This window comes from Vagococcus sp. WN89Y (assembly GCF_052220145.1).
GTDB lineage: Bacteria > Pseudomonadota > Gammaproteobacteria > Enterobacterales > Enterobacteriaceae > Kosakonia.
Genome location: NZ_JBQPOM010000022.1, coordinates 115343 through 173013 on the forward strand (window position 1 = coordinate 115343; position 57671 = coordinate 173013).

At 52.0% G+C, this 57671-nt stretch carries 57 protein-coding genes and 2 pseudogenes (2 of these 59 running past the window's edge); 10 read left to right on the forward strand and 49 right to left on the reverse strand.

Features of this window, described 5'->3' with window-relative positions:
* The 10 genes from ACTU3N_RS07730 to ACTU3N_RS07775 form a co-directional block, all read right to left on the reverse strand.
* On the reverse strand, window positions 1-28 hold the start of the coding sequence (locus tag ACTU3N_RS07730) for an ATP-dependent nuclease (protein ID WP_443085552.1). The gene continues 1667 nt to the left of window position 1, outside the view; 28 of the gene's 1695 nt are visible here — the first part of the coding sequence; its start codon is at window positions 26-28; its stop codon lies off the left edge, out of view.
* A 247-nt stretch (window positions 29-275) separates the two neighbouring features.
* On the reverse strand, window positions 276-515 hold the full coding sequence (locus tag ACTU3N_RS07735; protein WP_443085553.1) for a hypothetical protein: 240 nt from the start codon (window positions 513-515) through the stop codon (window positions 276-278).
* Window positions 506-856: a DUF596 domain-containing protein gene (locus ACTU3N_RS07740; protein WP_000954752.1), complete on the reverse strand. Its 351-nt coding sequence runs from the start codon at window positions 854-856 to the stop codon at window positions 506-508. The genes ACTU3N_RS07735 and ACTU3N_RS07740 overlap by 10 nt, the downstream gene beginning before the upstream one ends.
* A 5-nt stretch (window positions 857-861) precedes the next feature.
* A complete protein-coding gene (locus ACTU3N_RS07745; protein ID WP_443085554.1) occupies window positions 862-1941 on the reverse strand; it encodes a VENN motif pre-toxin domain-containing protein in 1080 nt (359 codons plus the stop codon).
* Between the two features lie 197 nt (window positions 1942-2138).
* Window positions 2139-2369: a hypothetical protein gene (locus ACTU3N_RS07750; protein WP_443085555.1), complete on the reverse strand. Its 231-nt coding sequence runs from the start codon at window positions 2367-2369 to the stop codon at window positions 2139-2141.
* Window positions 2366-2608, reverse strand: a complete 243-nt coding sequence (locus ACTU3N_RS07755; RefSeq protein ID WP_443085556.1) for a hypothetical protein — start codon at window positions 2606-2608, stop codon at window positions 2366-2368. Before ACTU3N_RS07755 ends, ACTU3N_RS07750 begins: the two co-directional genes overlap by 4 nt.
* 575 nt (window positions 2609-3183) lie before the next feature.
* Window positions 3184-3441 (reverse strand): hypothetical protein, encoded by a 258-nt coding sequence (locus ACTU3N_RS07760; RefSeq protein WP_443085557.1) that lies wholly within the window; start codon window positions 3439-3441, stop codon window positions 3184-3186.
* The gene (locus tag ACTU3N_RS07765; protein WP_443085558.1) at window positions 3438-12392 is read right to left on the reverse strand and encodes a two-partner secretion domain-containing protein; all 8955 of its coding nucleotides are present in this window, start codon (window positions 12390-12392) and stop codon (window positions 3438-3440) included. The genes ACTU3N_RS07760 and ACTU3N_RS07765 overlap by 4 nt, the downstream gene beginning before the upstream one ends.
* Window positions 12393-12407: 15 nt before the next feature.
* Window positions 12408-12935: a toxin-activating lysine-acyltransferase gene (locus tag ACTU3N_RS07770; RefSeq protein WP_443085559.1), complete on the reverse strand. Its 528-nt coding sequence runs from the start codon at window positions 12933-12935 to the stop codon at window positions 12408-12410.
* A 9-nt stretch (window positions 12936-12944) separates the two neighbouring features.
* The gene (locus ACTU3N_RS07775) at window positions 12945-14597 is read right to left on the reverse strand and encodes a ShlB/FhaC/HecB family hemolysin secretion/activation protein (protein WP_443085560.1); all 1653 of its coding nucleotides are present in this window, start codon (window positions 14595-14597) and stop codon (window positions 12945-12947) included.
* Between the two features lie 1270 nt (window positions 14598-15867).
* On the opposite strand from ACTU3N_RS07775, the gene ACTU3N_RS07780 reads away from it, so the two are divergent.
* Both ACTU3N_RS07780 and ACTU3N_RS07785 read left to right on the forward strand, forming a co-directional pair.
* Window positions 15868-16230: a hypothetical protein gene (locus ACTU3N_RS07780; RefSeq protein ID WP_443085561.1), complete on the forward strand. Its 363-nt coding sequence runs from the start codon at window positions 15868-15870 to the stop codon at window positions 16228-16230.
* A 68-nt stretch (window positions 16231-16298) separates the two neighbouring features.
* Window positions 16299-17267, forward strand: coding sequence for a hypothetical protein (locus tag ACTU3N_RS07785; RefSeq protein ID WP_443085562.1), 969 nt, complete (start codon window positions 16299-16301; stop codon window positions 17265-17267).
* 1154 nt (window positions 17268-18421) lie between these two features.
* Here ACTU3N_RS07785 and ACTU3N_RS07790 read toward each other — a convergent pair.
* Window positions 18422-19521 (reverse strand): annotated as a pseudogene (locus ACTU3N_RS07790) (IS3 family transposase).
* Between the two features lie 250 nt (window positions 19522-19771).
* On the opposite strand from ACTU3N_RS07790, the gene ACTU3N_RS07795 reads away from it, so the two are divergent.
* Window positions 19772-20218, forward strand: a complete 447-nt coding sequence (locus tag ACTU3N_RS07795) for a selenium binding protein (RefSeq protein WP_443085563.1) — start codon at window positions 19772-19774, stop codon at window positions 20216-20218.
* A 296-nt stretch (window positions 20219-20514) separates the two neighbouring features.
* Here the strand turns inward: ACTU3N_RS07795 and ACTU3N_RS07800 are convergent, their stop codons facing one another.
* Both ACTU3N_RS07800 and ACTU3N_RS07805 read right to left on the reverse strand, forming a co-directional pair.
* Window positions 20515-20721: a hypothetical protein gene (locus ACTU3N_RS07800; RefSeq protein ID WP_443085564.1), complete on the reverse strand. Its 207-nt coding sequence runs from the start codon at window positions 20719-20721 to the stop codon at window positions 20515-20517.
* Between the two features lie 465 nt (window positions 20722-21186).
* Window positions 21187-23367 (reverse strand): annotated as a pseudogene (locus ACTU3N_RS07805) (AAA family ATPase).
* A 156-nt stretch (window positions 23368-23523) separates the two neighbouring features.
* On the opposite strand from ACTU3N_RS07805, the gene ACTU3N_RS07810 reads away from it, so the two are divergent.
* Window positions 23524-23847 carry a transposase gene (locus tag ACTU3N_RS07810; protein WP_443085565.1) on the forward strand — a complete coding sequence of 108 codons (324 nt, stop codon included), beginning with the start codon at window positions 23524-23526 and terminating at the stop codon, window positions 23845-23847.
* A gap of 68 nt (window positions 23848-23915) precedes the next feature.
* Window positions 23916-24266, forward strand: a complete 351-nt coding sequence (locus tag ACTU3N_RS07815; protein ID WP_443085566.1) for an IS3 family transposase — start codon at window positions 23916-23918, stop codon at window positions 24264-24266.
* A gap of 296 nt (window positions 24267-24562) precedes the next feature.
* On the opposite strand, the gene ACTU3N_RS07820 is transcribed toward ACTU3N_RS07815, so the two are convergent.
* From ACTU3N_RS07820 to ACTU3N_RS07860, 9 genes are all read right to left on the reverse strand, one after another.
* Window positions 24563-25249, reverse strand: coding sequence for an N-6 DNA methylase (locus ACTU3N_RS07820; protein ID WP_443085567.1), 687 nt, complete (start codon window positions 25247-25249; stop codon window positions 24563-24565).
* Between the two features lie 122 nt (window positions 25250-25371).
* Window positions 25372-26319, reverse strand: coding sequence for a DUF1281 domain-containing protein (locus ACTU3N_RS07825; RefSeq protein ID WP_187211815.1), 948 nt, complete (start codon window positions 26317-26319; stop codon window positions 25372-25374).
* A 130-nt stretch (window positions 26320-26449) separates the two neighbouring features.
* Window positions 26450-26833: a hypothetical protein gene (locus ACTU3N_RS07830; protein ID WP_443085568.1), complete on the reverse strand. Its 384-nt coding sequence runs from the start codon at window positions 26831-26833 to the stop codon at window positions 26450-26452.
* A gap of 122 nt (window positions 26834-26955) precedes the next feature.
* Window positions 26956-27585: a hypothetical protein gene (locus ACTU3N_RS07835; RefSeq protein WP_443085569.1), complete on the reverse strand. Its 630-nt coding sequence runs from the start codon at window positions 27583-27585 to the stop codon at window positions 26956-26958.
* A gap of 82 nt (window positions 27586-27667) precedes the next feature.
* Window positions 27668-28045, reverse strand: coding sequence for a hypothetical protein (locus tag ACTU3N_RS07840; protein ID WP_033879139.1), 378 nt, complete (start codon window positions 28043-28045; stop codon window positions 27668-27670).
* Between the two features lie 105 nt (window positions 28046-28150).
* The gene (locus ACTU3N_RS07845; RefSeq protein ID WP_105450479.1) at window positions 28151-28630 is read right to left on the reverse strand and encodes a hypothetical protein; all 480 of its coding nucleotides are present in this window, start codon (window positions 28628-28630) and stop codon (window positions 28151-28153) included.
* 82 nt (window positions 28631-28712) lie between these two features.
* The gene (locus ACTU3N_RS07850) at window positions 28713-28901 is read right to left on the reverse strand and encodes a hypothetical protein (RefSeq protein ID WP_443085570.1); all 189 of its coding nucleotides are present in this window, start codon (window positions 28899-28901) and stop codon (window positions 28713-28715) included.
* A gap of 109 nt (window positions 28902-29010) precedes the next feature.
* The gene (locus ACTU3N_RS07855; protein WP_443085571.1) at window positions 29011-29436 is read right to left on the reverse strand and encodes a hypothetical protein; all 426 of its coding nucleotides are present in this window, start codon (window positions 29434-29436) and stop codon (window positions 29011-29013) included.
* 785 nt (window positions 29437-30221) lie between these two features.
* Complete coding sequence (locus tag ACTU3N_RS07860; protein WP_443085572.1) at window positions 30222-31124, reverse strand: integrase domain-containing protein; 903 nt, start codon at window positions 31122-31124, stop codon at window positions 30222-30224.
* 972 nt (window positions 31125-32096) lie between these two features.
* Between ACTU3N_RS07860 and ACTU3N_RS07865 the strand changes: the two genes are divergently transcribed.
* On the forward strand, window positions 32097-32504 hold the full coding sequence (locus ACTU3N_RS07865) for a hypothetical protein (RefSeq protein WP_443085573.1): 408 nt from the start codon (window positions 32097-32099) through the stop codon (window positions 32502-32504).
* A gap of 203 nt (window positions 32505-32707) precedes the next feature.
* On the opposite strand, the gene ACTU3N_RS07870 is transcribed toward ACTU3N_RS07865, so the two are convergent.
* Complete coding sequence (locus ACTU3N_RS07870; RefSeq protein WP_443085574.1) at window positions 32708-33283, reverse strand: hypothetical protein; 576 nt, start codon at window positions 33281-33283, stop codon at window positions 32708-32710.
* Window positions 33284-33512: 229 nt separating this feature from the next.
* On the opposite strand from ACTU3N_RS07870, the gene ACTU3N_RS07875 reads away from it, so the two are divergent.
* Entirely contained in the window at window positions 33513-33707 is a 195-nt protein-coding gene (locus ACTU3N_RS07875; protein ID WP_443085575.1) for a hypothetical protein, read from the forward strand.
* Window positions 33708-33770: 63 nt separating this feature from the next.
* Here ACTU3N_RS07875 and ACTU3N_RS07880 read toward each other — a convergent pair whose 3' ends face one another.
* From ACTU3N_RS07880 to ACTU3N_RS07900, 5 genes are read right to left on the reverse strand one after another with little or no spacing between them, the layout of a single operon-like run.
* On the reverse strand, window positions 33771-35312 hold the full coding sequence (locus ACTU3N_RS07880) for a conjugal transfer protein TraG N-terminal domain-containing protein (protein ID WP_443085576.1): 1542 nt from the start codon (window positions 35310-35312) through the stop codon (window positions 33771-33773).
* A 6-nt stretch (window positions 35313-35318) separates the two neighbouring features.
* On the reverse strand, window positions 35319-35675 hold the full coding sequence (locus ACTU3N_RS07885; RefSeq protein ID WP_443085577.1) for a hypothetical protein: 357 nt from the start codon (window positions 35673-35675) through the stop codon (window positions 35319-35321).
* Window positions 35676-35679: 4 nt separating this feature from the next.
* On the reverse strand, window positions 35680-37128 hold the full coding sequence (locus ACTU3N_RS07890; RefSeq protein ID WP_443085578.1) for an integrating conjugative element protein: 1449 nt from the start codon (window positions 37126-37128) through the stop codon (window positions 35680-35682).
* A gap of 13 nt (window positions 37129-37141) precedes the next feature.
* Complete coding sequence (locus tag ACTU3N_RS07895; RefSeq protein WP_443085579.1) at window positions 37142-38116, reverse strand: TIGR03756 family integrating conjugative element protein; 975 nt, start codon at window positions 38114-38116, stop codon at window positions 37142-37144.
* Window positions 38113-38508, reverse strand: coding sequence for a TIGR03757 family integrating conjugative element protein (locus tag ACTU3N_RS07900; protein ID WP_443085580.1), 396 nt, complete (start codon window positions 38506-38508; stop codon window positions 38113-38115). Before ACTU3N_RS07900 ends, ACTU3N_RS07895 begins: the two co-directional genes overlap by 4 nt.
* Window positions 38509-38670: 162 nt before the next feature.
* Here ACTU3N_RS07900 and ACTU3N_RS07905 point away from each other — a divergent pair, with 162 nt between their 5' ends.
* Both ACTU3N_RS07905 and ACTU3N_RS07910 read left to right on the forward strand, forming a co-directional pair.
* Window positions 38671-39294: an ion channel gene (locus ACTU3N_RS07905; protein ID WP_443085581.1), complete on the forward strand. Its 624-nt coding sequence runs from the start codon at window positions 38671-38673 to the stop codon at window positions 39292-39294.
* Window positions 39295-39452: 158 nt separating this feature from the next.
* A complete protein-coding gene (locus tag ACTU3N_RS07910; RefSeq protein WP_443085582.1) occupies window positions 39453-40103 on the forward strand; it encodes a DsbA family protein in 651 nt (216 codons plus the stop codon).
* Between the two features lie 171 nt (window positions 40104-40274).
* Here the strand turns inward: ACTU3N_RS07910 and ACTU3N_RS07915 are convergent, their stop codons facing one another.
* From ACTU3N_RS07915 to ACTU3N_RS07965, 11 genes are all read right to left on the reverse strand, one after another.
* Window positions 40275-40382, reverse strand: a complete 108-nt coding sequence (locus tag ACTU3N_RS07915; protein ID WP_443085583.1) for a DUF1187 family protein — start codon at window positions 40380-40382, stop codon at window positions 40275-40277.
* Window positions 40383-40759: 377 nt separating this feature from the next.
* A complete protein-coding gene (locus ACTU3N_RS07920; protein WP_443085584.1) occupies window positions 40760-41161 on the reverse strand; it encodes a hypothetical protein in 402 nt (133 codons plus the stop codon).
* Complete coding sequence (locus tag ACTU3N_RS07925) at window positions 41158-43947, reverse strand: conjugative transfer ATPase (protein ID WP_443085585.1); 2790 nt, start codon at window positions 43945-43947, stop codon at window positions 41158-41160. The genes ACTU3N_RS07920 and ACTU3N_RS07925 overlap by 4 nt, the downstream gene beginning before the upstream one ends.
* Window positions 43948-44105: 158 nt before the next feature.
* Window positions 44106-44519, reverse strand: coding sequence for a TIGR03751 family conjugal transfer lipoprotein (locus ACTU3N_RS07930; RefSeq protein ID WP_443085586.1), 414 nt, complete (start codon window positions 44517-44519; stop codon window positions 44106-44108).
* A gap of 11 nt (window positions 44520-44530) precedes the next feature.
* Window positions 44531-46033, reverse strand: coding sequence for a TIGR03752 family integrating conjugative element protein (locus ACTU3N_RS07935; RefSeq protein ID WP_443085587.1), 1503 nt, complete (start codon window positions 46031-46033; stop codon window positions 44531-44533).
* Complete coding sequence (locus ACTU3N_RS07940) at window positions 46023-46973, reverse strand: TIGR03749 family integrating conjugative element protein (RefSeq protein WP_443085588.1); 951 nt, start codon at window positions 46971-46973, stop codon at window positions 46023-46025. The genes ACTU3N_RS07935 and ACTU3N_RS07940 overlap by 11 nt, the downstream gene beginning before the upstream one ends.
* Window positions 46970-47623, reverse strand: coding sequence for a TIGR03746 family integrating conjugative element protein (locus ACTU3N_RS07945; protein WP_443085589.1), 654 nt, complete (start codon window positions 47621-47623; stop codon window positions 46970-46972). Before ACTU3N_RS07945 ends, ACTU3N_RS07940 begins: the two co-directional genes overlap by 4 nt.
* Window positions 47620-47985, reverse strand: a complete 366-nt coding sequence (locus tag ACTU3N_RS07950) for a TIGR03750 family conjugal transfer protein (RefSeq protein ID WP_443085590.1) — start codon at window positions 47983-47985, stop codon at window positions 47620-47622. The genes ACTU3N_RS07945 and ACTU3N_RS07950 overlap by 4 nt, the downstream gene beginning before the upstream one ends.
* A gap of 12 nt (window positions 47986-47997) precedes the next feature.
* Window positions 47998-48396 (reverse strand): TIGR03745 family integrating conjugative element membrane protein, encoded by a 399-nt coding sequence (locus ACTU3N_RS07955; protein ID WP_443085591.1) that lies wholly within the window; start codon window positions 48394-48396, stop codon window positions 47998-48000.
* Between the two features lie 43 nt (window positions 48397-48439).
* Window positions 48440-48682: a TIGR03758 family integrating conjugative element protein gene (locus ACTU3N_RS07960; RefSeq protein WP_021555953.1), complete on the reverse strand. Its 243-nt coding sequence runs from the start codon at window positions 48680-48682 to the stop codon at window positions 48440-48442.
* Window positions 48682-49026, reverse strand: a complete 345-nt coding sequence (locus ACTU3N_RS07965) for an integrative conjugative element protein, RAQPRD family (RefSeq protein WP_443085592.1) — start codon at window positions 49024-49026, stop codon at window positions 48682-48684. Before ACTU3N_RS07965 ends, ACTU3N_RS07960 begins: the two co-directional genes overlap by 1 nt.
* Before the next feature lie 319 nt (window positions 49027-49345).
* On the opposite strand from ACTU3N_RS07965, the gene ACTU3N_RS07970 reads away from it, so the two are divergent.
* The gene (locus ACTU3N_RS07970; RefSeq protein WP_443085593.1) at window positions 49346-49528 is read left to right on the forward strand and encodes a hypothetical protein; all 183 of its coding nucleotides are present in this window, start codon (window positions 49346-49348) and stop codon (window positions 49526-49528) included.
* A gap of 355 nt (window positions 49529-49883) precedes the next feature.
* Here the strand turns inward: ACTU3N_RS07970 and ACTU3N_RS07975 are convergent, their stop codons facing one another.
* The 10 genes from ACTU3N_RS07975 to pilL2 all read right to left on the reverse strand — a co-directional run.
* Window positions 49884-50636, reverse strand: a complete 753-nt coding sequence (locus tag ACTU3N_RS07975; protein WP_443085594.1) for a TIGR03747 family integrating conjugative element membrane protein — start codon at window positions 50634-50636, stop codon at window positions 49884-49886.
* Window positions 50629-52725 (reverse strand): type IV conjugative transfer system coupling protein TraD, encoded by a 2097-nt coding sequence (gene traD / locus ACTU3N_RS07980; protein ID WP_443085595.1) that lies wholly within the window; start codon window positions 52723-52725, stop codon window positions 50629-50631. The genes ACTU3N_RS07975 and traD overlap by 8 nt, the downstream gene beginning before the upstream one ends.
* Entirely contained in the window at window positions 52722-53510 is a 789-nt protein-coding gene (locus tag ACTU3N_RS07985) for a hypothetical protein (RefSeq protein ID WP_443085596.1), read from the reverse strand. Before ACTU3N_RS07985 ends, traD begins: the two co-directional genes overlap by 4 nt.
* Window positions 53507-54019 carry a hypothetical protein gene (locus tag ACTU3N_RS07990; protein ID WP_443085597.1) on the reverse strand — a complete coding sequence of 171 codons (513 nt, stop codon included), beginning with the start codon at window positions 54017-54019 and terminating at the stop codon, window positions 53507-53509. Before ACTU3N_RS07990 ends, ACTU3N_RS07985 begins: the two co-directional genes overlap by 4 nt.
* A 97-nt stretch (window positions 54020-54116) precedes the next feature.
* Entirely contained in the window at window positions 54117-54620 is a 504-nt protein-coding gene (locus tag ACTU3N_RS07995; protein ID WP_443085598.1) for a restriction endonuclease, read from the reverse strand.
* Entirely contained in the window at window positions 54617-55141 is a 525-nt protein-coding gene (locus ACTU3N_RS08000; RefSeq protein ID WP_443085599.1) for an integrating conjugative element protein, read from the reverse strand. Before ACTU3N_RS08000 ends, ACTU3N_RS07995 begins: the two co-directional genes overlap by 4 nt.
* Window positions 55138-55797, reverse strand: a complete 660-nt coding sequence (locus ACTU3N_RS08005; RefSeq protein ID WP_443085600.1) for a hypothetical protein — start codon at window positions 55795-55797, stop codon at window positions 55138-55140. Before ACTU3N_RS08005 ends, ACTU3N_RS08000 begins: the two co-directional genes overlap by 4 nt.
* Entirely contained in the window at window positions 55776-56495 is a 720-nt protein-coding gene (locus ACTU3N_RS08010; protein WP_443085601.1) for a TIGR03759 family integrating conjugative element protein, read from the reverse strand. Before ACTU3N_RS08010 ends, ACTU3N_RS08005 begins: the two co-directional genes overlap by 22 nt.
* 6 nt (window positions 56496-56501) lie before the next feature.
* Entirely contained in the window at window positions 56502-57275 is a 774-nt protein-coding gene (locus ACTU3N_RS08015) for a hypothetical protein (protein WP_443085603.1), read from the reverse strand.
* A protein-coding gene (gene pilL2, locus ACTU3N_RS08020; protein WP_443085604.1) for a PFGI-1 class ICE element type IV pilus protein PilL2 crosses the window boundary here: on the reverse strand, window positions 57272-57671 show its 3' portion. Its footprint extends 203 nt past the window's final position; only the last 400 of its 603 coding nucleotides appear in the window; its start codon lies beyond the right edge, outside the window; the stop codon is at window positions 57272-57274. The genes ACTU3N_RS08015 and pilL2 overlap by 4 nt, the downstream gene beginning before the upstream one ends.

Below are 57671 nucleotides of genomic sequence, written 5' to 3' on the forward strand. Positions count from 1 at the left end.
CTTTAAGCTTTAGTGATGATATTTCCAACTTAAACTCTCTCTTCAAATTAACAATACTTTATCATAATGAAATAATACACAGACTATTCAACTAAATTCTCTCAATTTTTTAAGACAGTTCCATTAGTAAATTTGGTGAAAATATTAGCTTACTGAATATATGGTGTTACCATATACACTAATTCCCACCACCTCGCCGGTGGCTGCACCTGCGGCACCGGCAAGAGCGTTATTTCTCTGTGCCACCGCCAGTGCGGCATTCACCAAGGCATGAGCTACCACACTTCCCGCACAGTCCGGTGGGGGGTATTTTTGATTATTTCAGCAATATACGACGCTGCACCACCTGCCAGGGCTGCACTCAGATTACCGCCGGCCAGTCCTTGTACTGCTGCTGTTGCGGCCTGTATTGCCTGCTGGTATTTGCCTCCCGTTCCAAAACCTGAGGCTGTCATATCGTTGTTATACGCTTGCTGCACCGCATCCTGCACTATGAACGGGTTTATCAGGTCCATTCGAGAGAGCCATCTTCAAGCACCCAGACAGCTCCCCCCGGACAACTCTCATCAAAAAACCAGATACCGTCTTCCATCTCTTCTTCTGTTTTCGGAAATGCCTGTCGGAAACGCTCAACCTGCTCGTCAACACTTCCTTCCAGAAACTTACCGTGCTTGGCCAGTTTGATACGCCCTTCTTTCAGAAGGCGCTCAAATATCCAGAAAAAGAGTTTTTTCCTTTCATCAAAACTGAATACTGCGCTATCAACATGATCTGGAATACTGTAAGCCCATAAACCACTTAACGCTTGCATCTCCGATGCGTCAGCTGTTTCACGATACTCATTTTCAGTCAACATAATGATCACCTAAATTTAATTTCAACCTGACGTCCGTATTTATGTGCAATTTCAGCCAATTGCTGATTCCCTCTAATATCAATAGTCCATCTGGCACCTGTTTGTTCTTGGGACGACGATAAATTCCGCAACGTGATCGATGTTCCGTTATTCAGCTTTGCAGTATAGATCCCCGGCCGAACCTCTTTCAGCGGTATATCTCCTGCCAGCTGTTGTGCGTAATTATGGATCTGTTTATCCGTCAGATTCTGGCTTTCAAACACTTTCGTCGTACCATAACGGTTACTTACCGAACTCTGCCTGATAGTCTGCCCATCCACCGTTAACTCTCCGACCGGGTGACTTTTATCATATATTTTACTCAGTTCATCAAATCGTTGTTGCTGAACCTCCTGATGACGGGCTTTTTCTTCATTATCTGGTCCCCATCCCCCCGGTGTTCCTGCACCTGCACCACCAAGCTCAGCTTTATCCTTATCCGTAGCACTCGCTACGTCTTTGCCCAGATTCGGCTGTTTGTTTTCGTCTGTATTGTCGCCATTCAGCACATGCCCCGGTCCCCGGGTACCATCGCGACTCGGATCACGTACAGCACACTGTTCCCGTGAGCCTTCACAACCACCACCAATATCCCAGCTATTATCATTCCCGGTATCCTTACTGGCATTACCTGTAGCACCAGCTATTGCTGCTGCCGTATTAGCTGCTGTTTCAGTGGCTATCACGTTCAGCATATTGTTTTCAACAGTCGTCTTACCTGACTGTGCGCCGGCTACCGCTGAAGCACCTGAGTCTCCCACCAGACCACCGGCCAGGCCGGCAGCAACCGTTGCCAGTGTTGAGACCGTCTGTTTCTCTGTCTCACTCAGTTCACTCACCGGCTTACCGTACATCTGTGTGGCTATCATTCCCACCACCTCGCCGGTGGCTGCACCTGAGGCACTGGCAAGAGCATTATTTCCCTGTGCCACCGCCAGTGCAGCATTTACCACGGCATGAGCTGCCACATTTGCAGCCTTATTCACCTCACCTGTAACCGGATCTGTGGTCATGGTTTTCACCACTTCAGCCAGATACTGCTGCACCACCTGCCAGCCCCTGAAGCGCGGTTGTCGCAACCTGTATCCCCCTTGCACCGCTGTTGACCTTCTGATTCCCGTAACTGGATATCACTACCGGTACAAAACCTCACCATTTTATCCCTGTAGGCTTAGAATGTTCTGTGGATATCACGCTTCAACATATTGTTCACAACAATAAACCCTCTCCTTTACTTTGGCACTTAAAATCCTTTTATACCAAGGTAGCGAAATAAAACTATACCAAAGCCTAGAACTCCTCCCCCCGCAGCCCCCATCCTTATACCTCTTAAAACCTCGAACCAACTAAAATCAATTTTCCCATAGGCTAAATATTTAATGATAAGAAGTATAAAATAAGACAACTCAGCAATTGCAATTCCTGAAACAATGGAAGCAACTATGACGAAGAGACTGAAAATAAATAACTTCATTCACGCTCTCCTTTCTTAAATTTATCATTAATGACTTTTTGTAGTTCGGTCCCCGTCATTTCTGATGTAATAGAAGCCCCCATATTACCTGCAACTCCCGGAATCTTACTCGGCACCATACCTTTAGATAGACCTAACTGCCCTTTAACTTCAGTATATTTTAGTAGAGTAGGATCGAACTTAGGATCCCAGCCACCGGTTATCCACTTGCCTGCTGTATTTGCAATAGGCTTGACCATATAATTGCCAACCCCATATCCAAATCCAGCCCCCACTCCATTTGTTATTGCCCCTGTAAGGGGGCATCTCCGTTTATAGCGTTGGTTAATGCTCCACCTGCCGCATTCCAAGCTATTGTCCCTTTCCAGCCCTGCCCATGGTTATCACATTTATCCAGCCTGCTGCCACTGAGTTGACCGGGTTTATTTCACCACTATCTGCATACTGCATCCCGGCATTTGCTCCGGCACCAAGTAACCACATAGCTTGGGCCCTCCCCGATAACAGCCACCTGTCGCTAATGCGGCAGCATAAGCTTTATTTTCAGCCTGCCCCCGCTTACAGGCTTCACCGGAAGGATTATCACTACAGGAGAGAACATCAGCGCCATGCTCTCTGGCTTTTTCTGTCTGAAGCCATTCACTACCACCCAGCAGGTTATTCTCAACCGTTGCCTTACCCGACTGTGCGCGGCTATCGCTGAATTAGATTGTCCGGAAACTGGAGTCGGTCTCTGTTTCGCTCAAATAACCGTTCGGAAAAATATTTTATTCAACAGCAATCCCAACATTATGAATTGGGATTGTTGCAAATCTCACTTAGGATCTGATGGATTTTTCTTACGGGTGTTAAACTTATCTATTAAATTAAATACTATTGTAGCTAATGTTATTGCTGTTCCTGCTATACAACCAAAAACGATAGCTCTTTTAAACTGATTCACTGGAAAATAAAACTCATCACCTTTAAAAAAATAAAAGGTTGAAACCACCCCTCCCAGAAATAGCAACATGACTATAGATGATAAACAGCTATAAAGGAACAATATCACATAACTATATAGTTGTTTCATTCTTTCTTATCCTCTGACGAACCTTTCGGTTTATTGAGATCTTTAATAAATCCAGATGAAAACTCTGAAGCAACCCCTCCCCAATAATCATAAACAAACCCAGGAATTTCCTTTCCAGTAACTGAGTTTACAATTCCAGGTGCATATTCCCCAAATAATCCACCGGCCCATGCACCTGCGGCAGCACCTCCAATAGCTCCTGCATTCGGTCCATCAGTAAAAAATGCACTGCCCATCGCAATTCCTACGGTTTGTCCAACAGTTCTTCCCGGTGCAAGCATACCAGTAATGCCTGCACTGGCACTGCTTTTCCAGTCCCAGTTTTTGTTCTCATTACCCGACTGACTCAGATCAAACCACTGGTATGTTCCGTTAGCAATCTCAGCAACAACTCCACTACCGATCACTTTCCCGACAGATGCTGCAGGCCCCAGATACCAGGCACCTGCAATCAATACGCCATCTTTATAGCCATCAACTATCACTTTGCTTATATTGGCACCTTCAGGTAACTCCCCTTTGGCAAGTTTATCCAGTCCTGCCTGCTTCTGTTCCGGAGTGAGATTATTAGCATCAGCATACTGATTCCAGGAGGCAACCGCCTGGCCATAACTCACCATTCCTGATGGCAGGCTGAGCGCATTATTCTCAACCGTTGTCTTACCTGACTGTGCGCCGGCTACCGCTGAAGCCTCCGAGTCGCCCACCAGACCACCGGCCAGGCCGGCAGCAACCGTTGCCAGTGTTGAGACCGTCTGTTTCTCTGTCTCACTCAGTTCACTCACCGGCTTACCGTACATCTGTGTGGCTATCATTCCCACCACCTCGCCGGTGGCTGCACCTGCAGCACCGGCAAGAGCATTATTTCCCTGTGCCACCGCCAGTGCGGCATTCACCACGGCATGGGCGGCCACATTTGCAGCCTTATTCACCTCACCTGTAACCGGGTCTGTGGTCATGGTTTTCACCACTTCAGCCAGATACGGCGCAGCACCACCTGCCAGGGCTGCACTCAGATTACCACCGACCAGTCCCTGTACCGCTGCCGTTGCAGCCTGTATCGCCTGCTGGTATTTGCCTCCCGTTCCAAAACCGGAGGCCACCATACCGTTGTTATATGCCCGCTGCGCCACATCCTGTTCCGTGAACGGTTTTCCTGCTGCCTCAAGCTCTGCGCGGGCCTGATTCAGTGCTGCCGGGTCCCGCTTCGCTTTCTCACCGGCTATCTGTCCTTCCGTTCTGGCAATATCTGCCACCTGGTTACCAATCTCACCAATGAGTTGCGCCTGCTGCAGTCGCTGCTGCTCTTTTTCCCTGTCAAAGATGGGGGACAGCGTCTGGTTTGCATGTGCTGCGTCACGGTTCAGGTCTGCCACATCCTGTTTCTGGCTCTGTGTATCCCGAATAGTGATATTCCCGGCAGACACTGCCGACTGCGTGGTACTGTCCGCATGGCCTTCATGATTTGCACCGACCAGCAGATTGTTGGCCATGTTCCCCAGGAAATTTCCGGCAACACTGCCACCGGTACTGAGCCCTGCACTCTGATGTTCCGTTTTAAAGTCGGCCCGGTTTTCAATGTCACTGAAGCCCAGTGTGCCGGTATCCAGCCGGTTTTTATCTGCCGTTGCCGTGGACGCAATCACGGCACCGTTCAGTTGCGTATGTTGCCCGGTCGTGACATCAAACCCGCCCCTGCCGGCAAAAATCCCTGTCTGTTCCTGCACACTGTCGTAGTTACTGTGCATTTTATCCCGGCTGAGGCTCACACTCGCCGAACCGCTCATGGACCCGAAAGTGAAGCTACCTCCGGCACTGGCATTCTGCTGCTTGCTGTCATAACGGTCACTGTCCTGCTCACTGGTCAGTGTCAGATGACGACCGACATCCACTTTCACCGTTTCACCGCCAGCCTGCGCCCCGGTAAGTGTGGTGTCCCGCCCGCTGATAATGGTCAGCTGTTTTCCCGCATCCACCGTGGTTTCTGTATGGGTGGTACCGTTGCCTTTTTCACTGCCCTTACCCTGGTTTGCGCTGGCTGAAACACTGATACCCCAGCCTCCGGAGCCCACACCAACACCGACACCCACACTGCCACCACTGGATGTGTTCTTTCCTTCCAGCTTTGACGTGTTTTCTGCTGATACCAGATTCACGTCACGGTTTGCCTGCAGCAGAACGTTGTTCCCGGCCTTTATCTGACTGCCCTGTATCGTCAGGTCACCATCCACGCCCTTCACGCCGGAGCCGGTGGCCTGAATACTGAGGTTATTACCTGCGGTCAGGGCACTGCCCTTCGCCACCGTCTGCTCTGCCCGTTGTTCTGATTTCGAAGACTGGCTGCCGTAAGAGAGGCTGATGCCCACCGTGTTATTATTTCCGGCATCGTTTCCCTGCGCGTCTGCCAGTCGTCCGGCCTGCACGGCCTGAGCACCCGAGAGCGCGGCCTTCACCCCCTGCAGGGCTTCAAGCCGGCTGTTTCCGGCAGATTTCGCCGCCTGCACGGTCTCCACCGTCGTGTTCAGGGCGCTGCCCGCTGTGCCGGACAGGGCAAGCGTCAGACCGGAGATTTTCTGCTCCACCGTATGTGTCTGCTCATGCTGGTCAGTGGCGGCGGTAATGCTGACCTCCTTACCACTGAGTGCCATGTCCCTGCCGGCAATCAGGTCAGAGCCGTTGACGGTCAACCGGTTACCTGCCTGAAGGGAAACATCACCGTGAACACTCCCCACCGTGCTGCCTTTCTGTGTGGTGTCTGTTGCGGTGTCCGTGACTTTCAGACTCTGACTGCCCACGCTGAATCCCACACCTCCGGAGCTCATCAGCCCGGATTTTTTCTCCTGTTTCAGGTGTGTTTCACGGTTGCTTTCTGTCAGCGTACCGATACTCAGGTTATTTCCGGCAGTCAGGGAGACACGGTTATCCCCGGCCACACTGCTGCCCGTGACGTTCAGATTATGTCCGGCGCCGATACTGACCGTATCCCCGTTCAGTTCACTGCCCGTCATGGTCCGGCGGTCAGTGACATCATGCGTGGTTGTGGTGGTTTTCGATAACATCCCGCTGCTGCCGGTCACTTTATGGTATTCATCCAGCGAGCTGGTATTCTGTGCACCGGTCAGCGTCACGTCATGACCCGCCATCAGGGCCAGGCCTTTCTGAGCTGACAGCGATGCCGCCTGTGACGTCATATCCCGTCCGGCGGTCAGCGTGACATCACCGTTACCGGCAAGCGTGCTGCCCGTACTCTGTGTGACGCCCTGCGACAGACGATTATTTTTGTCCCAGGTAATATTGTCCTGCGCGGATGTGGTCACTGTGGAAAGCGTCATATCCCTGCCCGCACTGAGTTGCGTCAGGCTGTCCTTACCCTGATTCACCACCGTTGCAGCCGTCAGATTCATATCCCGTCCGGCCTGCAACACCAGTCTTCCCTGGTCGTTCTGCACATACACGCCGGCCACACTGTCGATACTGGTACGTTCAAAATGGTTCTGCCCGGCGTCGCGCTGTGCCGTACGGGTGGTGGTGGTCAGACTGATATCCCGTCCGGCCATCGCCAGCAGGCTGTCCGTAGCCTGCAGCAGCCCGCCGGTACTGTTAATATCCGTCCGGGCCGTCAGGCTGACATTGGCTCCCTGAATGGTGCCGGCCTGGTTGTGAATGTTTTCTGCACTGAGCTGCACGGTCTGCTTCCCGGCCAGTTTACCGCTGTTAAACAGGTCACCATCCAGCTTCATCACCATGTCCCTGCCGGCAATCAGCGCACCGGCACTGTTCACATCACCGGGTTTTACACGGGCATACACCTGAGGTACCTGAACCGTCTGCGTGCTGCCGTCCGGCAGCGTCACCGTGGTGTTAACCAGCCAGACAATATCACCGGTCAGTAACGCCATCTGCTCAGCAGTCAGCGCCACACCTGGTGTCAGGTTGTATTGCTTACCAAATGCAATACCCGCATCCATTAACGCCTTAAACTGCTCTTCATCATTACTGTATCCGTCCAGGTACCGTTGCCCGGTCAGAGCGACAACCTGCTCACGAATCAGACGCTGTTCGTAAAAACCATCCCCCAGGCGTTTGAGCATGTTATCCCCGTTCTGAGAAAACGCCTTCTGCATGTAATCACTGCCCAGCCACGTCTTCTGGTTCGTAAAACGCGGGTCCGTTTCAACCAGATATGGCACATTCACTGCCGGATTTGTTTTAAACAGGCTGCTGTCCGGCAGACGGGTATCCGGCCCGGCAACATGGATACTGCCCTGAGGTGCGCTGACTTCAAACTGCTGCCCCGGCAACAGAATGACCGGTTCACCGGCTGACACCACCGGGCGAAGCGGTATCCGGTCAGTAGCGGCTACTGTCGCATCCACATTTCCGGTCAGTCCTGTCTGTACATCCGTTCCCTGTGGCTTCAGGGGAGAAAGCGTGACCTGGCTGCCCTGAACCTGTCCGTGGCTGGTGAGCTCTCCCGGCTTCAGCGTGATGGTCTGAATTACAGTGGGCGGAGTGTACTGAGAGGTTTTCTCCCCCTGCTTATCCTTTCCTTTTTTCCTGATACGGTAATAATACGTGGATGTTCCTGAGTCCGTAACATGGCGCTCTCCGCTGACACTGACGTTTTCCACATCACCGGCCTGCATATCCAGCAGGCCACCTGCAACAACCTGACTCTTATCATTAAGCAGTTTGTCTGCCACAATCGTCATGCCGGCACCGGACAGAATTTTTCCCGGGTCGGATTCTTTTACCCGGGTTTCTTCCACGGTACGGGTGTAATCGTACTGCGTGAATTTATCTCTGGCGCCTTCCGGTGTATGCAGTTTTTTCAGTGAGTTACTGGAATCGTTATCCACATAAACGCCCGGTTCACCGGCGCTCCAGCGTTTATCTGAGCCGCTGAGCTGATACTCAGTCACCTTTTCCGTGGAAACCACCACGCGCTCCGTGGTGAAATGGTCATTGACGTTATTGATTTGTCCGGCACTCAGTACCAGATATCCGGCGGCTTCAATAGTGGCACTGTGATTATTCAGTACACCGGCTTTCCCCGTGGCGGCGCCATTCGCATCCAGCATGCCACCAGTATGCATATCACCTGCACTGTAAATCAGGCTGTGCGTCCGGTTATTCAGGGTCTGTATCCCTAAGTCCACACGCTCACGCCCGGCCAGCGTCGCCGCCACGCCATTTTCATCCAGATTATTAAATGTGGCAGCGCTGACACCAACAGCATCGCCGTAGATTCGCCCGGTACCGGAATTCGTCAGGGTGTTCGCCTGAAGACGCGTATATTTCCCGTCAATCAGCCCACGGTTCAGCAGTGTGTCCGTCACGTTAAGCCAGGTCTGCCCGGCACTGATTTCACCTTTCTCTGTGTTTTCAAGGCGGATGCTGTTCAGGTCAAGCCGGCTGCCTGCCAGCAGGCTGCCGGTATTAGAGACATCGCCATTAACGGAAAGCGTAAGGTTTCCGTTCGCAATGGTCTGACCACTGTTGCTGAACGTTGTGTTACTTTTCAGCGTCATATCGCCCAGCGAAAGCAGTTTCCCGTCACCACCGAGCTGACCGGCATCCACAGATACTGACTGCCCGGCCTTAACCACACCGTCACGGTTCGAAAACGCCAGCTGACGGCCACTGACAGACAATGTCGCGCCGGAAGAGAGCACGCCGTCATTATTACTGAGCGTCCTGTCTGCCATAACCGTAAGCGCCCTGTCTGCCAGAATACTGCCCTCCTGGTTATCAAGGTCCTGCGTCGTGATGTATATTGTCTGCGCTTCCAGCCCCTGGCCGGTATTCTGCGTGTGGCGATTGATAAACTGCAGGGCGTTCAGCGTAATGGCGGAACCACTGCGAATCAGACCAGAGACGTTGTCCACAACGCCCCGTACACTGTCGAGCAACATGTCGCCCACAGACTGTATCTGTCCGTGGCTGTTCTGCAGACCTCCCGTATGCAGACGGAGTTCACCTTCACTGACCAGCCGGCCCCCCTCACGGTTATCCAGCGAGGTGGTGCTCAGGTCAGCTGTCGTTTTCGCCCCCACGGTCCCGCCCCGGTTATCCATTGCTCCGGTACTGACAGTCAGTTCCTGCAGGCTGTTCAGCGTACCGCGTCTGTTATCCAGCGTCTGGCCTGCGGTATTAATGCTGATACCCCTCCCCTGAATAAGACCGGACTGATTGTTCAGCGCCTGGCTGTTCCAGCCGAGCAGACCGTTTGCCACCACCTGACCGGATGTATTGTTAACCACGCCTGCAGTCAGAAACAGAGCATCTCCCGACAAAAGCACACCGGCTGTGCTGTCCAGTGTGCCGGCATTCAGCGTCATCGGCCCCTGACTGATAACACCGCCCCGGTCACCACTGTTACGGTTACTCAGTGTGTCAGCACGGAGATTCAGCGATGCACCGCTCTGTATCAGGCCGCTGGCATCGTTGATGATATCCGTCGAGGAAAGGGTCAGTGACTGCTGTGCCACCAGTCTGCCGCCCTGATTATCAGAGCGGGTGACATCCAGCCTGCTGTTACCGTTGCTGACCACCGTCCCCTGCTGATTTTCCAGCACATTCAGGTGCGCATTCAGGTCTCTGCCGGCGGCAAGCGTCCCTTCCTGATTACTGACATCACCACCACTCAGCAACATATCCGTCCCGGCCTTCAGTGCGCCTTTCTGGTTCATCAGCGTACCTGACGATATCTGTAATGACGCCTGACTCCCCAGCACGCCCTGACGGTTATCGAGCGTTCCGGCGTTCAGGGTCATATCCTTCTGACCCACCATAAATCCCTGCTGATTATTCAGCATACCGACCCGTACTGTCAGGGTACCGGCGCTGCTGATACCACCCCGTGTTTTCGTGTTCCGGTTACTGAGAACCCCGTCCTGTACATCCAGCGTCATGTCACTGCCGGACTGAATCAGACCATCATCAGAGACCAGTTCGCTGCCTGACACAGACAGCGTTTTCTGTGAAAGCAGTCTGCCGGACGTATTATCCAGCGCACCATCCAGCGTCACAGACAGCCCGTCAGCCACCACCGTACCCTGGTGGTTATTCAGACTCCCTGCCGAAATATCCAGCCTGCCGGCGGACTCCATTCGTCCCTCAGTATTGCTGACAGCCTGCTGTGTTTTTATCCTGCCCGTTCCGGCAGCAGCTGAAATCAGTCCGTTGTCGTTATTCAGCGCCTGTGTATTAATCAGGATGTCACGGCTGGCAAGCAGACGTCCCTGCTGGTTATCCACGGCGCCGGTTGTCCTCACCTGCAGACTGCCTGACTGCGCCGCCTGCACTTTCCCCCTGCGATTATCAAGGCTCAGTGCATCCAGGCGCACCGCGCCATTTGCCGCAAGCAGCCCTTCCCGGTTATCCACGCCTCCCGGCAGGTTCAGTGAAAAATCCCCTGTTCCCGTCTGAATCAGACTGCCTTTACGATTTGACAGGCTTTGTGCCGATATCTGCAGTGTGTCGGCATTTATCGTACCGCCATTATTGCTGAACTGCCCGGCAGTCCGGGCGGAAAGCGTACCGGCACTCAGTTGCGCATTCTGTGTGGACAGATTTCCACTGGTTGCATCCAGCTCAGTATGTTGTCCCTGTATCCGGCTGTTGCTTAAATCCAGCCACTGCCCCTTCAGTTGCATGTCCCCACCGGACAGAACCTGTCCGTGTGCCGCCAGTTCGCCGGTGGTACTGACAGTCAGGTTGCCCGCTGCCGCCAGACGTCCGTCATCTTTCACCCCGGCGGCCAGCAGACTCCGCTCACCGCCGGTCAGACGCGCTGTCTGAATCCGGGTGTTGCGACGTGATGCCACAGAGCCTGTATGGGTGAATACACCATCACTCTGTATCTGCGTATCCTGTCCCGCATAAACAGAACCACTGTTATGCAGCTCCCGGGTTGTCGCCAGATGCACATCCGTTTTCGCACTGATACTGCCACTGTTTTCAATACGTCCGTCAGCCGTCAGGGTAACCGCCCCTGCCTGCGCACCAATATGACCGGCGTTACGAACCCCCACCCCCGTTTCCGTACCGACAAGGCGAATTTTTCCGGCATACATTCCGCCAAGACTGGCCACATCCAGTGCCATCTGAGGCTGTGAAGAGACATCACCGGTCTTTTTCTCAATCTGCCCGTGCGCGATATCCACATTGTTACGTCCTGTGGTCACTTTCAGATCCTGCGCCCAGATACCCGCATTAATCTTCACAGACCGGGCAATGATATCGGTATAATCCGTGCGCGAGGCATCCATCCCTTTGCCCGTAACCTGAATCTCACCACGTTCAACACTGAATCCGGTCAGACTGCCGTTTTTCATCTGCGGCTGCCCCGTGGTCAGCGTGGCCCGGTTCGCATTAATAAAACCGCACCCGTCGCAACTGATGCCGGCCGGGTTCGCAATCACCACCTGCGCCTTTTTCCCGGCAACCTCAACAAAACCGTTCAACTGGCTGGGATTGCGACTGTTCACTTCATTAAGAATGATTCTGGCCTCTCCCTTGGCCAGCCACGGGTTCCCGGCCACCATGCCACCCAGTTGAGTCTGCACATTGTTATGGGCATTATTCAGAATGACGCCCTGGTTACCGACGTCGAACTGGCTGTATGTATTATGTGAAACCCCGCCGGCAGAAGGCGTCTGAATATTCACCTGCGGAATGCCGCTGGCCGTCTGCGTAATCGTGGGCTGCTGATGCCCCGGTGCGCCATGGTCTGCGACAATGCCTGCAGCACTGACAGAATGCACCATCCCCGACGCCAGCCACAAAGAGAATGCAAGCGGCGTGACACGGCAGATATGTTGCCTGTGTGGATATCCTGTGCGGGAGGACAGTGATGTACCGGCGCGACCGGAACGGGCAATATCTGCCACCACCATCAGCATTCCCCGGGCTTTGTTAAAAATAATGCGGTAACAATTTCTGTTCATTCTGATAAACCTGACTTATCTCTCCGGCACATCCACAGCAAGCGGGTGCTGCACACGCCACTGGCGCGCCTCTTCACGACTGACCTGTGCACCCCGGAAATTCATCACCCGCAACCCGGTCTGCTGCCCACGGTGGTACAGCGAACGCCAGCACAGACGGGGAAAAATATCCTGCCGGACAAGACGACTCATATCCGGAGTGTGTCCGGAGGGGGCAACCCAGTCACAGACCCACATCCGGTCGCCGCTGTTCCAGTCCGACCGGGGCATGAGAATTGCCGGCTGTGTAAGAAAACGCGCCTCTGCCTCCTGGCTGAGCCAGGCCCAGCTCATGAAGAAAACAGGTCGCCCCTGCTCTGTTGTTATCACATACTGTCGGTGCTTAATCACCGGCAGCAGCAGGTCCGGCAGGGTATGCAATGGCGCATCACGATGCAGGGGGGAGTGCATCCACAGCCAGACGGCAGCCCCCAGGACTTCCGCCTCATTGACCGGCTCACCGGAATACAGGGGACTCAGAACGTCATATTTCCCGTTACGCATGAAATTTTCTCAGAAATCCCGGAACAGATTAAAACCGGCTGTCACATCACTCGTCATAAAACCCGCCGGCTTTGAAAACGGACGACCGATGAAAACGTCATAATCCGTACTGAACAGTTGCCCCCTCAGCCCCACAACACCACCGGCCAGATGACGTCCCACCAGATATTCACTGCCGGCTCCCCCCACCTCGCCGTAATCTATTCCCAGATATAACTCCTGCTCCGGCAGTGGCGTACGCCAGGCCAGGTCGTTTCGGATATACCAGCCGTTACTGGCATTCAGCGTTCGCTCCCCGTCAAAACCACGAACCGTCCAGCGGTTACCGATGGCAAACTGTTCCTGTGGGGTCAGCGGGGTATTGCTCAGCTGGCGCTGATACCGGAAGGAATAACTGAAGGGCTGCTCTGCCAGTGTAAAGGGCAGATTAAAGGATGCATTCATCTGCAGGATCTTACTGAGCGCCGTTGCCTCACCGCACGTTTCTTCCGGTGCCGGCTGTGCACCAAACCAGCGGGTTCCCCGTTGCCAGCTGACACCAGCATCCAGTGTGGCCTGAGAAATATAATGACGGTGCTGCAGCCCAAGTCGCCAGGCCGCTGTCTGCCGGCGCTGCACCTGGATTTCCGTATCATTAATGTAGTTACGCGACCTGCGGGCCTGAACATCGTAAGTCAGCACCGTTTTCTGCGTCCCGTTACGGTGCAGTACCCGGCTCAGCTGCATGCCCAGATTCTGACTCTCGCCACTGTACTGGTAATCCTCAACCGCACCAGCTACCGTCTGATGGTAATCGTAATCACTGGCGGTGACGGAAAACTGCCAGTAGCCGAAAGGCACAGAGTAATGGGCCGTGTAGTTTTTACTGCCCTTACCCCCGTAATGTGGAAAATTATGGGTGGCAGAAACATACAGCAGGTCACTCAGGGAAAAAGGATTATCCAGAGAAAATGTTATACCACCGAGATAACGCCCTGTGCTGCGGGTACCTGAATCATCAAGCGAAAACCCCAGTCGCCAGTATTTGTCCTGTTTGCGGGTAATAAGAATGTCACTTTCCCCTGGCTGCTCACCGGGTACAATTTCCATATCAGCCTGCACACCCGGCAGTCGTTGCATATTCTCCAGCCCCTGCTCAATGTCCCGTAAATCCAGCAGAGAGCCTTCGTGTGCCGGGAATGAGGAATACAACTGAATATAGTCACCACTGTCCGGTGTCAGACGCACATGCCGCACAACACCGGGAATAATAACCAGCCGGAGGATACCGCTTTTTAAATCCTGCGAAGGTGCCAGAACCCGGGTGGTGACATAACCATGATCGACCAGACGGTTCTGCAATGTACTCATCAGCAGATTAATTCCTTTCGCCCCCAGGCAATGCCCGACCGCCCCGTTGGCGATTTTTTGTAAAGGCAACCAGTGTGGTAACGCATCAGCCCCCTCCAGTTCCGTCTGTTTAATCTGAAAACAGGGCGTTTCGACAGGAAAATCAATCTTACGGGCAAAAGAAGTCGATGCAGAAAGGCGAACATCAGGGGCTGAAGGCGTCAGTTGTTGCTCAAGGGCTTCCTGACGCTGCTGCTGAATGATAAATGCGTCATCTCCGCTACGCAGGACATCCGCGGCCTGAAGAGATAAAGGCGATAATAAAGCAGACATCAGTGTCAGTGACAGCAAGGACGGACAGTGCCGGAATACGCTTTGTTCCTCAGTTCTCTCGCCCCTGCAACATAATTTTCCGGTCAAACAAAAAACCTTTTATTCATGCCATACCAACAATCACCAGCCTCCTGACGATACCTCCCACCATGTTTTGCGATGGCATGCTACCGCCCTTCCGGTATTTACCCGCATCAACCGGTACCAGAATGCTGAGTAACAAATCAGTTCAGAATTGACTTAATTTTGATCATTATAGAATAATGATCTGAATGACAGCAATATGACAGATTTATCGATCGTAATAACGCAAATGAACAGATCTTTATTCTGTTTTATATCGAGAAATCAGAATAACTCAAAACTTATAACCATAGTTAATGGAAAAATGCAGGAAATTATCCCATTGAATGCTTTTAATACAGTTGGTTAGCACAAGAAATGTCATTTTTTGACTTCAGTCATTGAAAATCATCATTAAACATTTTTTCTTATCATCGTCAGATGATCTATTTCGTTCAGGAGCAGCACACAGAGGCATACTTCACAGTCATAAAAAAGCAAACCTGAAATAGCCAGTTTTGAGTACCAGACCGAACGTAATCTTGTACATCCTGAAAACGGGTGCTGAAGCAACACTCTTGTTGTCAACAAATATCAGGTGACCACCACTGGTTGATCCCCCCTCGGGATTACTCCTCGCCGAATGCTGGTATCATGCAAGACGGGGCCTGGCAGCCCCATATTAAGATGAACTGGGGCCCTACAGGCAGCCATCACGGTGAAAAAGATAGCTAGGCTGTACAGGCTGAAGAAAAAGCATCGGCAGCAACGGCGACATACCAATCCACAGGGGCATTAAACAAAGCGATTAAATACATGCTGGAGCGACGTGTTGAGCTGAGGTGTTTCCCGAATAATTGTGCCATGTTACTGGTCAACAATATCCACGAACACGCAAGACAAAAACTATATGTGATCGACTCTGCAACGAGAGAAACAGGAATCAGCTTGCAGATTCAGTAGCAGCAATTGGTGCAATCAACCAGACAGTCTCCGAGACGACTCTCATTATTGAATGACACATCGCAACTAAATCTTCAATTTATCTCAGTCACGAGCCGACTGCTATGTGCCAGGAACGGACATGGTATATACACTATGCCCCTAATCACATAGTATCAATATATTAATTTTGTTTTTTTCATGATATTGTATAAATGGTATCGATGTAAATAAAAATCATTGTGGGAAATAAAGGATTTCATTTATGTTAAAATTCAAAAAAGAATTAAATGAATTAATTAATAGCTTAATAAAAGAAAATAATGATTTCTCTGCGAAAACTGGCACCTGCTATGAGTATGGTGGTATTTTTTATTCTTTTTATAACCAATCTAAGTTATTCAATGACAAGGCGATAGAATTTGTTGAAAACAATCTAGATAACGATTTTCTCTTTGTCGAAATTCAAACATCCTTGATAAACAATCTTGAAAATGATCTAGCCAGTTTGGAGTTTGAATTAAAAGAATCCAATGCCAGAATAGAACAATTAAACTGTAAACAATATATTTTATTCAATGGTTTTTTGATCCCCTGTCAAATACAAGTGGAAAAAGAAATAAATTAAAAAGTAACTGGCAAACCATTAACAGTTATCGTTCAAAAAATATATACACCAGCGATCGCATTAAGAGTTTGAAAAATGAAATTAAGAATACGAGTGAAATTACAAATGTATCGAGCCTATCATATTTTTTTAATGAAGTATATCTTCCGGATTTTCTTTCCAACATATCTTCCATAAAAAAACCAGCAGAGGAAAAAATTGAATACATAAAGGAATTTTTCTTCCATTATAAATCCTTAAATGCGATTGCGATATCCAGAGGAAGAATGGTTAATATAAAAAAATACTTAACCGATCATTCAGAAGAACTAATTAAAATTTATAGACATATAAATATCGATTTAGATTCAGTTGACTCTCAATTCAAGAAATATAAATTAATTTCATTAAATGAAAACATATCTATTACCAATAAAAAATACAATAGATACTTAACTGATAATCGCCTACCAAAAATAAACCTTCACTTTTTCACCAGTAAAAAGGTAGTTGACTCTATTACAAAAATGTTAAAAGAAGGATTAATTAAAAATATTGCATTTAGAATTAGTGGCATATCTAGAATCACTATAGTAATGGAAGAACTTGCATATGGAAGCATAATGCCTTCAGAAATAGATAGAGTCCCTGAAATTTCAGTACTATATGATAAAAAATATGATGATAAATTGATAATCCAACATGATAAAGATAAGCAAGAAATAACCTTCGAGGAATTAATGGATGATTTTATTCTTGAAGAAGACTCGGTGGTAACACAAGTCATTCATCTTCAATATGTGAGAAATGATGGACAGGTTTTTATTCAACATTTGGATCACGAGTTCATATTTTACAGCATTGAAGAGTATGAGCAAAAAATTAATAACCATAAAATTCACGGCGACCTAAATAAAATAAAGACCTTTAAAATAGATAACTCTAAAATACCGTTTCACTATAGAGATATGAGAGGGCCGTTTTTATTTAATGTATTGGAATCGCACTTTATACATAAAGATTTAATATGTGAGTATTTTAATGAAGCCTTATGTTAAGGTATTTATACATTGCATTCTATGTTAATGTCCGCTTTCAAATTATATTAGCCGCGTATCATAACTGTCAGTTAATACACGGGCGAAAGGCCGATTCAATAGGGTTTTGACGTTATTGTCCGCACCTCAAATTGGCTTACCATGATATATTTTTTCGTTTTCCAATCGGGATTCTTATAATATGGTAAGCATACTCTAAGTATAGGCCAAGGCTAATGCTGTTCACGAGCCACCAGTTTAATTTGTTAAATCGCGAGAAATGGCTAAAAACCACCCAATCATTAATTTCTATAAAATTTCCACAAAAAAAATACCACTATAAAATTATTAAAAAAAATCATTGATATAATAGATGTTCTTAATTTAATTACTCCACGAATGAATAAAATTACAGTTGAGCCAGCTTGATTACCCAGAAGCAGGCGTTCAGAATTTAAATCTGATATAACAGAATTCAGGGTGACTATTCTACTATTGATGCGGTAAAACTTCTGCTGTTCGCTTAAGGAACAACTATACTCAAATCTCCAACATTACAGGAAATTTGAGTATGAACATGTCACCGTGGAATAAAGACCGTATCATAGGCCAAAAAAGACCACTTCAGATATCTCATATCTGGGGCTCCGAATCCGGCTTGAACTTGAAGGTAAAACGCGTGATTTAGCTATGTTCAATATGGCCTTAGAAAGTTTCGGTCTCGGATCGGAACTAACCGGCACATATCAACCCGATAATACAGCCGAATTTTTCATGGGGGGGTAGAAAAGCTTGGTCTCAAAGCTTCGCTTTACAGCACACATTCCATGAGAAGAACAAAACCTTACCTGATCAACAAGAAAACTAAGAATCTCCGGGTGATCCAACTTCTATTGGACCATAAGAAACTGGAAAGCACAGTCCGTTATCTGGGCATCGAAGTCGATGATACGTTAGAGATCTCTGAATCGATTGAAGTCTCAGGTTATCAGGACTGCAACAGCACCCCTGTGCCAGGAGCGGACGTTCAAGTTATTCTGTCCAGTGCTGGCATAACTTTCGGACGGACGCGTAATCGGTCACTGAACCGCTGGTAAATCTATTCATCAACGTTCTTACCACCACACATTGGACGCTCAGGTTATTCTTTCCGGATCTTGTAGTGGAGCACAAAATCAGGACACAGGGACAACCTGTTTCCACTTTTCTTCATGTAAGCAAGGCGGTAAACCATCGTTGTTCGTGTGAGGTCGATAAACGTTATAATAACCATTAATCCACTGGTTTATATCGCGTACCGCATGGCTAAAATCACCATAACCACCTTTCGGAAGCCATTCACTTTTAAGGCTGCGAAAGACTCTTTCCATCGGCTAATTATCCAGGCAATTCCCTCTGCGACTCATACTTTGCATTACCCCATAACGCCAGAGTAACTTTCTGTATTTATTGCTTTTATACTGAACACCTTGATCTGAATGAAACAGCAGGCGGGCATCACGCGGCCGTATTTCCAGTGCATTACGCAAAGCCCTACACACCAACTCAGCATCAGCGGTTAATGAAAGGACTGAACCGATAATCCGCTGTGAATATAAATCAACAACGAGCGCGAGATAACACCATTTGTCCTGCAGGCGAATAAAACTGATGTCGCCGCACCAGACGCGGTTTGGTGCGGCGGGGTTAAATTACCGGTTCAGTAAATTTGGCAATGGCGGACTTTTGTCTTCGTTTACCCGGTAGTGATGTTTAACTGGCTGTCGACTTGTCAGCCCGCATTAGTCGTCGTGCCAGCCACCGGCCTGCATCAACGCCACTCTGGCGCAACATCTGACTGATTGCCCGGCTACCGGCTGCGCCACAACTGAGAGCATGGAAAGCCCCCATCCGGCTTCGTAATTCAATTCTTTGCACATTAACAGGACACTTCACCTGCGCGTAATAAACGCTACGGTGAATACCAAATAAATGACAAAGAACCCGCACTGGCCACTCTGCTTTCAGCCGTGTGATCAGCGCGACAGCTTCCCGGGGATTTCGCTCATCAGCACGGCAGCCTGCTTTAGTATTTCTTTTTCCATCTCAAGGCGCTTTATCTGCGCTTTAAGCTGCTGAATTTCGCGTTGTTCAGGGGTAATGCATTACCAGCGGGCTCAATACCCTGAAGTTCCTGCTTATACAGCCGTATCCATTTACGCAAATGGTCAGGGTTGAGCTCGAGTGCCAGCGCGACTTCTCTGACATCACGCTGGTATTTAACCACCTGTTCGATAGCTTCAAGCTTGAACTCCGGGGAAAAGGTACGTTTAGTCCGACGAGTTTTGACTCATTTTCACTGTTTTAACATTAACAGGATTTCGAGGTGTCCTGAATTACCGATCCACTACATCTACTGACTGCGCGTGATCTGGCAGTGATATTGCTACTCGGTTTCCGGACGGCTAGGAAATTCTTTTCACTAGTAGTATGAGGTCATTTCTTGATAGGCTGAATAAAATAACCTCACAGAAGGAGTTAGTGCCATGTATGAAGATTATTCACGTCAATCAGTCCCCTCAAAAAAATACAGAGAGTTAATTGGAACAGCTGTTTGCGTTTTTAATTCCAATAATGGATTTATTATCGAGAACATCCTGCGCATTGATAATGACAAAACCTATAACTGGTTTGAATTAACAGACAGAACATCTGGCCGCCTTTCAAAGCCAATTAAAGAAACCATTACGAAAGCCTCGAGTGATAGCATTGCCAACCTCTTCGAAGAACTTGTCGAAATCCGGAATAGAATAATACATAGTTTCAGAATAACCGCAACTGAAGCTATGTCGTCGGACAATGATGACCAAATTTTAGCAACCAAACATAAAAACAGCGGAACACAAGAAATAATCACCGAAGAATATATAATGAATTTTATACGCAAGAATGACGAACTTTCTTCTAAGCTGCATAGTTTTAGAGGTTTCTGAAGATTTCAGCAGAATCAGTGTGCAATGCGGCCGTTGGACTCCCGTCAGATGGCCCCCATTGCTTTACACCTAGCCCACTTGGACACAACAATTATTCTGCCCAATGCATGGCAGTCCGCGAATCACGGATTGAAGCCAGGCCGATTTTCATTGACCATTACAGTTCTTAAAGTCAACGAATCAAAAAATAGATCTTCACCATCCATATAGGCATACCCTAAGAATATCATATGCACATGAACAATTGATTTCTTACCAATTCCTTCCGTTAGATTGAATTTTTTATAAAAGCACCCTTAAAGTGTAACCAGCACTTCTCGCTCAATGAAACCATTTAAACGACGACTTCCACCCGATGCCATAAAAAACTCATCGCTAATTGAACCATTAACTTCTAAAATAATCTTTTGATTTTCAATAATAAGAATATTCCCAGTTACGGATTTTTTATCTCCCGGAGGCCAAAACTCACCTTCTCTTACTATTTCTTCTTTTAAGCGCATTTATTACACAACTGTCTACTGCATCAATCATTTGCTTGGAACCATGCTCGGAAGATCCGGAACTCAATGCTGTTCGGCATAGCCGGTTAGCCGAGATGACTACTTGGCAACCCCGGGGCTAAGATGGCCATTATCGAAGGTCAATTCATTCTGAATAGCCCAAGAGGACACCATCGTAGGTGCCGCTATTCTATAAAAGAGGTTGTACGTTACTGTAATAACAATTAGCATCTGGATGCTACCACTCCGGGCACCTTTTATCCCTGCACGTTAGTCATGCTCGTACGAGGTGTACGGGGCTGGCCGGTGGTAAACCGGCGCCGTAGAAGGAGTCCGGTATGAAACAGAAAACCGTTCTGGTACGTCAGTACCAGCGTTTTCGTTTAGGCCGCTGGGAGGACGTGTGCATGCACATGCGCTCCCTGCCTAATCGTTAATGTCATGTCCCCGGTGGTGGTAGCACCCTCAGGTTTCAGTCATCATCATATCGTAGTGTTCAAGATCTTCAGTCATTACAAACACTCGTTTAAACATATCAATATACATGTCTGCAGATGCCTCTTCCTGAAGGCGAATATTACGGCTGTCTGCGTGCGAATGGCGATTGATAAAACGATAGAAGGCGTTAAATCTAGGATCGCGATTTTCTGCTGCCAGCGTATCAAGAGCCTTGTAGAGACGCTCATTTTTCCCTGAAAAACTAAAATAATGTTCAAGGATCTGGCGCATAACATTTGGAATAATTACGCCGGAAGACACATCGTTGCTGGCCTTGCGCAACACATACCACAGTGCCTGATAGTCATTAAGTAATTCTTTATCCGATATAACACTGGCGGTGCTGTGCCGGTTTTTTGCAATGCGATATAGTTGCCAGTCTGCTGGTTTTTTTCCTGCCGGCCTGCTTCCACTTGAGAGAAGAAGTTCCTGGAAGAAGAACAAACTGTGTGTAAGCAGCACCACCTTAGCAGCGCGATCAGATTTAATAATTTCATGCTGGATGAGCGCAGCCACTTCAAATATATAATTCTGAGACAGACTGGAGATTGGATCATCAATTACGATAAGACTTGGCCGGTTATCGGACTGTGTGCGGCTGTTTCTGCCCTTACACGTTTCGATAAAATACAGGAAAGCAATCAGCGTTTTTTCACCTTCGCTCAGAGTCTGGAACACCGGGCGCTCGGTGCTTTCTCCGGCTCTGCTGAGCCGGTATGACTCAACTCCCTCTTCGCACGGTACGATATGGAAGCTATCTATACCCATCGAAGTCAGCGCGTTATTAATGTTCTGTATGGTGCTGTTGATGTTGACTGTGCTGGAGTATTTAGCGGCGATTTCTTTTTCAGCTGTAGCGATATTTTCTCTGAGTTCTACTGATTTAACTTCAAGAGCTTGCCTGTAATCCTGCAGTGCTTTCAGTTCTGTGCGCTGTTCCTCAATGGCGTCTGAAGACAGGTGGCGAATGTGGGCATAAACACGATCTGTTAGTAATGCCCGCTCTGCTGCATAATTTTTTGCGAGTCGATTGTTTTCACTGATTTTCATGTTCAGTGCCGCAATCGCCTGCTGAAGACTTTGTGATTCATCAAGAGTCAGCTACGGGTGAATACATACTGAAGGTTCTGCAATTTTTTGTGAAACCGCATTCTGATTTATTAGTCCTTTTTGCTCAAGTTCAGATAGCCGGGCAAGCACCGGGGAGTCAGCGTTTACTAATGGGCAGGTGTTCACCGTCTCTCTAAATTGCTCAAAATCGCTTTTCCATTCAGAGAGCCTCTTTTCAAGCTGTCGAAGCGCGCTCATTGCCGTTTCCCACGAGCGGTCAAATAACGCGGTAATTTCCTGTCGGAGATGTTCCCCGTCTACAGGGGATTGGCAAAATGGACAAATGTCGCCGTCAAACCACACGGCTCCACGTGCTATCCAGTCACTGTTGCTGAGGCGCCTTACGGCGGCAGCTAAAACACTGTCACCCGCCGGGACCAGAGGTTCCTTCAGGAGGGTAAGCTCCTCTTCAGTGAAAACGAAGTAAGGAAAATCATCGACAGATGCAATAAGGTTGCCCTTACTGTCTTCCAGACGCTTCAATTCTTCACACAGCAACTCCGTGCTCGTAACAGCAGTGCCAGGTGATGACATAATTTTTTGGTACAGAGTGTCGGTGCGCTTGGCGCCGACCATTAGGTCGCCAGCAACAGATGAACGTATCTCTGCAGAGCTGGTAAAAATTTGATTGGCACAATCGCCGCGAACTTTTCGCTGATCAGCATCATTTTTCTGCAGAGAAGCACTATTAGCCTGCTGTAAATCACGCTGAGCGTTGGCATCTGCTTCCAGTTGCAGAATTTCACCAGCAATGGTGGTATTTTCTTCGCTGAGCGTAAAAATACCGGGCTGAACCGCCTGGCTGTTAAACAGATCTTCTACAAACTGATGGTTGAATACGAGATATCGCATATCCAGAGGAGGATAAAGGCTGCACTGCCCGTACTCATCGCCATTCTGTGGGTAAAAATACCCGGATATCGTTGATTTACCAGCTCCGTTCTGGCCGTAAATCAGGGTGACATAGTTGCTGATATCAATCTGAACCGTTTCATCGTGGGAATAACTGCGCACTCCGCGCAGAGAGAGTATGCTCATCGTTCAATCCCTGTGGTTTGATTACTTAAAAATAGGGGATAGTCTTAAAACCCATTGTATTTAGTGTAGGTATATCACAATTTGTATTAGTCCCCGTTTAAACCGGACACCTAACCAGTAAGACATAGTCATAGAGCGATGTTTAAGGAGTGTCCTGTGCAAAGAATCGAAGTGATCACTGGCGAGCAAAAGCGCCGCCGTCATACTCCTGAAGATAAAGCCCGTTTTATTGCGCTCGCCATGCAGCCCGGATATGCCGTCTCACTCGTTGCCCGGCAATATGGCATCAAACCTAGTCTTCTTTTTAAGTGGAAACGGCTCATGATCGATGGTGGGAAGTCTGCGATCACCGCAGGCGACGAGGTGGTCAGCGTCTCCGGAGTCAAAGCGCTGGAGAAAAAAGTCAAACAGCCTGAACAAATGCTGGGACGCAAAACAATGGAAGTCGTAATCCTTCGGGATGCGCTTGTGATAGCCTAGGTAAAAAAGTTGATATCGCGTATGCCATTGCTACCACCGGGCAATACCCCATCATCCGAATAGCAGAAGTGATCTGTGTATCACGTTCAAATCTTTATGAGCGGTTGCGGAAAAAGCGCCATCACCGGTCAGCCCGCTATGGCAAAAATGGTGACGCCCGACTGTTACCGCTTATCCGCCAGATATGCAGCGAGCGGGCGACAAACGGCTATCGACGCGTGACTGCACACCTCAATCGTGCGCTGAAGGAACAAAGCTGGCGGGTTAACCCCAAACGTATTTACCGGATCATGCGGGCGAATAACCTGTTGCTGGCAAAATCTGTCCATAAAAAGCCAGAGCGCTGTCATACCGGCAACGTCGTGACACTTAAGCTGGATACGCGCTGGTGTTCAGATAGCTTCGAAATCCGCTGCTGAAATTGGGAAGTCGGGCGGACGGTGTTCAGCCTTGACTGCTGTGATCACGATGCCATCTGCTGTTCGGCGACAACAGAGGTAGTGTAATTACCCCGCTTAAACGATCCATTATCTTTTAGAGATCCTCTGACATATAGATGAGGTTACCCGAAATCGAACGTCCGCTTTTCACTCACAGCGGACCGTCATATTTGAGTGCGTTTGACTACGTAAACTGTCCGGAGCCTGAGCCAACTCCAACCAACAATAATAAAAAGCCAGCCCGAAGGCTGGCACAGTGAAAAACATTATCAGCCTCAGGCTGCTACCTGTTCCTGAGCATGACGCAGACGATATGACCAGTTTCCCAGGTAATGCCCGGGCGTCAGCAGCACCCGACGTCGCTCATTACACAGCGAGTTGCCAATCACCACTTCTCCTGCCACACCACACAGCGACAATTGTATATACGCCATACCAGCTGCCAGCGGGTCAATATCCGTTGCCGACACCCACATCCTGCGGTATGCCGGATACCCCGAACGGTTCAGTGTGTCAGCCATAGCCAGAATCATACTGCCGGCACCGCAGGCAGGTTCACGGAGCGTGATAAAGGATTTGTCCTCAAACAACGCCTTCACATTCCCCAGCTGCATCTGTGCCATCATGCTGGCCACACTCCAGGGCGTAAAAAACTGGCCCCGGTATTTATCCCCCAGCTCCAGTTGCATGAACACGCTGCCCAGAAAGTCACAGAATCCCTGCTCCAGCCCCTCAATGACATGAGCAAGCAAATGCGCAATGTTGATAACATCCTGCTTTTCATAACCACTGACGATTCGCAGGTACTTCTGCTCCCGGGCCTCACTGAACTGAAGCCGGTTCTCCAGGGCAATCACACTGCAGCTGACAAAATCCTCAAACACCTTATGGCGTTTATGATAACGGGCGGTCTGATTAAACAGCGAAATGAAGGCTTTCTGATGGTCGATAAAGGTGGCCATGTGTTTCTCCGTAAAAAAACAGGGAACACATGGCCCCGGGGAGGAACAGGTGTTCCCCTTCGGGCTGAAATGAAAGATGACAGGAAAAAGCGGGTGCCACGAATGTGACACCCTGAGGTTAATTACTGGCCTGAAGCCAGCGGAACCGGTAAAGGCGCGGCTTCTGTCTGTTCTTCAGTGCGCTCCTCCACCAGATACAGCCGGGGCTGAGGAAGTGTTTCCCTGCCCGGCCATTCGGCCTGCGGGTCACTGTCCGTATGTTCACCACCGTCATAACAGTTGTAACCCTGTATGCCCCTGACAGGCTCGCTGTACCAGTGCCGTATCTCACAGTCGAACACCTTCGAGATTTCACCAACCAGCTCACCTGAAGGCGGATACCAGGGCGTGTCAGTCAGCAGCACCAGACTGCTCATCTCATCACGCACCCAGCGGACATTGTGACCTGATGGCCACTCCACACCGTATATCCTGCTGTAAAGGCTGGTCGTGGTGGAAATGCCCTGCAGCAGTCCACCTGAACCGTTCAGCTCTGTGGCCAGACGGGAGGGTATGACCATCAGCATGTCACAGGGCTGCGCCTGCTCCGGGTAATCCGACAGCCGGCTCCAGCAGGCTTCGGCATCAATGTGCTCGCTCAGTCCGACCAGGCCAAACCAGTCAGAATACTGACAACGCATTAACGCTGTGATTATCTCCCGGGCATTATCCGGCAGATTCCCCCAGCGGACTGCGCCAATACATGTCTGGTGATAAAGGCGGTCAATGGTCTTTATCGTCTCTTCATCCAGTACGGCATCTTTTACCAGCAGCCCCAGCCACTGTTCAAATGCCTGGTTAGCCGGAGATGACATCCCCGTTCCGTGACGAACCAGCGCCGGATATGGCGGATACTGCGTCGTCCGGGTGGGTTTCACCAGTCCTGCACAACCGGCCAGAAACAGCTGTATACTCTGCTGTATGGCATGGCGGTAACGCGGTGTCTCACATCCTTCAATCCACTGCGTCAGCACATCCAGGCAGACTGATTTACCGGTAATTTCAAAACGATTCTGGCACCATTCAGACATGGTTTACGCTCCTCTTTTATCTGTCAGATGTAAAAAGAGGGCACTGTCCCGTGAGGAACAATGCCCTCACGGGATGAATGGCGGTCAGGTTACCCCCTCCGCCAGCGGTTCAGATTATGCGGTCTCAGACTTACCACAACGCCAGCATCACCAGTGAACGACGCTCAAAATCAAACGTCTTCAGCGTATCGCTGACCCACGCTTTTATGTCATTCACGTCATACCAGTAGTCATCAGCATAGTCTTCACCCCGTAAACACGAGTTTCTGACATAAGGAAACAGCCTGTGGCAGTTCCCCGGCGTCAGCATACTGAGGTCACGCAATAATGCAGCCAGTGACCGGCATGTTACCGGGAAAGTATGCTGCTCATCTGAAGCATCAGTATGGTTACGGAACCATGTCAGAAGCGGCATCACCTTACGGAAAGCCCCCACTTCCTGATGTTCCTGTGTTTCCACAACGGCACCATTCTGATGGTTATCACGAGCCATAAAGTAAATATCGAGTCCCATAACAATTCTCCTGAATAACGCTGGGACTCTCCCCACAGGGATATGTCCCTGCCGGGTTATATGAATGACGGAATACGCGATGGCGTTATTCCGGGTAAATGAAAAGAAACAACGGTGTTCTGTCAGTGTCCACCGGCAAGTGCCCGCAGCCAGTAAAGCTGATGTTCAGCCTCTTCCAGCGCTGACCAGTCATCCGGGGATAACTGTCGCCCCTGACCGGACAGAAACTGCAGCAGTAAACAGTCAAACACATCTCCCCTTACCGGGGTGGTTAATACAGACTCCGGAGCAGAAAAATTCTCATGCCCCAGGAACCGTTTTATCCATTTCAGTGGCAGTGACCAGCTGGCACCACCGGCAGTGGAATGAATGCGGATACAGTCCGGACACAGATTGTGCAGCAGCACAAACACCGTACGGGCAAAGAAATCCCCCGGCTGGCGTCCGAAATTCAGCTCCTTAAGCACCAGAATGTTCTGACGATACTCCCGTTCAATGGTGACATTCACCGACCACAGCCCGTCTGCAGACCGGCTGTAAAACGCCAGTGTGTCCGTTACCGGAAACAACTCAGACGCCCGGGTCAGGGAGCCGAAATACGCATTCTGCGGCCGTAACGCCTCCGGCAACTGCCAGAAGGTTTCTGTTACGGCCAGAACAAAAGCATGCCACTGCTTTTCCGGTATTGTGGCAACCTGCTCAAGGGTATATACCACCGGCTCACGGGCCGGACGTGAAGATAATTCAGACATGGAACATTCCTCATGGTTAAAAATAAACAACGGGGAATGCTTTCCTGACGGAGAGCACACCCCGTCAGGGTCAGGTTATTAACTACATCATGTCGTGCCGGGCAAAACAGGCATCCGCCCCGGCCGTCAGCTTTCCGGTACTGATACTGTCAGTCCAGATTTCATGATTAATTTCACGCCCCAGCGCCATCAGACTGTCAAGCGCCTGACGGGCCTGAACTCCAGGAGCAGGAATGTTCTCCTGCTCCAGGTCATACAGCAGCCAGCCCAGCGCCTCACCGGTATCCCACAGTTGCACGTATACCAGTGAAGGCTCCGTCTCATCATCCGGCTCCGGGGTAATGCCCAGCCGTTGCCAGGCGCGTAACCGCATCAGCTCACCTTCCAGCTGGCTGATATGCGCCAGCAGAGCAGACTGCGTCTGCAGTGCTGAATAATGAACAAGTAAGGGTGAATACATAATGACCTCCGTCTGTTCAGGAAGTCCTGTCCCTGACGGAACAAAACTCCCGCCAGGGAAAACACCGGCGCAGACACTCGGTGCAGTAAGTAAAAGAAAAACCGTTCAGTCTGCGTCGGAAAAGTCAACACAGGCCTGCTTCAGGATGCCGGCTACACGTTGATTCAGACATTCAGTCCAGCCATCGTTCCATCCACGCTCCCATGGATTGTAGATATCCTCCCATGGATTGCAGACATCGTTACAGCCGTTCTTCCATGTCTTCCATACCTCCATCTCCATGACAGCCCCCAGCCTGTGGCCTTTCGCACGTATATGCCACAGAAACGGCCGGAAAAGCCCTGATTTCAGTTGGTCACCACCGCTTTCGTAGCCCAGATGACGTGCAATACCTTTAAGATATTCAAATGCTTCATTCTGCATTCCAGCCGCCTTTGCCAGCGAGCTGTACGCATCACGAAGTATCGCCATACCTTCCAGTTGATACTCACACCACGCACGGACAGCCGACACTGGTGCGATTACCCGAAGAATGGTGCAGACACGCCATACAACAACGTAAAGGAGTATTAACAGACTATTCATGTGTTCACCTCAGAGACAAAAAATCACGGGAACACATCACCCCTGCGGGAAGCGTGTTCCCGACAGGGTAATAAATGATAAATCAGCAGGGCTGTACGACGCTTTCACCAGCCTGCAGACCAAACCGGTAACGCAGGGTGGTCAGCTGTTCCGCCATACAGCAGGCAGCATGCCAGGCCCTGCGACGGGATATCCGCCCGGTAAACCGGTTCAGACAAATGACCTCACGCGGCAACGGCTGATACCAGCCTGTGTACGCGTTGCGGTGCATTCCCTGCCGGTAATACAGACAAGGTGTCCAGACACCGCCCCGACGGACAAAAACACCCGTCAGGGGACAGAAACATCAATACGGGATTAATGCTTCAGCTCAGTAGAACTCATTCGAAATATTCATTTCTGTCAATATAGACACACTGAGTCCAGCCATCGCGCCAGCCGTACTCCCATGGATTGTACTTGCACACACGTGCCTCCATCTCTATAAGAGCACCCAGCGCATGGCCTTTCGCACATATATGCCACAGAAACAGCCGGAGAAATCCTGATTCCAGCTTTTCATCGCCGCTTCTGTACCCCAGATAATGTGCGAGGCCTTCGAGATAGCTGAACAGCCGATAAAGAGGTTCTTTTCCTTCACGCATTTCTGCCGCCTTTGCCAGTGAGCGGTACGTATAACGAAGGATCGACATACCTTCCAGATGATACTCACACCACGCACGTGCAACCGACTCTGGTGCAACCCTCCCAAGAATGGTGCAGGCAAGCCATACGACAGAATAAAGAAGTGTTAACAGAACGTTCATATGTTCTCCTCTGATACAAAACATCACGGGAACACATCTGCCCTGCGGGAAGCATGTTCCCGACAGGGTAATAAACGACAAAACAGCAGGGCTGCACGATACTTTTATCGCCAGCACAGTCGAAGATAAAATGCCATGCGCCACTGCCATCAGACAGGGTGCATAACTGCCATGCGGAACACCCCCGCACAGATTAAGTATAAAAAGCCCTCATCGTCGCGTCATAATGCGCTTTTTGTGACGACATTCTGCTCTCAAGAGCGCGCAGATTTGCCCCATTCACGTGGAATGCACCGTCCTTTCAGGCTCAGGAGGTGTTGAATGCAGCCACCCGAAGGCGTTCCTCACAGACTGCCGGAACATTGGTGGTCACCCGAAGGTAACAAAGTTAGCCTGTATATTTTTAAGGCACAAAAGATGGATGTCAAGCTATTCAACATCGATCCAAAAAGGAATATTATGTGTTCCCTTAACCGGTTCTCCTGGAGGAAAAACACAGGTACCTTTCATCAGTATTTTTCTTCCCGCCCGTCTGACACCACAGTCAAAATCTCCCACCACGTCAAAATAATCCGCAATCGACTCACAGATGTCCCATTCATCATAGATGCCCCATTTATCTGCTGTTCCTTCACATTCAAACTCAGCCTGAGATCCGGAATCAATATATCGCGCCAGGTAGTGTGATCACAAAGGCGAATCTTTTGTAATCTCCTTTACAGAGATTATTTTCATTAAAATAGTACAATCCATGATATTTACCCGCACAAAATCGATATAAGTTATTACTCGTAGCCTAATAACTGACAATAAACCTGTTCAATATATCGCCCTCTGCCATCGCCATGACCAAGATCAATTGATGTCAGTGCAAGTGCCTCCTTATAACTGTAACCATTCATAATATGATATTTCATGGCACTTGCGGCGTAACTGTACCGAAAACTGTGTGCGGCCTCATCTCCGCCTTCCAGTTCTCCATAACGTCGTAACGTATTAAGATAATAATCCATTGCCGACTTAAGATTATCTCTGTCTATCAGACGTTCATTATGTTCACTGGCATATTTGAGTGCATAATTAACAGCATCAAAAACTTTATCCCGGTCAACAACCGTTGTCATTCTTTCCCGTCCTCCTTTCGTACCAAAAATCACTCTTATTTTTTCATCTCCCCGTTGTAATGCTTTTTTCCACGTCCGTAACGATTTGGCCGACTGGACAGCTTCTTCATTTCTCAGACCGAGATAACGTGACAGTTTAACAACAGCTGCCACACCTTTATCTTTTGCTTCCACGCGCTGAAGAATTTCCCGGAAACGCTCATCCGTAATTAATTTCTTTGTCCCTTTACGGCTTCCTCCAGAAATACCTAACGCCTTATTACTGAGACGGGGATGTTCAGGATCTGCCATTTTATGTTTACTGGCCTGACGTAACATAGCCCGTATTGCAGACATTTCATTCTCTCTGGTCCGCTTTGAAACGTCGCTCCTGCTGTTCATATATAATTCAATATGTCGTACTTTTACCTGCGCTGCAGAACTGATCTGTATATTAAGTTTAGCCAGTCTTTCCGCAAACCGGTGCATGATCCGGGAATAGTCACTCAGCTTCTTGAAACTCCCCCTGTCTTTCCGGACATGAGCAACCAAATCCTGTTTCAGTAATTTTTCACGTCTGGACACAGATACCTCCTCTTTGTCTTAAACAGCTGTACGTACAGCAGATGAATTTTTCTGTTGTGCCGTAAACACAACAGAAAAATTCATCTGCATTCTCCCTGGCGACACGGTTAAGCGTTGCGATCCTTCGGGTAATGAGTGCCTGAGCGCCAGGGTAGCGCAGACTGTTTAGGTATTGAGGGGTAACAAACCGGTGTTGCACACCGACTGCAGCATTCGCTGTACCTGTTTCCAGGTCGCCCCCGATACCACCCCTAATAAGTGGTATCGCCGGTTCGGCATCTCACTACATAAAACTCCTTAAAAAACAATAAAATTCTGCAAGAAGAACGGTCGATGAACGTTATTCACGGTATCGTCTGTACGTTTGCAGAGAAGGTTGAAAAAACACTCTCACGTCTGGTCACTTCTTCAAATGTTAAAAAACATTCCGTGACGCAACGGTTTGTGCGGGTTCGTAAAGCAGACGCGCATGCGTCACTTTGTCATCGTTACACGCCGACAAAAGTGACGCCGCGCAGCTTCAGACTCCACATACGCACGCAAGCGGCCAGATTTCAGATGGCCTTATGCCGTGCGTACAGTCGTAAGAAGCCCGGAGCGAATGCCCAAACAGATTAAAGACGTCAATCCGCAGTTTACGGATGACTACAGACCGATCATAGCGGTGCTGGATGGAAGTAAAAAAAGCCCTCATCGTCGCGTCATAATGCGCTTTTTGTGACGACACTCTGCTCTCAAGAGCGCGCAGATTTACCCCATTCACGTGGAATGCACCGTCCTTTCAGGTTCAGGAGGTGTTTAACTAGCCACCCGAAGGCGTTCCTCACAGGCTATACGGAACATTGGTGGTCGCATAGCGACAATTACAGCAGGGAAAGATTAGCAAGACGGGCTTTTATATGTCAAGACTACCCATAGCACATGGAAACACTATAATTTGAATTATGTTATATGATTAAAAAGGTATTTTTCATGGAGAAAAATGACAAAGTACATCCAATGGAAGAAAAGGCGTACCGTTTTGGGAAAGCATTAAAAAAACTTCCGCTATGGGGATGGGGATGGGGATGGGGAATAATAGCATTAATTATTTTGGTTATTCTCTTCAATATACATTACTCATATATTTTATCTCTGCCTTTCTTATGGTTTCTGTGGTATGTATTTATACGAATTGATGACAAGCCATGGATTGAAAATTATCCTACACTGGAGGAATACTGGCGCATTCACCCAGAAACGAAAACAAAAAATGGAATAAAATGTTATTACTGTGGTTCTAACCAGATAAAAAGTCATCTGTGGAACAATAAACAAGGAAGACGAGTTCATTATTGTTTTCAGTGCCGTCAGGATTTATATCGAACAAAAGACTTTTAGTATACATCAGAGAATGGAGGGAAGTCACCTCCATTCCCATCATGGAATTTACTTACTGACACAATGTATGCAGAATCGGATAATTTCCAGCTTCGACCGAAATAGAATGACAAAGCAACCAGGCCAATAATTAATAAACCGAAAACAATTTTCTTTCGCAGAATCACACACTCACCATCAAACCATTAACCCTGTCCATAATACTATCTGACTCTTCCCTCTGCCACATCCTTCACGCGTTTAAATAATGGTTCAAGAAACGCTTCTTTAAGATGCCCAGGTGCCGGAGATGCGTATGTTATATAGAGCCGACTTCCTTTACCATTTTTTTCAACTTCAATGGTAAGGTGATCATCAAACTGGCCACCATCCCAGTCACTCCCCATTTTGTAATAGCTACCAGGCATCGCATCCCATATATGTCCATTATCTTTTATTGCCGAAGCCTGCCATTTCCCATCAGTTGTTCCATTATTACGAATAGCGTCAACTTCCTCATTCGAATAAAATTTATAGTACCGCTTTAATCTTCCTGCGGCTGTATCAACATCAACAGGAATCTCCGTTACATTTTCCCGTTTTTCCCTTTTGGTCGGCGCTTTCTGTGACAGCCACGGCATGCCATTATCAGCAGTTGATGAATTATTATCACGTAATGCACCAGTCAAAGCAAAAGCACCATCACTGATTTGTTTGTTAACTGCGGCAATCTCGTCAACAGAACAGGCGGTTAACGTCAAACATGAGACACAAACACATAACAATTCTTTGCTCAGCATTTACACCTCCTTTTGAAACATTTATCAGTAGATTCTGTATGATTTTTCAACTGTATTTATACAAAAAAGGAGCGTGATCACAACATTAAATTTGTATCACAAGGCTGAAAATTAAGAGTTTTCTTATAGCAATCTACTGGTCGGATAATATGTTAGCTTACACATTTACCATACAGGATGTATGGTAGCATTAAGTTGCTATTATGGGCGTCCAAGAGAGGAGCAAGCTATGAATATGTTACTGAAAAAGATCCTTTGCGTACTCTTGCCAGATCCAGCCCCTGATGAAACCAAAGACTCAACGAATTCTCTTAATGAGGATCATAATGAAGTCACCTTGGATTTATCTTACAAATCACCATATATATCCGAAATTGAGACTCCATTTACTTCACCAACACAAATAAAAACGCCTTTCATATAGCGAAAAGATAAATTTATTCAATAAAAGTCCAGCATAAGTAGTACTGGACTTTTTATTCTTTCGTTATTTATTCATTCCTTTATCGATTCCTTTCGAAAAAGAGTCAATTCCACCAGATGCAATATCACCACCTTTTGATGCCGCTTGGAATGTATGGCTTGTTCCTTTCCCAAAAGAATCACCGACTACAGAACCAACGCTAAACCCAGCCCAAGAGAGTGCCCCAAGCCAGACGGCCGGTAACACCATAAACATCGTCCCCATTACCAGATTCATTATCAGGTCGTCCGACGTGTTCTGGAATCCCATCATATTGAACCGGGTATGCGTGTCCGAACTGTACAGTGCCGTCAGCATCCAGCTGTCAAGCCATCGTGCAAGCTCCCACCAGAACGTCAGAAAATTCAGCGCAAATACCACAAACGTCAGCGTGATCAGGGTTGACAACTCATATGCTGCAAACGCCAGAATCAGCGGCAACATGATATAAATTGCCATCAGCAGAATGGCCTGTACCATCGGCAGCGCCTGTCGCATCGCATCAAGCGCCGGAAACGCCCCTAGTGCGGCTACCGCACTGCCAGCCGTTCCCGAAATCCGTGCCACCGCATTCATGGTCGTCATGTCCGCATTGCCACCATATCCGCGGTAAACTTCTCCATCCTGAGAAATCGTCAGATTCGCCGGACTCACCAGCCGCCGGACAACTTCTTCCTTATAATCAACCTTGCTGCTGCCAATCATTTTCATCGCTGCTGACAACCGCAGCCAGTAACTGTCACTGACTTCCGCAATCACACGCTCCCTCAGACCATTATCTGCTGCCAGCCACCACTCATTACATGTCGGATACCCTCCACGTCCCGTATTCGGGCGCCCGCTGTCCCGCGATTCATTCCAGGGAAAAGCGGCCCGGGGTAATTTTGACTGCAGCGTCATGTAATCCCCCTTCATAAACGTGATACTGCCTATCCACGAAATATCTGAGAGGAGTTTTTTATCCTTAGTCTGTCCCTGATCCCTTTGTTTCCACATATACAGAGCCAGTGAATAGCAGTCATTGGTAAAATCCTGAAGTTCATCTGCCAGGGCACGATTTTCAATAAACGTTCGCTGGACTTCAAAACGCAACTGGCGCAAATCTGGCCGACAGGGAATCGACGCAACCGCTGCCTGCGTCACCCCCTTGGATAATTTATGAACCATCACCCACCAGATCGGTGCTGCTGCCGTCCGATCTTCAAGACTGGAAATCACACCACTGTAGCCGGTATCTCCGGGATCTTTCGGTGTCCAGGTCCCGCATGTTCTTGCCCGCGTTTTGTCAAACTTAATACTGTCAAGACTGACCTGAACCAGAGGAACACAACAGACAATCATGACGAAAAAAGCACCGTAAAAAACATTCTCAATACGGGGCAGCGAAAGTAATCCCTTGTTACCTTCGTCTTCCCCCTCTTCCCGGACTTTCAACCAGATCCCAATAACCTTAAATACCAGCGGCAGCGCAAACAACCCGGTACTGATTAGCACATCCCACAGGCCATTATTCACCATCCAGCCCAGCAGGGTCAGAAAATATTCCAGATAGTTATTTGTGGTCATAACGCATCAACGCCCCGGCCCAGCAAAAATGGAGTATTCACACAAAAGAACAAACAAAACACTGACTGTGGCCATACGAAGAAAAGGAGCCCGGTATTCCGGTCTGAAACCCGGGGCATGCCAGATTTTCCATCCCCACCATCCGAGTGCACAGTAGACACACAGACGCCAGATCAGCCAGTCATAACGAGTCTCATACATCCATTCACGCAGGGCAGCAAAACCCCCGGCATGGCGAATACCTGTATTCGCCAGCCACAAAGAAAACACGATGATACCTGCCAGTAGCAGCAGATACAGTATAAGCATCTTCCCCTTCCTTTTTAGCTGGCCGCGCATTCCTGCTCCCGTATTCCCACTCATCACCTTACTCCTCATCGGGGGCCTCCAGCGTATGCATACGGCTGTCGACATTATCTGCCGGCTGGATCATCGGATTGTTCCCCACTCGCTCGTTATCCCGTTCAATAATGGTCAGCACACTGTTACGGGCCAGTTCACGCTTCAGCTCCATCTCGTTTTTCAGCGCCATAATCTCCCGGTCCAGTGCCTCAATACGGCGTTCTCCTTCTTCAACCGCGGCATCCTGCGCTGCGGCATACGGCTCCGACATCCCTGTTATAATCATTCTGCGCATCAGCAGCGCTGTCTCCACTGTATCTGCCATTGCCAGTTCACCGGCCAGGCGTCCGGTCAGCGCAGCATTATCCTGATCCCGCTGCAGGGCCTTAATAACCCCGGCCGTTACGGTCAGACTACCGGACCGGAGTTTTGCCAGATTTGTTGCTGTCGGTTTTTCGGTACCATTGACTAGCTTCACCAATTGTTCTGTATTTACTTTTACGGCCTCTTCCAGCATCGGGGTAAATCCGGTCCCGGCAACCGCTCCCCCCGGCTGTTGGTCTTCATCCCCGCTGGTACATTCCGCTGCATTCCCACAGGTCCGCATGGAACGATCGCCCAGAACTTTCACCACCGCCTTTGCCGCCTCTTCAGCGTTGCTGAACTTACTGCAGATACTTCCGGTACAGCTGGCGGCACCGACCGTTGATGTACTGGTGACCGGCAGGTTGTTCATCATGTTAAAACCCGCCGCGGCCAGATCATGAGTGGGACGAATAGCTGGCTGCCCTGCACCACCACGGGCCTGCCCACCAATCCATTTCCGGCCTTCTTTTCCGGTGGCCTTACGACCGGCATCATCCCCCCGGATGGCATCACCATCCCCTGTGTTCACGATTTTTTTGTACTCATCCAGCATCGCAGCCTGTGTCCACTTGCTGCTGTCCGAGAACTCCATCATGCGCTTCGCCATGTTCTGGCAGTTCAGCTGAGCCTTGTCAAACGCCACATTCGCCTGCAGCACACCGTTGGTCAGGGCGTCATACAGACCCGGATTGGCCCTCTGGATAACCATCGCCGGCAGGCTGGCCACCACACCCGTCGCCCCCTGTATCACATCCCCCATCAGGTTTTTAAAACCGTCCGTCACCCCGTTCAGCTGGTTACCCACCGTGGTTTTCAGGTCAAAGTTGCCGCACATCAGGTTGCTGCTCCAGCCAACGTCCACGCCGAGCTTCTTCATATTGCTCCGGGTCGCCGGCTGCGATATCACTGACCCACCGCCAAGGGTGTAAAACAGCTTGTCCGAGATGGCGCCGTCAATGGACTTTCCGTATCCGATGGCACTGTCATTCACCTGTGGCAGGGAGAGACCGAACGTACCGCGTTCATTCTCCGTCGCACCGGCCATTGTGCTGCAGGCCAGCATAACTGCCAGTGCCACGACGTTTGTCAGTTGTGGTTTATGCTTCATGAGTTGTTTTCCTCTAAAAATTCGTACTGCCCAGGAATTTCTGGCCCCGTTTCTGGCAGCAGCTGTACGGGCGCCACAAGGCAAAAGAGGCATTAGCGTCCTCCGGTGCAACATGGCTGCCATCCGGGAACACGGCACAGGATGAAGAAACGGAAGGGGTCAGGCGCTGCCACTTGTGATTACGGGTACCGGTGTTTTCTTCCACCGCTTCCGGTGGCCAGTAGCCATCTTTTTTTCGGCCTTTCAGTGACTGATAGACGTGGGGTTCACCGGTGCGGGTGATAATATCCGCCACCCGCTGGGCAATCAGGGCAGATGCTTTGTCATCATCGGTCTGACTGATAAAACCGGAACGGGGGTAGATATTTCCCCACATGTCCGCATTACGCTGGCTCCCCAGCTCCCGTCTGCCGGGTATCATTGCTTCGGGCCAGAGGGATTCGGGCATGCCGGTGCGCCAGGCAAGACTGTCCAGCGTACTGAGAAAATAAGGCATCAGTGGTATGGCGGCAGACTCGCACGAATACCCGGGAATACTGCCCCCGATAAGCAACGTGGCCGGATGCCCCAGGGCATCCGCGTATTTGAAACGGATGGCGGATTTACGTTGCCCCGGCAACTTCATATCAGCCGGATTTCCCCCGCCGGCAGACAGTCCGGCAATCCCGTTGCTGATAACGTTTTCCACGCCACCAGATGTCTGACTGACCAGTGCCATCTCCCGCCAGGGATTACCGCCCGGTGCGGTATAGGTGGAAACCACCGCTTCAGGAATAAAATGTGAGACCTTTACGGACGTCCGGACCTTACAGCCGAAGGGCGTACAGTACAGCCAGTAGCAAACACCACTGACCCGCCAGCTGATGCAGCTCTGAGAGACCGCACCAGCGACTATCTGTGCCGTATTCAGGGAGGCGTCAGCCACGGAAACAGCCGCTGTCCACAGCAAAAGTGCACCGGCACAACGTCGTACACACACGCCCGTCATGGCTGACCTCCCTGGTCCCGGAGCCATTTAGCCTGTGTCACATCCGTGGTGCCATACACCACCTTCCGGTCATCGAACACCACCGCAGGATATTTCTTAAGCCCCAGCGCCCAGGCATAGGTCACCTGGCGGTAACGTTCTGCAAGGTCAGCCTGCACAGAGTGCCATTCAGAAGACTGCATGTGCGCACGAACAACAGCCTCAGCCGCTTCAGGGTCAGCCGGTAACGGGCCAAAAAAAGTGTCCTGCAGCTGCTGTGGCCCGTCGAGCAACACGACATGCACGTCAGGAGGCAGATTAACCGGCAGGTGTGCCGAATCAGTGTAAAGAGTGGTTCCGGCAAAGACTATCGCCGGTAAAGACAGAAGAGTACAAAATAACATCCGGTGCATAGAATGACTCCGTTAGACAATACTTGCCTGACAGCGTGCGCAGAACCGGAAGTGAGATCATCAATAAATTCAAAACCGGAAACTGAAAATTTCTCAGGCTTTCCCGACAGAATCCATTTTTATTATGCTCTGTGGTATCTGAAAGACGGAGATACTTCCTTTATGTTAATGATCATGAAACAACACAAATTCGCTTTTCTTCTCGCTGCACTGCTGAGCACCTTCTTTCTCAATCTGTTTCCTCTGAACGCTACAGGGTACAATCTGAACGACGTATTACAGATTGCTGCAGGCGTTAATCTGCTGCAACGCCGCCATCAGGTCATTTCACTTATTGTGTTGCTGATAATTTTTGCCACCACACACTGGTTGCACACAGTCAGCGCCATGACACTGCTGTACTACGGGAGTTATCTGGTCTTTTTCCTTATCCTGTCCGTGATTGTGTTCCGCCAGGTGATTTTCTCTGCCCGGATAAACACAGAGTCCGTCTGCGCTGCGCTGAGTGGTTTTCTGCTTATTGGATATATGGGATTCTTTATGTTTTCTGCGATAGAAAGCCATATGCCTGGCGCGTTCCGGGGCCTGTCGCATGACGAGCTGCAGATGATGAATGAACTCTTTTATTATTCTTTCATCAGCATCCTGACGGTAGGATATGGCGATATTGTGGCCGTCAGCTGGCCAGCCCGTAATGCCACCATTCTGGTCATTCTCACAGGCTATATATACTCACTGGTCTTTATTGCCCGCATCGTCAGCGGATTTTCTGTGTCAGACAAATAGCCCTATTAAATAAACTTTGATGTATTATAACTCTCTGCCACCTGTATCAGTAAGTGGCAAAATGAAGGGGCAGCGGGACGCTGTTTACTGAAGTACAGACCGTCAGCAGACTCGCCGCCATTGTTCTGTATCTGATTGTATAACCTGTAAACATGACATTGATACCTGCAAAATTAACAACCAGCGCCCTGCTGGCCTTATCCCTGTTTTTCACTGTGAGTCAGTCCGGACAGGCATCCGTCACCCTGGCTGAAGGCAAACAATACACAAGACTGGACCGCCAGGTAAAAGAGGCTCCGCCTGTTGTGGAATTTTTCTCGTTCTATTGCCCGGCATGCAACAGCTTCTACAGTCCCTACCAGGTCAGTAAAAATATTGAAATAATATTGCCGGAAGGTGTGAAAGTTGAAAAATATCACGCCAGTTTTATGGGGGCGATGGGAAAGCAACTCACTCAAGCCTGGTCCATTGCCAAAGCCCTTGGCGTGGAAGATAAAGTGGAAGGACCGCTGTTTGAAGCCGTACTGAAACACCGTTCGGTAAAAAGCGAAGATGACATCAAAGCCGTATTTGTTCAGGCCGGCGTTGATGCCAGCGAATTTGATGCTGCCAGAAACAGCTTTATGGTGAAAACGCTGACCGCACGCCAGGAGAAGGCCGCTGAAGAATTTGGTCTTACCGGAACGCCGTCTTTTTATGTCAACGGTAAGTACCACATTAAAAACAACGGCATTAAAGACGGTTCCACCGAAGGCTACGGAAAGGAATTTGCTGAAGTTGTGCATCAGTTGATGACAACAAACCCCTGATACCTTCAGGTTATTACACAGGCTCTGTCACCACATCTCAGCCCTGCAGACAGTGCCTGTTTATTACCACTATTCAACCAGCTCCGGGGGGCGCAGTTCACAGCTAAAATCCTCCACCCTGACTGTATCGCCAGAGGAGCGCCCGTCCTCCTTCGGGATGAAAAATATCTTCTAACGCTCTACCCGGGTCATTTTGCTTTTTGAATAACGGATCCATTTGACCGGCAGATTGCCGGGGCTGGTTGCCGTTGCAGTAATTTTATAACGCGCTGTCATCATTCCTTCTCTGATGCCTGTAATACACCATCGACTGAGCCATCACCAGTGACGTAAGCGCGAAAAAAAGTCAGCGGAGCGGTAATGACTCATGCGATGGCATACTAAAAAAGCCCGCCATTCCTGCAGGCAAATTATCCTGAATAATGGAAAGCCAATGAAACAACACACAACCGATGAGATATTGCCCGGAGCTTTCGGCTAATTTCAACCCCGCGAAAAGGTTTCAGAATTTTTCTGAAAATTTCAGTTTCAGATATAACACACCGCACTGGAGCACGGTAAAAAGGAAAACGTGGGTATTGGTAAAAGTGGAATGCATAACAAAAGTGTCTGCCCTCTGATAATAATGAAAGTTATCCATCGTCTAATATCCCGGATTATTTTTCAGATTTTTTCATCAGCTGTGTATTCAGCCACAGCACCAGATAAAACGCATCCACCGTATCCGGTACCGTCAGGTACCAGCGGGGATGCGCGTAATCACTCTCTGCAGGCCAGCCTGACTGACCACTCACCGTCAGCAGAATATCCACCTGCCCGCCTGAAGCTCCCTCCAGGTGAAGTGCCACACTGTTGCTGAATCCCACGCGGTGCGGATGGCAGGTCATCCTGACCGGCGCGGTCAGCCGCTGCCGGATATGATCCAGCAGTATCATAAGCTGTGCATGGTCATCCGCTGTCAGGCTGGCCGCGCCCTGCACCTCCACACAGAACAGCCCCGGTAACGGTTTTGCAGTTTCTGTGCTCAGGCTCAGCATCGGGTATTTCAGTATCATCATCCCCTTACCTCCCCGTCACTCAGCCCACGCAGGCGGTCCAGTTTCCGGGCAACCAGGAAGGCCGCCTCCAGCTCGCTGCACTGATGTGCTTTCATTAATGTCCGGCGCTCCGCCTTCTCCTCCTTCTCCGTCATCCCCAGCGCCAAGTAAATACTCGGTGGGACCACCCGGAACAGCGCCTCCACCTTCTTCGCCAGTACCACCCCTTCCGTGTAACACCCCGACAGTTTGCTGGCTGACAGCAGTACCGCCTTCTGCTCTTCCGTCAGGGCCTTAAAGCGGGCAATGTTATTCACCTCCTCCGGCGGCATGGTCAGACACACCCACCACTCGGCCATATTCAGCATCTTCTCGGCGACATCCGGATAGTCCTTCAGGTTCTGCGTGGCCAGCCACAGCCAGGCACCCAGCTTGCGCCACATTTTCACCACCTTGGTTTTGTACGGCGCCAGTAACGGATTTGCCGTCACAATGTGTGCCTCATCCACAACAAACAGGATATCCCGCCCCAGATACTGATCGCGCTCCGCAATGTTGTTAATCATGTTCGTCATCGACACCATGGTCAGCGCCATCTGCGCTTCATACCCTTCACGGGCCAGATGCCCCAGGTCAACCAGCGTCACATCCGCTTCCGGCCACAGCGCCCCTTCCCGGTTAAACAGCTCCGCCTCAAAGCTGCCCGGCTGGGTGAACATCCCCAGCGCTTCCGCCATCTCTGCCGCTTTCATCCGCCGGAGTTCATTTCGCTGACTGTCCCGGGAGATTTCCCACAGTGCCGACTGCAAATCCGCTGGCAGCATCTGGCGCCCCTCCCGGTACGTGGCGTGTGTGGACATCAGCAGGGCTTCGCGGATCATCGCCCTGTCCGCCCGCTTGAGTGCAGCCTCTTCCTTCGGATCTCCCCCGGTGATCATCATGCGGGCAGAGATTTCCATTTCACCCAGAATATCGCGCTGATCCTCCTCTTCATCCCCCTCATCAATCTCTGGCAGCGCCTGCTCATCCACATCCTGCAGAACCTGCCCTTCCTCAACCAGTTTATACGCATCCGCAAACGGAGGCAGGCTGACGCCGGTACCCGGTTTCACGCTGATTTTGTTGACGCTCAGCCCGAGACTCTCAAAATAATCGGCCAGCAACCCGAATGAGTTTCCGGCTTCGGCAATAAATAACCGGGGACGGTGCACCGCCATCATCTGGGAGAGTACAGCACACAGCGTGGCAGACTTTCCTGCACCGGTCGGACCAAACAGCAGCAGATGTGCGTTCTGGGTGCGATCCAGTTTATTCAGCGGATCAAAGGTCAGCACATCCCCTCCCCGGTTAAAGAAGCTGAACCCGGGATGACCGGTGCCCGTCTCCCGCCCGGTCACCGGCAGGAGCCCCGCCAGATGCTGCACCCACATCAGACGCGTGTACCACTGCTTCCTGTCCGTATCCGGGTCAAAACACATGGGCAGCGCGCGCAGCCAGCTGTTCAGCGGCCCCACATCAAACTCCGGACGCACCGGATGCAGACCGGCCCCCAGCAAAGCTGTGTTCAGGGCCACCCGCTTATGCTTCAGGCTGTCCATATTCTCTGCCCGTAACAGAAAGCTGATCCCGGCCCGGTAGAGCTTGTGGCGGTTCCCCAGATATTCCTTCACTGTTGCCACATCCTGACGGGCCCGGATTGACTCCGTGTTTTCCCCGACCGCATTTTTTGACAGGCGGGTGAAACGCTCTTCCAGTGTGTCCTGCGGCTGTACCACAATGGTCATGCACAGCAGAGTGCCTTCGGGAAAGGTATCCATCAGGGCATTCACTGTCTTTTCACCCCGCCCCTTCTCACCGGTCAGTGTGCCGGGCTCCGGTGGCGTACGCAGTTTCTCCACCACCACGGCGGTGTGCGGAAGTCCGTCCAGCCACCACACGCCGTTTTCCGGATCAGACACCGGCGGCGTGAACCAGAGGGTTTCCGCAAAATCGGCCATCACCGGCATCATTCCCTCCTGCGGCTCTGCCCGGGAGGCCAGACGGTACAGCGTATCCCTGTCCACCCACTCCGGACGGGGATTGAACAGCCTGAGCAGCCAGCCATGAACCTGCAGACCGTTCATGCGGGTGCAGCGCACGCCAGCACCACCCAGTGCCCCCACCACGCGTTCACACACCTGATTCAGCATCGCCACCGGCGGCATCGGATCATGGTTGTTTTTCCCGATACGGCGGTACACCACCATCCGGGTCCGTCGCTGCTGACCACGCCAGAGCTGCCCGGTAACCAGCGTGTCCGTGAAGAGTCCTTCCGGACGGGCGATCCCCCGCAGATGACGTTCCATCTCTTCCAGCCAGGCTTCCGTAAAGGCCGTACGCTGCGCATGGGGCTTCACATACCCTTTCAGATGGTCAAGGTACGCATCCACATCATTTTCATCCTGACAGAAGAACTGCACCACCCAGGGGTGGCTGTCGTATTCATCAAAGCTGTCCTGCAGGGCATCCTCCACCGTGTCACGGATTTGTTCCAGACGTTCCGCCGTGCGCCCTTCTGTGGCAGCCGGTGTCACCTCATATACCGCCCCGACCGACACACCATCATCCAGCAGCAGGCACTGTTCCTCATCCAGGTATTCCACCCAGGGCAGAAAATCAATAATGGACGGGCCCGCATGGTAAATCTTTGCCTCCGCCTGGCGGGTCATACGCCCGGGACGGGGCAGGTTACGAGGGATACTGTCGTCACCGGCTCCAGCCTGATGAGTGCACTCTGCTGACGCAGCCGTCTCTGTAGACGCTGCCATCTTCACTTTCTTTTTAAACAATGGAAAAACCATCTGGTTGATACGAACGCATCCCGCCTGTCTGACATAACAGTCTTTCAGCGTTCCCCCTTAAAATGCGTTGTTAAACCACCGGTATCGTGCAGCTCCCGGCACAATCACCATACTCATCCTGCCCGTCAGAACGCCGCGGTGCGTTCACCAGGCATCGCATACTGCGTCTGGCTGTAAAACGAAAACACCGTGCTGTATCCCGGTACCGGTGAATTCCCGTCCGCAAGGTGCGGAAAGACATACATCACCATGTCCGGGTTAGGCAGGCGTGGAAACTGCTGACTGATTTCACTCTCCTGTGTCCGGCTGTAACTGAGGTCTGTCTGCGCAGCGTACTGCTGTTCCGTTTCTGTCAGTGGGCGGCGCAGCGTGTCGCGGGATGCAGCAGCATAACGTGCACTTCCACTGTCCGCCTGCCTCTGCCAGATTTCCAGCATCGTCTGGTCACCGGCGGGCAGCAGTTCCTCTTTTGATGTCGCACAGCCGGACAATGTCAGCGTGACGGTAATCAGGGTCATTACAGAAAAAAAATGCTTCACGGTTTACTCCCTCAGTCCAGACCACCCTGTGCGTCCGCCTCTCCCGGCAGGGTGAAGTCATAACGCACCTTACGGCCCTGGTCTTCGTAATCAATCGCCAGCTGGCGGGTGATGTGAACGGCCAGCCTTTTTCCCGGTGGCACATAAATGGCATCAAACGTCTGCCCGTAACGCTGCTTCACCCACTCTGCTGTCTCATTCATTCCGCCGGAAATTGCCTTACCCAGTGCCGCCTCCCCGGCACTGCCGGTCAGCGTGGAAGAAAGGCCGTTGACGTTATTCTGCGTGGTGTACTGCCCCTGACTCAGGGCCTCACCAGCCGCCCCTGCGGCAGACAGACCAAAAATGGTGGGCAGGTATGTGGCAGCATTGGATTTACGGGTGCCACTGATACACGGAATGCCATCCTCATCCGAAATCCAGCCAATGCCGCCGGTGTTATTCCCGTTCTTCGTATTCTGGTTGCTGTTGGTGGTGCCGTTCACATCCGGTGCCGGCAGCGTGCGAACCCGCCCGTCAGCAAACACAAAGGTGATACTGTTCACCTGTCCCCGCACACAGGAGAGCGTCCAGTCACCACTGGCGGTACCGGACACCACGGCCCCTTCCACATCCGGCAGTTCAATGCCGTTGGCGGTCAGGTTGTCCTTACCGATAAGCACCTTGAACGGATAAGGGTCTGTCACCGTGCCGTTAAACGGCACCCGCCCCAGCAGGGCCGTCATTGCCCGGCTCCCGACCAGGGTGGCATTTTCCGGCAGGGTGTAGACGGCCTGTGTGGTGGCCTGTTGTTTCTCGTTACTGTATCCCTTAACCTGCTGTTCATACGCTGCCTTCTGGCGGGTCAGCGGGTTATCATCCAGAAAGGAGGAGGGGAAACGGGGACCACTTTTGCCCCCTGCCACATCCCGTGGGTCAGGCTGTGACTGGTCAGCCGGCGTCACCCACATCAGGCCATCGGCCCCCTGTGACACCGTGCTTCCCGGAGAACCACTCAGTCCGTCAAGCCCCAGCCCGAGGGGAATATCGCTGTCGGTACTGCTGTTCGCATCCGCCTTACCGGAGTGCCCCTGTTGTGACAGCTGTTCCGTCAGGGACTGCACCTTTGCCATCAGGGTGTTCTGCTCGTTCTGCAACTGGCGCTGCTTCTCCTCATAACTTTTCTGCAGCCCGGCCACGGCATCGTTCAACTGACCAGACACATCCGTGCCGCGTTTGCGCAGTTGTTCATTCTCCTTCAGCAGTTTGCTGTTCTGTTCGTCCAGCGTCTGCTGACGTTCACGTACCTGATTGAGACGCCCGATAAGCGTGCGCAGGGTGTCCTCCGGCGTGTCACCCTCAACACCCAGCGCCTTCAGCTCCTCCTGAGACAGAGCCCCCGGAACCTGTGTCTGCTGTGCTGACGGGTCTGATGACGACGCGGAATCACCACAGCCTTTAAGCCCGATGAATACCCCGCCCACCACCACAACGGGCACCACAAATTTGACCAGCGTGTTGGATTTAATCTGCACGGCTCACCTCCCTGCGGGCGCTGCCCCCGGCCTTACGTACTGCAGTGGCATTACGCCGGACTGGCTCTGCGATAAACGCCCTGTCCGGTCTGCCCTCTGTCACCAGATACAGTGTTGTGGTGTCCTCCGGTGTGCCGGCGGCCCCCAGCCAGCGGTGCTGGAACGTGGCGGTCACAAAGTTTCCCTGCAGTGCCCTGGGGTCCAGCACCACCTTACGGCTGACCGTACTGGTGAGCTTCAGTGCCACCACCGTGCGCCCACCGGCTCCCCATGCCGCCAGTGGCGTGACGGTCAGCGGCTCTGACGGATACAGGGTGGTGATGCGCCCGGGCAGGTGATGACTGACCGTGTGAACACCCGGCACCGCCTCCAGAGTCCTGAGCGGGGCATACAGGGACTGGGCGGCGTAACGGGTCAGCAGCACCGGCAGGGGCGCGCTGTAACGAACCGGCTGACGACGGGCCTGCGTGCCGTCAGCCTGTCCCGGTACCCGCGACTGACCGGCGGATGTTTTGCCGGATGAGGACGCCGGTTTCATCAGGTCAGTCGCCTGACTGACCGTGCTGACCTCACCGTCATACACAATACGTACCGGCTCAGAAGGTCCCTGTTCACCGGCGGTGACATCGAGCAGAATCATTTCCCCGGTCTCCACATCCTGCAACTGCAGCCGTGTCTGTGGAAAGGCACTGTCCGCCTTCAGGTACACGGCACCACCGGTACTCTGTACCCGCAGCTTACCGTTCAGTGCCGGCGGGAATCCCACCCGCACATTTTTGTCCGCAAAAATCACCCGCTCCTGCCCCACCTTCAGTGGTACGGATAACGGAATACGCTCCCACTTCATCAGTTCGTCAGCATGCAGCGCAAACGGGGGTATCAGTAACGGCAGCGCAATCAGACTCCCCCTAATCAGACGACAAACGTTGCCCTTTATCACTGTGTCCCTCCGGCAGCCGGCGCGGCTTCCAGCCGTTGTGGTGTGCTGCTGTAGCAGTCAAGCGCCATCCCGAAAGGGTTATGCTCCGGGTCTCCCTCCCAACGCACCACTTTCAGGGGATAACGCACCAGCGCACGTTTGACCGGCTCGGCATGAAAATACTCATCCGCCACCAGGTCCAGACGTACCAGCCAGTTATCCCGGCCCTGTACAGTGACCGGATTTTTGTTGTAGCGGCCACCGTACCCGTGTTCAGGAATTTCATACACCACGCGCACACGGTCGAGCAGTTCCCCCGCATCCTTACGACGGCGGGCATCGCTCTCCATCAGTTCACGGCATGACGGCGTCAGATAGGCTGACAGGGCATGAATTTTAGCCGGGTAATCCACCTCACCGTTCTTCGGCCAGGCATTCAGCTGCTGGAAGATATAAAAGGCAAAGGAGTAAACTGTTGACGGAGGCACTTCCCACCACGGACGGGTACTGCCGGAACGTAAATCCGGCGGGTTATGAATGGTCAGACGGCTGGGGGCAGTCATCCAGCCGAGACAGGCCAGCAACAGAAATCCTGCCAGCACGGCACTGATAATGCGCAGGCTGCGGATATGCTGGTCTCTGTCCTGAAGGGCATGACGAAAACGACTCATAAAACTCTCCTTACCGGCCGGGAACGGCGCAGGGACCAGCCCTGCGCCACCATAATCAGTGATGAACGACCCATACCGGCACGACACTTTTTCTCCTCCAGCCGCTGCCAGAGCCAGTTATCCGGCTTGCCACGCTTCATCCGGGTGATCCAGCTTCCCCCAAACCAGATCAGCAGCAACGGCGTGACCATCATCCCGGTCGGGATAATCACCCAGCCTGCCAGCGGAAGCAGCGGTAACGGCCAGAGCAGGCCGAGACCGGCACCACTCAGTGCAGCCAGCCCCAGCTCTGGCGTGGTAAAGCCCCGGAACACAGCCGGCTCCACGTTAAGGCGATCGGGTAAAAAATGAATGGTCTGCATGGGCGGCGTTCCTTACAGAATGATGGAAGCCGATTTGGTCAGCAGCCAGATCACCGCAACCAGCAGGATCACCCCCACCACCACGATGGCACCAAACTGGCTCCAGCCTTTTTTGCCGTCCTGCACTTCTGCGAACGTGGAAATCGCCGCATTCGCAACGACAATAAAGCCGATGGCAGAGATAATCAGGCCCCCCAGCACCACGCCGTCCTGGGAATATCCTTTAATCTGCCCGAACAGACCGCTGCCACCGCCGGAAGACGGGGGCTCCATGGTGGGCAGGTCAGCCAGAGCCGGCTGCATACTCATCCAGAGCAACAGACACAGTGAGAACACGGCCTGCCACAGGCGTAACAGCATTGTGTGCAGCAGAAAAACAGCATGTTTCAGAAAACGAAAACACCACTTCATACAGACAAAATCCTCATAATCATGATTCAGATAACAACTCACCTCAGCTGGCAAACATCCAGATACTGAGAACCAGCAGTAGAGCCAGCCGGATAAAAAAGCGCCCCAGCATTGCGCTGCGGACTTTCTCGTTACTCCAGCCCGCCCAGACATCCAGCAGCGCCCAGGCCGCCCAGAGAAACAGCACGGCAAAAAGCAGCCCGAGTGACAGCAGATGCAGGGTACTGATATCCATTTCCCCGGATGCCGCTTTAAAAGCGGAAGACTGCACGGCAGACATGCCCATCAGGGACGCTCCCGCCGGTAGTGCCCGTTCACGGCTGACGTTGTGCGGGGCTGGGCCCGGGAAGGCGTGAGATAGCGGTCAATGCCATCACGAATGGTCTCCAGATCGGCACGCGCCCGGGGATAATCAAAGAAGTAACGGGATGGCTCAGACGCGCCGGACTGCACAGCGGCCAGCCGGGCCCGCTCCAGCGCCGCCTGCACCTGGTCAAGCTGGCGCATGGCGGTGGCCAGTTCATCCTGTTCAGCCGCCTGAACGGGTATGGCAAGAGTGAAAAGAAACAGCATCCCCGCGGCACCGGCCCGACGGCCGACACGACAGGCTGATGCCGGAAAAGAACGCATACGCACCTCCTTCAGAGTTAAACGGTGCGTACAGGATGCGTAAGGCAGGGAGGCAGGTCAGCAATAAACTCTGTTTACAGAACTGAAAATTTTTACGGGAAAAGCAGCATGGCTGAACACCGGAAGATTTTCCGGCGCTGAGCAAGGATTCTGATGGTGTTGGCTGGCAAACTCACACATTTGCACCGACATCCGGACTGGCAAAAAAAGGATTTACACCGGGGGATAATTTCATCGTGACGTGAATGAATTAACACTGTCGGGAACAACGCTCAGAAATTACGCTGTTCTCATTTGTAACATTAATAAAGGCGGAATCATGACTGAGCTTACACCGAAGATATATGCTGGCGCACTTGCCTTCTGGCTCCTGTTTTACTGCTTCATCAAAGTTGCAGAACTCCGTTTTCCTCCGTGGTGCTGGACCATCATGCAATGTATCACCGTTTTTTTTCTCATCACACTGCCTGTTTTCCTGCAGGTATTGGTGCGGGGCAGTTAATCTGCATACCCATTCAAAAGGAGAGAATATGCCTGAACATCTGTTTCTGCCCCTACTCCTGGGCTGGTTATTTTTTTGCGCCTTCTGGTTTGTATTTCTCAATTACCTCCGTCTGGAAGAACCCCATTACCCTCTGTGGGCATGTTACGTCATACAGACCATCAACTGGATCGTTATTGTACTGAACGTTATTGTCATCCCTGTACTGACAGTGACAGTCTTCCGTCCGTTTCTCACATCAGTGAACTGACACCCGGCGTTTTCCGCTGACGCGCGATGAGAGCTATTACGTGGCTTGTCTGCTGACAGCCCGGCACAAAACACGTTTTGTGTCGGGCTGTCCAGCGTCTGTGGGTTATAAATACTTCTTGAAGGACGCCATGGTTACGGTGATGGCCACACCCAGCAGCATGGCCGCCGGCCATATCAGCAGGTTCGGGTACACTGCTGTCGGCCAGGACAGATAAAGAATGCAGGGAATGTATATCGCCGGTTTAATGGACTTTCTGGCATGGTGATAAACAAAGCTGGATTCATATGCCGCACCGTACCGGCGCAGGTCACGTCTTCCCAGACCTTCCACCACAGCCACCAGAGCCACCATCACAAACAGAGGGGCTGACAGCACCAGAATCGTCACCCGGACCAGCGTCACCACCGTCACATATACCGTGGCCATCAGGTAATCATGCAGGTAATGCGCCAGCCAGCGGCCCAGGGTATCCGCCTCCTGTATCACACGGTTATCGACCGAAGCTCCCTGCTTCATCCAGGCCATAAATCCGCTGTCCACAAACAGCCACTGGTACGCCGTGGACACCCACTTCATCACCGTAACTGACGGCGCGGACAGCAGCAGACTGCGGGTAAATTCCGAGGATAACCAGCCCAGCTCGGTGCTCATGACCGCTTCACTGTGCTTCGCGCCCTGTTCAGGCCAGAAAAATGCAATACCCACGTACTCAATCAGCAGGCTCAGCAACAGGGAGGAGAGCACCATCCCGGCCAGTGTCCACGGCCACCCCCACAGCAGGTTATACAGCAAACCGTGCCGGCGTGGCGGTTGTGCGGCGTCAGGACGGTTCACATCACGACGGGAATCAGCCATGTCCGTCTCCTTCCGGCACATTCACGGCCGGGGCTTCATGCCACCACCCCTCTCCGGTGTGGTAATTACGCCGCATGGCCTCAGCCACTTTTGCAATGCTCTCCGGCATCAGCGCATCGTCCTTATCCGGTGCCGGCAGCGGCATCCGGATTTTCCACAATTGTCCGCCTTCCAGCAGGGCAAATGCCTGCCCCTTTGGCAGGGTGACGATATCCGCCGGCTCCAGTAAGGGTACCTTTACTGTACCGACGCGGTCCTGGGTGCTGGAGGTGAAATCCTGACCGGACGTCACATCGGCGGTATCCTGATGCCCCGACACCAGTGTTTTGGTGTAAATCTCCACCTGAGGCAGCTGACTGGTCAGCAGCTCTGCCGTCCGGTTCTCCCTGACGCGCAACATAATCATGTTATTGAAGTTACCCTGTACCTGGGCAGTTTTAGCCGCATTACCGATGCGGGCTTCAATATCCGAAGACGTCTGGGTATACGCCGTCACCTGCATACCGGCACCGCCGCCCTTGTTGATGAGCGGAATAAATTCATCGCCCATCAGTTCGTTGAATTCATCACAGTGCAGGTTGACCACATTTTTACTCTCCCCGGCACCGGGCAATCCGGCATTCATACCGTGTTTGTAGATATGTCCGGCCACACTCACCAGGTCTGCAAACATGGAGTTTCCCACGGCACTGGCCACCTCACTGTCACTGAGCGCATCAAGACCGATATACACCACGGCCTTTTTACGTATCACCTGTTCCCAGTCAAACACGGGACGGGTATCACTCATATCCAGGTAGTCCGGTGCCAGCAGCTCTGCCATTCTTCCGGTGGTCAGCTTCTCCAGCAGCGGCAGCAGGGAGGCCACGATTTTATCGAAATAGGTCCGGTCATAACGTACGGCACTGCGCAGACCATCAAGCACCGGGTCATACAGTTTTTTCCCGGTTTCACTACTGAGCGCCACTTCAGTGGCCCAGATACGCAGGGCATCCGGCTGATTCTGCATGCTCCGGGGCACATCCTCCTCACCCAGCACATTCATGTTATTCAGAATGGCGCTTTCCAGTTCCGGCATCTGTTCACTGACCACCTTTCCGGCATAGCGAATATAGAGGTCTGCAATATTGTTCACATAGCGCATAATCAGCGTGTAATCCGGGCGTTCTCCCAGCGCCACCAGGGCGCGGGCAATGATATTGACAAAACGCCAGGCAAACTCGCGGAAGGCCGCACTGTTACCTTCACCGGACAACTGTCCCGCCACACGGGTGGCCACTTCCGACACCCGGCCAAAACGCCCCACTGCGTTATAACGCGCAGAGATTTCCGGCCAGCCCAGATGAAAGATATAAAGCTCATCGCCCCTGCCGGCACGGTGTGCTTCTGCCCGGACACGCAGCAACAGGTCAGCATCCCCTTTGGGGTCAAAGACAATGGTGACCTCTCCCCGGCGGATATCCTGTGTGACCAGCAGCTCTGCCAGCCGGGTTTTACCGACACGGGTGGTACCATAAACAATGGTGTGTCCCACCCGCTCTCCCAGCGCCAGCGTCACATCCTGTTCATCCGGTTCAATACCATGCAGGGCCGGATTCCCGCCCACCGGCGGCAGGGGGCGTACCGGATTCAGCGGAGAGTCCTGACGCAAAAGTGCGCCCAGGCGGGGGACGGTATGCTCCGTTTTCAGCTCAAGCTGACGGGCCATCCGGTACAGCCAGCCGGGCTGAAGGTACCTGGCCACCTCCGGGCGCAGCGTATCCTGAAGGCGCTGGGTGTGTTTCTGTGTCCAGCGAAATCCCCGCCCCAGAAAAAGGCGCTGACGGCTCACGGGTATCTGCCGGGTACTCATCACATAACGGGGCAGACGCCGCAGATTGCGACGGTAGCGGATGACCTTCATTCCCTGGCGAAAACGGACCGCTGCCAGAACACCAAAACCGGCAGCAGTGGCATAACTGACCGACGGCGCGAGCGCCACCGCCCAGGGCGCTGTCACACAGACACAGGCCGCCGTTGCCGCCACCACGGCAGTGTTCAGCTCCACCGCCGGTCGCAGTAGGGCCTCAATCACATAACGGTTACTCATGACCGGGTACCTCTCTGTAAAAGACGCCGCCACCATGAGCGCGGCAAATCGTTCTCCGGTGACGCTGACAGTGTCTCCAGTCTGCGCTGTAACACTATCACCTCCCGCCATGCGTCTGCCGCATTCAGCAGTAATGCCTTATACACCGGTGGCCCGTCATGTCCGCCTGCACGCACATCATCCACTGTCAGCAGGGCTTCTGTGCTGAAACGGTCCACTTTCCAGCAGGCCAGGTCTTCGCGGGAAACACACTGCCGCCGGGTCTGCAGACGAAGATACACCCCATGCCGGGACAACGGTTCTGTCAGGTTGTGAATCTCCCGACAGGCAGACCGGAACTCCCGGTCCGTGTGATAAACACTCTGGGCCACATTGTGAAGCTGTGTGCGCCCCTCCCCCTGCAGGTGAAACAGAAAGCGGGCCAGACAGCTGCGGTGATTACCGTCAGCACTGACATACCAGTGAATGCCATCCGTGCTGACAAAACTCATCCCGGCATGCTGTTGCTCTGCCTGCGTGTAATATCCCGGATTCTTTTCGAGTAACGGGATATTGATGTCCATGCGTTTACCGCGCTCCAGCAGCTCCAGCCAGGTCATTCCGGCATACTGTGGATGGTCAGTCCCCACAATGCGGTACACATTGATACTGCCCTGTCCCGTCCAGTAGTGTTCCGTAATAAAATCCGACATTGCCGCAAACTCTGCGGCATCCCATGCAGCCAGTTGTTCATTTGCCCAGACAGGAATATTTGCCTGCACACGGGCCAGCAGTGAAGCCGTCATACCTGACCTCCCTTCTGCGGAATTGCATCATTATCATGGTCAGGCCAGTGTGCAACCGCACCACGGCCCCGGCCACATCCACAGTGTGGTGATACCGGTACGGATGCGTTTTTCCGGCGCAACATGCCGGCCGAAATGCCTTCCAGAACCACTGATGCCAGCAGCAGTGTCAGCGCCAGTATGTGCAGTGACTGAAAATCTGCCTCTGCAGCCTGCCTGAAAGAGCGCGGTGACCGGAGGCATTCTGAATCAGTGGCGGACTGTGCACGCCACTCCCCGGTTGTCACCGGCGTCACAAAGGGACGCGACGGGCACCGGGGCATCATCACCGTCCCTTCCGGTGCATCACGCCACCGTGCTGACTCCGCCTCATAACGCTGCGCCAGCCCCGTCACACCTCCGCTGGCAACCTCAACGAAATACAGCATCATCAGGCATCCCGTCAGCACGGATGGCCAGACAATCACTATCCTGAATAAAAGCATAAACATCCGTTTTACCGTCATCATTTCCGCTCCCCCCTGGTAAGTTCATCTGTCAGTAATGTTCCGTTCAGCAGTTTCAGCAGACGCTGCCCGCTGACCAGTTCAATATCCGGCCACAGCGTCAGCCTGGCCCTGCTGGCCGCCCCCGTACGACCGGTATGAATAAAAAACCCCCGGCCCCCTCCCGGCGCAGCAGTTCCCCGAAGGCATCAATATGTGCCGGGCGGATGGTCCGTCCGTAGCGCTTTGCCTGTATCAGCCAGCGCTCACCGTTAATCATCACCTGTCCGTCCAGACCGCCATCACCGCTGTAGCAGGGATTGTGAATAACCGTCATTCCCTGCTGCGCCAGGGCCAGTAACAGTAGCTCTTCGAAGACATACGGATTGATTTTGCGCAGATACTTCAGGCGATGGGCATCCCCCGGCAGTGTCTTCAGTCTGGCCAGTACCCGGACGGCGGTGGCGCGATAACGCTGATGGCGACGAAGCCGGACGCATCCCCGTTTCCGTCGCCATTCCCGCAGAATGAGCATCAGCAACACGGTCAGCAGGCAGAACGTCAGACAGGCCATCAGCACCGGGCTGACCAGCAGGGCTGCGGTTATCACAGGTGCCTGCATCATGGCACCACCTCCTGTGACAGCCCGTTGTCCGTTATCAGTACCGGGTAAGACTTCAGCTGTAACCGGCGGGCCAGCGCAGAACCGGATGCCGGTGCCATCGCCACGCCGGGGGCCAGTTCACGCAGCGTGCGCAGGCCGTTTTCATCAGCCACATTCACCACCATTCCGGCGGCATGTCGCGCCCGGAGCACAGCCGCATTTTTCTGCAGCCACTCGCGGGAATACGCATCATCCCCCACAAGGAAAAGTGCACCGATGCCCGGTAGCTGAAGCGGGCGTGGTGTCACCTCGCCGGGTGACATTTCAGGTGTGCTGACCGGCAGCATCGCCGCTTCCCCCTGCAGAAGAGGCGGTGGTGAAACAACCGGTGCAGAAGCCGGTGCCTGCCGGTTGATACCCTCAAAAAAAGAAGCAGCATCCCTGCCGCCCAGGTCAGCAATCACCGTCAGTTCAGCACTGACGCTCGCTGAAAACAGAAGCCATACAGGAAAATAAAAAGTAATCAGTCTCAGTCTGTTCATTCACGCCTCCAGGGCTCTGTCCAGATATAATCCGCAGCCGGTGCCAGCATGGCGGTCTGCTGTGGCGTCATACCTTTTGCATGCAGCCGGTCCAGATGACGTCTGACCACGGTGGTGTAACGGGCGGCCGGCTTTCCACCGGCAGGATGGTGATAACAACCGGCTGTCTTCAGCCAGCTGTCGGGATGGCGCTGACGGCACTCCTGCAGAATGACCGCCGCCGTCTCAAGACTGGTGTACGGGTCAAAGGCCGCCCATGTTGACGGGAAACGATGACCATTCCACCCCAGATTGACCTGCGCTATTCCGACATCGATGCGTCTGGCCGGATAACGTTTCAGAAACACCTGCAGTGCCTGCCAGGCCTCCAGGCGACTGGCATAACGGTACCCCTTTCCGGCCACGTTGATTGTCCAGGGCCAGGGGCGGGAGACATCCGGAAGACACCCGTCGCGGCGGGAATACTGCATAACACCGGCCATATCACCGGGCGCCATGGCGGTCTCTGTCAGGGAGACGGCATACAGCACTTCTGCCGGAATACCGTGTGCGCGGGCCACCTGCACATACCCGTCCGGAATGGTCTGCGCAACAGCCTGACACATGCCACTGCCTGCCAGCATCAGCAGAACGGTCAGAATGCAGCCACGCGCCATCCGTCCGCCCCCTGCTGCAGTACCACCGGCATCTGTCCCTCACCAAAACGCAGCCAGCGCCCCGCATCATGGTTCAGGGTGATATGCCGGCTGCGGACCTTCTCCGGCGGTATGTTGTGCTCCCGTGCCCACTGACGAAGCAGCCCGTCTTTCCCCTGACTGTCCACCAGGTAAATATCCACCGGCTTACCGGATGCCAGCACCTTACTCAGGCGGACATCACAGGACGCACAGTCCTTCGCCTTCACAAACAACGCCAGTCTGCCTCCGGTGTCTCCGGTCAGAACACCGGTATCGCCCATACTGACCGGCAGCTTTCCGGGATAAAGACGCTGCCATGCCGCATCAACCTCCCGCTGAAAAGCCAGCTCCTTCTCCGTGCGGGCATACTCTTCCTTCACCCACTTTTCGGCATACGCCCGGCGCTCAGCCGGGGTCCGCGCCTCAATTCCCAGTGCTGTCAGCGGGTCCAGACCCGGCGACTGTATCCCGCGGGGTCCCTCCATCAGTTCCTGATAACGTCCCCAGTCCTCCTCACTCAGTCCCCATCGGTCGGCCTGCTGTTGCAGCGACTGCGTGGCGCTCTGTGTATGCTGCGACGTATCCGTGCGGGACGCGTCCGTCCCGGTCGTGTTCTGGTCTGCAGCCTGTACCAGTACAGGTATCAGCATCACCAGTAACAGGGATTTCACTCTCATCTTCACTCACTCCACCCTGACCTGTACCTGACGTCCGTTCACCCGGAACGTCGCCTGTTCGTGACCGGCATGAATCAGTGTCCAGCCGGCCACACTCTCACCTTCCCCGAGCAGTGCCACCTGCGACAGGCTGGTATATCCCCGGGGTGCCACCGCCGCATATGACAGCGCCCCCCGGCGCTCGGTGCCGGTCAGCACAAACGGTGCCTGACGGGAGGTGCGCGACGTACCTGAACGTGCAGTTAGAGGGCGGGCGGTTTTCTGTACCACCGGAGAGGGTTCTTTCGTTCCGGATACGTCTTTTTTCTCATTGTCGGAAGCAGAAGGGGATTCGGACTGAACAGCCCGGGGCTGTGGCTTCTCTGCCAGTGCCGCCAGTGTGTCCAGCCGCAGGGAAAGGGCTTTCTGTGCTGCCTGAATCTGCTCAAGGGACGCCGGCAGTTCCGTAAGCTGCGTCTGCTGAGACGCCGTCAGAACGGGCTGCCGGGCCAGCTGCGCCAGACGCGCACTCTCTGTCTGCAGCTTCGCCTCCAGTTCATCCAGTCGTGACTGCAACGGGGCCAGCGAAGCCGGTGTCAGACGCTCCCCCTGCTGTTGTTCCAGTGTTGCCAGACGGGTATCCATCGCCAGCATGCCGCGCCCCGTCAGATACAGAGCCACTCCCGTCACCATAACCAGCAGAATCAGGGAGCCGACTGCCACGCCCCGCAGAAGTAAACGCCGCCGCGTTGTGGGTTTATCTGCCGGGACAGGTGTCATCATCTCCTGTTGTTCGCTCATTTTTTCAGGAAGCCTCCCTTAACCGGTTGTGCCACCGGGGCCGTTATTACAGGAGAAGCTGGCACCGGTGCCAGCTGGCCTGCCGGTAACTGATACCCCGCCCGCAAGCTGTGGCAGACCACCCGCTGAACGTCATCCACCTCCAGTTGCCAGGCCGGTCCCGCCATCACCTGCAGGGCCGTACGCAGTCGCACCGGTCCCTGCTGATACTGCACGGCGGGCAGGGGCTGGCGGTACAGCACACCATTAGCCGGCCCAGTGGCACACAGCGTGTAACCGGACTGTTTCAGGGCATAACGCATGGCATCGGCCACGGTGGGCTTTAACGACGCCGGAATACGGATATCAATCACCTGGGAAAGCGGGTCACGCTGCGCTGCCTGCGGTGCCGTGCTG

Coding starts and splice junctions, on each gene's coding strand:
- ACTU3N_RS07735 (WP_443085553.1), bottom strand. CDS start 515: ATGGACCTGATAAACCCGTTCATAGTGCAGGATGCGGTGCAGCAAGCG.
- ACTU3N_RS07740 (WP_000954752.1), bottom strand. CDS start 856: ATGTTGACTGAAAATGAGTATCGTGAAACAGCTGACGCATCGGAGATG.
- ACTU3N_RS07750 (WP_443085555.1), bottom strand. CDS start 2,369: ATGAAGTTATTTATTTTCAGTCTCTTCGTCATAGTTGCTTCCATTGTT.
- ACTU3N_RS07755 (WP_443085556.1), bottom strand. CDS start 2,608: ATGGTCAAGCCTATTGCAAATACAGCAGGCAAGTGGATAACCGGTGGC.
- ACTU3N_RS07760 (WP_443085557.1), bottom strand. CDS start 3,441: ATGAAACAACTATATAGTTATGTGATATTGTTCCTTTATAGCTGTTTA.
- ACTU3N_RS07765 (WP_443085558.1), bottom strand. CDS start 12,392: ATGAACAGAAATTGTTACCGCATTATTTTTAACAAAGCCCGGGGAATG.
- ACTU3N_RS07770 (WP_443085559.1), bottom strand. CDS start 12,935: ATGCGTAACGGGAAATATGACGTTCTGAGTCCCCTGTATTCCGGTGAG.
- ACTU3N_RS07775 (WP_443085560.1), bottom strand. CDS start 14,597: ATGTCTGCTTTATTATCGCCTTTATCTCTTCAGGCCGCGGATGTCCTG.
- ACTU3N_RS07780 (WP_443085561.1), top strand. CDS start 15,868: ATGTTAAAATTCAAAAAAGAATTAAATGAATTAATTAATAGCTTAATA.
- ACTU3N_RS07795 (WP_443085563.1), top strand. CDS start 19,772: ATGTATGAAGATTATTCACGTCAATCAGTCCCCTCAAAAAAATACAGA.
- ACTU3N_RS07800 (WP_443085564.1), bottom strand. CDS start 20,721: ATGCGCTTAAAAGAAGAAATAGTAAGAGAAGGTGAGTTTTGGCCTCCG.
- ACTU3N_RS07820 (WP_443085567.1), bottom strand. CDS start 25,249: ATGGCCACCTTTATCGACCATCAGAAAGCCTTCATTTCGCTGTTTAAT.
- ACTU3N_RS07825 (WP_187211815.1), bottom strand. CDS start 26,319: ATGTCTGAATGGTGCCAGAATCGTTTTGAAATTACCGGTAAATCAGTC.
- ACTU3N_RS07830 (WP_443085568.1), bottom strand. CDS start 26,833: ATGGGACTCGATATTTACTTTATGGCTCGTGATAACCATCAGAATGGT.
- ACTU3N_RS07835 (WP_443085569.1), bottom strand. CDS start 27,585: ATGTCTGAATTATCTTCACGTCCGGCCCGTGAGCCGGTGGTATATACC.
- ACTU3N_RS07840 (WP_033879139.1), bottom strand. CDS start 28,045: ATGTATTCACCCTTACTTGTTCATTATTCAGCACTGCAGACGCAGTCT.
- ACTU3N_RS07845 (WP_105450479.1), bottom strand. CDS start 28,630: ATGAATAGTCTGTTAATACTCCTTTACGTTGTTGTATGGCGTGTCTGC.
- ACTU3N_RS07850 (WP_443085570.1), bottom strand. CDS start 28,901: ATGCACCGCAACGCGTACACAGGCTGGTATCAGCCGTTGCCGCGTGAG.
- ACTU3N_RS07855 (WP_443085571.1), bottom strand. CDS start 29,436: ATGAACGTTCTGTTAACACTTCTTTATTCTGTCGTATGGCTTGCCTGC.
- ACTU3N_RS07865 (WP_443085573.1), top strand. CDS start 32,097: ATGGAGAAAAATGACAAAGTACATCCAATGGAAGAAAAGGCGTACCGT.
- ACTU3N_RS07870 (WP_443085574.1), bottom strand. CDS start 33,283: ATGCTGAGCAAAGAATTGTTATGTGTTTGTGTCTCATGTTTGACGTTA.
- ACTU3N_RS07875 (WP_443085575.1), top strand. CDS start 33,513: ATGAATATGTTACTGAAAAAGATCCTTTGCGTACTCTTGCCAGATCCA.
- ACTU3N_RS07880 (WP_443085576.1), bottom strand. CDS start 35,312: ATGACCACAAATAACTATCTGGAATATTTTCTGACCCTGCTGGGCTGG.
- ACTU3N_RS07885 (WP_443085577.1), bottom strand. CDS start 35,675: ATGAGTGGGAATACGGGAGCAGGAATGCGCGGCCAGCTAAAAAGGAAG.
- ACTU3N_RS07890 (WP_443085578.1), bottom strand. CDS start 37,128: ATGAAGCATAAACCACAACTGACAAACGTCGTGGCACTGGCAGTTATG.
- ACTU3N_RS07895 (WP_443085579.1), bottom strand. CDS start 38,116: ATGACGGGCGTGTGTGTACGACGTTGTGCCGGTGCACTTTTGCTGTGG.
- ACTU3N_RS07900 (WP_443085580.1), bottom strand. CDS start 38,508: ATGCACCGGATGTTATTTTGTACTCTTCTGTCTTTACCGGCGATAGTC.
- ACTU3N_RS07905 (WP_443085581.1), top strand. CDS start 38,671: ATGTTAATGATCATGAAACAACACAAATTCGCTTTTCTTCTCGCTGCA.
- ACTU3N_RS07915 (WP_443085583.1), bottom strand. CDS start 40,382: ATGATGACAGCGCGTTATAAAATTACTGCAACGGCAACCAGCCCCGGC.
- ACTU3N_RS07920 (WP_443085584.1), bottom strand. CDS start 41,161: ATGATGATACTGAAATACCCGATGCTGAGCCTGAGCACAGAAACTGCA.
- ACTU3N_RS07925 (WP_443085585.1), bottom strand. CDS start 43,947: ATGGCAGCGTCTACAGAGACGGCTGCGTCAGCAGAGTGCACTCATCAG.
- ACTU3N_RS07945 (WP_443085589.1), bottom strand. CDS start 47,623: ATGAGTCGTTTTCGTCATGCCCTTCAGGACAGAGACCAGCATATCCGC.
- ACTU3N_RS07950 (WP_443085590.1), bottom strand. CDS start 47,985: ATGCAGACCATTCATTTTTTACCCGATCGCCTTAACGTGGAGCCGGCT.
- ACTU3N_RS07955 (WP_443085591.1), bottom strand. CDS start 48,396: ATGAAGTGGTGTTTTCGTTTTCTGAAACATGCTGTTTTTCTGCTGCAC.
- ACTU3N_RS07960 (WP_021555953.1), bottom strand. CDS start 48,682: ATGGGCATGTCTGCCGTGCAGTCTTCCGCTTTTAAAGCGGCATCCGGG.
- ACTU3N_RS07965 (WP_443085592.1), bottom strand. CDS start 49,026: ATGCGTTCTTTTCCGGCATCAGCCTGTCGTGTCGGCCGTCGGGCCGGT.
- ACTU3N_RS07970 (WP_443085593.1), top strand. CDS start 49,346: ATGACTGAGCTTACACCGAAGATATATGCTGGCGCACTTGCCTTCTGG.
- ACTU3N_RS07975 (WP_443085594.1), bottom strand. CDS start 50,636: ATGGCTGATTCCCGTCGTGATGTGAACCGTCCTGACGCCGCACAACCG.
- traD (WP_443085595.1), bottom strand. CDS start 52,725: ATGAGTAACCGTTATGTGATTGAGGCCCTACTGCGACCGGCGGTGGAG.
- ACTU3N_RS07985 (WP_443085596.1), bottom strand. CDS start 53,510: ATGACGGCTTCACTGCTGGCCCGTGTGCAGGCAAATATTCCTGTCTGG.
- ACTU3N_RS07990 (WP_443085597.1), bottom strand. CDS start 54,019: ATGATGACGGTAAAACGGATGTTTATGCTTTTATTCAGGATAGTGATT.
- ACTU3N_RS07995 (WP_443085598.1), bottom strand. CDS start 54,620: ATGATGCAGGCACCTGTGATAACCGCAGCCCTGCTGGTCAGCCCGGTG.
- ACTU3N_RS08000 (WP_443085599.1), bottom strand. CDS start 55,141: ATGAACAGACTGAGACTGATTACTTTTTATTTTCCTGTATGGCTTCTG.
- ACTU3N_RS08005 (WP_443085600.1), bottom strand. CDS start 55,797: ATGGCGCGTGGCTGCATTCTGACCGTTCTGCTGATGCTGGCAGGCAGT.
- ACTU3N_RS08010 (WP_443085601.1), bottom strand. CDS start 56,495: ATGAGAGTGAAATCCCTGTTACTGGTGATGCTGATACCTGTACTGGTA.
- ACTU3N_RS08015 (WP_443085603.1), bottom strand. CDS start 57,275: ATGAGCGAACAACAGGAGATGATGACACCTGTCCCGGCAGATAAACCC.